Annotated in this window: 48 protein-coding genes, 3 tRNA genes and 1 pseudogene (2 of these 52 running past the window's edge); 22 read left to right on the forward strand and 30 right to left on the reverse strand. The window is 65.8% G+C overall.

Annotated elements, in window-relative coordinates; translation table 11 throughout:
• A protein-coding gene (locus tag ACQ7JA_RS10450) for an ABC transporter ATP-binding protein (RefSeq protein WP_430897297.1) crosses the window boundary here: on the reverse strand, positions 1-515 show its 5' portion. It extends 202 nt beyond the left edge of the window; the window shows 515 of its 717 coding nt (coding positions 1-515); its start codon is at positions 513-515; its stop codon lies beyond the left edge, outside the window.
• 97 nt (positions 516-612) lie between these two features.
• Here ACQ7JA_RS10450 and ACQ7JA_RS10455 point away from each other — a divergent pair, with 97 nt between their 5' ends.
• Both ACQ7JA_RS10455 and mnmH read left to right on the forward strand, forming a co-directional pair.
• Positions 613-1,146, forward strand: coding sequence for an arylesterase (locus tag ACQ7JA_RS10455; protein ID WP_430897299.1), 534 nt, complete (start codon positions 613-615; stop codon positions 1,144-1,146).
• On the forward strand, positions 1,146-2,201 hold the full coding sequence (mnmH, locus tag ACQ7JA_RS10460) for a tRNA 2-selenouridine(34) synthase MnmH (RefSeq protein ID WP_430897301.1): 1,056 nt from the start codon (positions 1,146-1,148) through the stop codon (positions 2,199-2,201). The genes ACQ7JA_RS10455 and mnmH overlap by 1 nt, the downstream gene beginning before the upstream one ends.
• A gap of 39 nt (positions 2,202-2,240) precedes the next feature.
• Here mnmH and ACQ7JA_RS10465 read toward each other — a convergent pair.
• From ACQ7JA_RS10465 to ACQ7JA_RS10520, 12 genes and pseudogenes are all read right to left on the reverse strand, one after another.
• A pseudogene (locus ACQ7JA_RS10465) lies at positions 2,241-2,462 on the reverse strand (transposase); the annotation flags it as partial.
• A gap of 255 nt (positions 2,463-2,717) precedes the next feature.
• Positions 2,718-4,640: a SurA N-terminal domain-containing protein gene (locus ACQ7JA_RS10470; RefSeq protein ID WP_430897303.1), complete on the reverse strand. Its 1,923-nt coding sequence runs from the start codon at positions 4,638-4,640 to the stop codon at positions 2,718-2,720.
• Positions 4,641-4,873: 233 nt separating this feature from the next.
• Positions 4,874-4,950 (reverse strand) — tRNA-Asp (locus ACQ7JA_RS10475).
• 19 nt (positions 4,951-4,969) lie between these two features.
• Positions 4,970-5,046 (reverse strand) — tRNA-Asp (locus ACQ7JA_RS10480).
• Positions 5,047-5,128: 82 nt separating this feature from the next.
• The gene (locus ACQ7JA_RS10485; protein WP_430897305.1) at positions 5,129-5,401 is read right to left on the reverse strand and encodes an HU family DNA-binding protein; all 273 of its coding nucleotides are present in this window, start codon (positions 5,399-5,401) and stop codon (positions 5,129-5,131) included.
• A gap of 191 nt (positions 5,402-5,592) precedes the next feature.
• The gene (gene lon, locus ACQ7JA_RS10490) at positions 5,593-8,007 is read right to left on the reverse strand and encodes an endopeptidase La (RefSeq protein ID WP_430897307.1); all 2,415 of its coding nucleotides are present in this window, start codon (positions 8,005-8,007) and stop codon (positions 5,593-5,595) included.
• Between the two features lie 269 nt (positions 8,008-8,276).
• Positions 8,277-9,545: an ATP-dependent Clp protease ATP-binding subunit ClpX gene (clpX, locus tag ACQ7JA_RS10495; protein WP_430897309.1), complete on the reverse strand. Its 1,269-nt coding sequence runs from the start codon at positions 9,543-9,545 to the stop codon at positions 8,277-8,279.
• A 173-nt stretch (positions 9,546-9,718) separates the two neighbouring features.
• Complete coding sequence (gene clpP / locus ACQ7JA_RS10500) at positions 9,719-10,336, reverse strand: ATP-dependent Clp endopeptidase proteolytic subunit ClpP (RefSeq protein WP_159696901.1); 618 nt, start codon at positions 10,334-10,336, stop codon at positions 9,719-9,721.
• Positions 10,337-10,521: 185 nt separating this feature from the next.
• Positions 10,522-11,862, reverse strand: a complete 1,341-nt coding sequence (gene tig, locus ACQ7JA_RS10505) for a trigger factor (RefSeq protein WP_430897311.1) — start codon at positions 11,860-11,862, stop codon at positions 10,522-10,524.
• A 31-nt stretch (positions 11,863-11,893) separates the two neighbouring features.
• Positions 11,894-11,980, reverse strand: a tRNA-Leu gene (locus ACQ7JA_RS10510).
• 251 nt (positions 11,981-12,231) lie between these two features.
• Positions 12,232-15,333: an efflux RND transporter permease subunit gene (locus ACQ7JA_RS10515; protein ID WP_430897313.1), complete on the reverse strand. Its 3,102-nt coding sequence runs from the start codon at positions 15,331-15,333 to the stop codon at positions 12,232-12,234.
• Complete coding sequence (locus ACQ7JA_RS10520; protein WP_430897315.1) at positions 15,330-16,499, reverse strand: efflux RND transporter periplasmic adaptor subunit; 1,170 nt, start codon at positions 16,497-16,499, stop codon at positions 15,330-15,332. Before ACQ7JA_RS10520 ends, ACQ7JA_RS10515 begins: the two co-directional genes overlap by 4 nt.
• A gap of 104 nt (positions 16,500-16,603) precedes the next feature.
• Here ACQ7JA_RS10520 and hpnC point away from each other — a divergent pair, with 104 nt between their 5' ends.
• From hpnC to ACQ7JA_RS10550, 6 genes are all read left to right on the forward strand, one after another.
• Entirely contained in the window at positions 16,604-17,413 is an 810-nt protein-coding gene (gene hpnC / locus ACQ7JA_RS10525; protein WP_430897317.1) for a squalene synthase HpnC, read from the forward strand.
• 94 nt (positions 17,414-17,507) lie between these two features.
• Positions 17,508-18,341: a presqualene diphosphate synthase HpnD gene (gene hpnD / locus ACQ7JA_RS10530; RefSeq protein ID WP_430897319.1), complete on the forward strand. Its 834-nt coding sequence runs from the start codon at positions 17,508-17,510 to the stop codon at positions 18,339-18,341.
• Positions 18,328-19,743, forward strand: a complete 1,416-nt coding sequence (hpnE, locus tag ACQ7JA_RS10535; RefSeq protein WP_430897321.1) for a hydroxysqualene dehydroxylase HpnE — start codon at positions 18,328-18,330, stop codon at positions 19,741-19,743. Before hpnD ends, hpnE begins: the two co-directional genes overlap by 14 nt.
• A gap of 40 nt (positions 19,744-19,783) precedes the next feature.
• On the forward strand, positions 19,784-19,936 hold the full coding sequence (locus ACQ7JA_RS10540) for a hypothetical protein (protein ID WP_430897323.1): 153 nt from the start codon (positions 19,784-19,786) through the stop codon (positions 19,934-19,936).
• A 31-nt stretch (positions 19,937-19,967) separates the two neighbouring features.
• Positions 19,968-20,765, forward strand: a complete 798-nt coding sequence (locus ACQ7JA_RS10545) for a DUF1700 domain-containing protein (RefSeq protein ID WP_430897325.1) — start codon at positions 19,968-19,970, stop codon at positions 20,763-20,765.
• 1 nt (position 20,766) lies between these two features.
• Positions 20,767-21,573: a GIN domain-containing protein gene (locus tag ACQ7JA_RS10550; RefSeq protein WP_430897327.1), complete on the forward strand. Its 807-nt coding sequence runs from the start codon at positions 20,767-20,769 to the stop codon at positions 21,571-21,573.
• Here the strand turns inward: ACQ7JA_RS10550 and ACQ7JA_RS10555 are convergent.
• Entirely contained in the window at positions 21,557-22,807 is a 1,251-nt protein-coding gene (locus ACQ7JA_RS10555; protein WP_430897329.1) for a TIGR03862 family flavoprotein, read from the reverse strand. The genes ACQ7JA_RS10550 and ACQ7JA_RS10555 overlap by 17 nt on opposite strands.
• Before the next feature lie 132 nt (positions 22,808-22,939).
• Between ACQ7JA_RS10555 and ACQ7JA_RS10560 the strand changes: the two genes are divergently transcribed.
• The 5 genes from ACQ7JA_RS10560 to dctP all read left to right on the forward strand — a co-directional run bounded on the left by ACQ7JA_RS10560 (position 22,940) and on the right by dctP (position 25,977).
• On the forward strand, positions 22,940-23,326 hold the full coding sequence (locus ACQ7JA_RS10560; protein WP_430897331.1) for a hypothetical protein: 387 nt from the start codon (positions 22,940-22,942) through the stop codon (positions 23,324-23,326).
• Entirely contained in the window at positions 23,323-23,526 is a 204-nt protein-coding gene (locus tag ACQ7JA_RS10565; protein WP_430897333.1) for a helix-turn-helix transcriptional regulator, read from the forward strand. The genes ACQ7JA_RS10560 and ACQ7JA_RS10565 overlap by 4 nt, the downstream gene beginning before the upstream one ends.
• Positions 23,523-24,455, forward strand: coding sequence for an alpha/beta fold hydrolase (locus tag ACQ7JA_RS10570; RefSeq protein WP_430897335.1), 933 nt, complete (start codon positions 23,523-23,525; stop codon positions 24,453-24,455). Before ACQ7JA_RS10565 ends, ACQ7JA_RS10570 begins: the two co-directional genes overlap by 4 nt.
• Before the next feature lie 31 nt (positions 24,456-24,486).
• Complete coding sequence (locus ACQ7JA_RS10575) at positions 24,487-24,717, forward strand: hypothetical protein (protein WP_430897337.1); 231 nt, start codon at positions 24,487-24,489, stop codon at positions 24,715-24,717.
• A gap of 249 nt (positions 24,718-24,966) precedes the next feature.
• Positions 24,967-25,977, forward strand: coding sequence for a TRAP transporter substrate-binding protein DctP (gene dctP / locus ACQ7JA_RS10580; RefSeq protein WP_430897339.1), 1,011 nt, complete (start codon positions 24,967-24,969; stop codon positions 25,975-25,977).
• 129 nt (positions 25,978-26,106) lie between these two features.
• Here the strand turns inward: dctP and moaD are convergent, their stop codons facing one another.
• From moaD to ACQ7JA_RS10610, 6 genes are all read right to left on the reverse strand, one after another.
• Positions 26,107-26,364 (reverse strand): molybdopterin converting factor subunit 1, encoded by a 258-nt coding sequence (gene moaD / locus ACQ7JA_RS10585; RefSeq protein ID WP_430897341.1) that lies wholly within the window; start codon positions 26,362-26,364, stop codon positions 26,107-26,109.
• A gap of 7 nt (positions 26,365-26,371) precedes the next feature.
• Entirely contained in the window at positions 26,372-27,568 is a 1,197-nt protein-coding gene (locus tag ACQ7JA_RS10590; RefSeq protein WP_430897343.1) for a molybdopterin molybdotransferase MoeA, read from the reverse strand.
• Between the two features lie 14 nt (positions 27,569-27,582).
• Positions 27,583-29,058: a threonine synthase gene (thrC, locus tag ACQ7JA_RS10595; protein ID WP_430897345.1), complete on the reverse strand. Its 1,476-nt coding sequence runs from the start codon at positions 29,056-29,058 to the stop codon at positions 27,583-27,585.
• A gap of 232 nt (positions 29,059-29,290) precedes the next feature.
• A complete protein-coding gene (locus tag ACQ7JA_RS10600) occupies positions 29,291-30,691 on the reverse strand; it encodes an L-serine ammonia-lyase (RefSeq protein ID WP_430897347.1) in 1,401 nt (466 codons plus the stop codon).
• A 48-nt stretch (positions 30,692-30,739) separates the two neighbouring features.
• Positions 30,740-31,696, reverse strand: coding sequence for an NAD-dependent epimerase/dehydratase family protein (locus ACQ7JA_RS10605; RefSeq protein WP_430897349.1), 957 nt, complete (start codon positions 31,694-31,696; stop codon positions 30,740-30,742).
• 15 nt (positions 31,697-31,711) lie between these two features.
• Positions 31,712-32,917 carry a glycine C-acetyltransferase gene (locus tag ACQ7JA_RS10610; protein WP_430897351.1) on the reverse strand — a complete coding sequence of 402 codons (1,206 nt, stop codon included), beginning with the start codon at positions 32,915-32,917 and terminating at the stop codon, positions 31,712-31,714.
• Between the two features lie 181 nt (positions 32,918-33,098).
• Here ACQ7JA_RS10610 and ACQ7JA_RS10615 point away from each other — a divergent pair, with 181 nt between their 5' ends.
• Both ACQ7JA_RS10615 and ACQ7JA_RS10620 read left to right on the forward strand, forming a co-directional pair.
• Positions 33,099-33,674, forward strand: coding sequence for a helix-turn-helix domain-containing protein (locus tag ACQ7JA_RS10615; protein WP_430897353.1), 576 nt, complete (start codon positions 33,099-33,101; stop codon positions 33,672-33,674).
• 34 nt (positions 33,675-33,708) lie between these two features.
• Complete coding sequence (locus ACQ7JA_RS10620) at positions 33,709-34,461, forward strand: hypothetical protein (protein ID WP_430897355.1); 753 nt, start codon at positions 33,709-33,711, stop codon at positions 34,459-34,461.
• A 393-nt stretch (positions 34,462-34,854) separates the two neighbouring features.
• Here ACQ7JA_RS10620 and ACQ7JA_RS10625 read toward each other — a convergent pair whose 3' ends face one another.
• From ACQ7JA_RS10625 to ACQ7JA_RS10635, 3 genes are all read right to left on the reverse strand, one after another.
• Positions 34,855-37,029 carry a prolyl oligopeptidase family serine peptidase gene (locus ACQ7JA_RS10625; protein ID WP_430897357.1) on the reverse strand — a complete coding sequence of 725 codons (2,175 nt, stop codon included), beginning with the start codon at positions 37,027-37,029 and terminating at the stop codon, positions 34,855-34,857.
• A gap of 153 nt (positions 37,030-37,182) precedes the next feature.
• A complete protein-coding gene (locus ACQ7JA_RS10630; protein ID WP_430897359.1) occupies positions 37,183-38,574 on the reverse strand; it encodes a tetratricopeptide repeat protein in 1,392 nt (463 codons plus the stop codon).
• Between the two features lie 153 nt (positions 38,575-38,727).
• A complete protein-coding gene (locus ACQ7JA_RS10635) occupies positions 38,728-39,042 on the reverse strand; it encodes a metal ABC transporter permease (RefSeq protein WP_430897361.1) in 315 nt (104 codons plus the stop codon).
• Positions 39,043-39,131: 89 nt separating this feature from the next.
• Between ACQ7JA_RS10635 and ACQ7JA_RS10640 the strand changes: the two genes are divergently transcribed.
• Positions 39,132-39,386 carry a hypothetical protein gene (locus ACQ7JA_RS10640; protein WP_430897363.1) on the forward strand — a complete coding sequence of 85 codons (255 nt, stop codon included), beginning with the start codon at positions 39,132-39,134 and terminating at the stop codon, positions 39,384-39,386.
• A gap of 50 nt (positions 39,387-39,436) precedes the next feature.
• Here the strand turns inward: ACQ7JA_RS10640 and ACQ7JA_RS10645 are convergent, their stop codons facing one another.
• The 3 genes from ACQ7JA_RS10645 to ACQ7JA_RS10655 all read right to left on the reverse strand — a co-directional run bounded on the left by ACQ7JA_RS10645 (position 39,437) and on the right by ACQ7JA_RS10655 (position 41,731).
• Positions 39,437-39,616, reverse strand: coding sequence for a hypothetical protein (locus ACQ7JA_RS10645; protein ID WP_430897365.1), 180 nt, complete (start codon positions 39,614-39,616; stop codon positions 39,437-39,439).
• A 163-nt stretch (positions 39,617-39,779) separates the two neighbouring features.
• The gene (locus tag ACQ7JA_RS10650) at positions 39,780-40,433 is read right to left on the reverse strand and encodes a 3'-5' exonuclease (RefSeq protein ID WP_430897367.1); all 654 of its coding nucleotides are present in this window, start codon (positions 40,431-40,433) and stop codon (positions 39,780-39,782) included.
• Between the two features lie 32 nt (positions 40,434-40,465).
• Entirely contained in the window at positions 40,466-41,731 is a 1,266-nt protein-coding gene (locus ACQ7JA_RS10655) for an Hsp70 family protein (protein ID WP_430897369.1), read from the reverse strand.
• A gap of 152 nt (positions 41,732-41,883) precedes the next feature.
• Between ACQ7JA_RS10655 and ACQ7JA_RS10660 the strand changes: the two genes are divergently transcribed.
• The 5 genes from ACQ7JA_RS10660 (at position 41,884) to ACQ7JA_RS10680 (ending at position 47,609) form a co-directional block, all read left to right on the forward strand.
• A complete protein-coding gene (locus tag ACQ7JA_RS10660; protein WP_430897371.1) occupies positions 41,884-42,387 on the forward strand; it encodes a DUF2244 domain-containing protein in 504 nt (167 codons plus the stop codon).
• Positions 42,388-42,519: 132 nt separating this feature from the next.
• On the forward strand, positions 42,520-43,431 hold the full coding sequence (locus ACQ7JA_RS10665) for an isoaspartyl peptidase/L-asparaginase (RefSeq protein WP_430897373.1): 912 nt from the start codon (positions 42,520-42,522) through the stop codon (positions 43,429-43,431).
• Positions 43,428-44,306, forward strand: a complete 879-nt coding sequence (locus tag ACQ7JA_RS10670; protein WP_430897375.1) for a cyanophycinase — start codon at positions 43,428-43,430, stop codon at positions 44,304-44,306. The genes ACQ7JA_RS10665 and ACQ7JA_RS10670 overlap by 4 nt, the downstream gene beginning before the upstream one ends.
• Positions 44,303-46,903, forward strand: coding sequence for a cyanophycin synthetase (cphA, locus tag ACQ7JA_RS10675; RefSeq protein WP_430897377.1), 2,601 nt, complete (start codon positions 44,303-44,305; stop codon positions 46,901-46,903). Before ACQ7JA_RS10670 ends, cphA (ACQ7JA_RS10675) begins: the two co-directional genes overlap by 4 nt.
• Positions 46,904-47,099: 196 nt before the next feature.
• Positions 47,100-47,609 carry a porin family protein gene (locus tag ACQ7JA_RS10680; protein ID WP_430897379.1) on the forward strand — a complete coding sequence of 170 codons (510 nt, stop codon included), beginning with the start codon at positions 47,100-47,102 and terminating at the stop codon, positions 47,607-47,609.
• A 188-nt stretch (positions 47,610-47,797) separates the two neighbouring features.
• Here ACQ7JA_RS10680 and cphA (ACQ7JA_RS10685) read toward each other — a convergent pair whose 3' ends face one another.
• The 4 genes from cphA (ACQ7JA_RS10685) to ACQ7JA_RS10700 form a co-directional block, all read right to left on the reverse strand.
• Positions 47,798-50,428, reverse strand: coding sequence for a cyanophycin synthetase (gene cphA, locus ACQ7JA_RS10685; protein WP_430897381.1), 2,631 nt, complete (start codon positions 50,426-50,428; stop codon positions 47,798-47,800).
• Positions 50,429-50,506: 78 nt separating this feature from the next.
• On the reverse strand, positions 50,507-51,973 hold the full coding sequence (locus tag ACQ7JA_RS10690) for an iron-containing redox enzyme family protein (RefSeq protein ID WP_430897397.1): 1,467 nt from the start codon (positions 51,971-51,973) through the stop codon (positions 50,507-50,509).
• A 162-nt stretch (positions 51,974-52,135) separates the two neighbouring features.
• A complete protein-coding gene (locus tag ACQ7JA_RS10695; protein WP_430897399.1) occupies positions 52,136-52,753 on the reverse strand; it encodes an isochorismatase family protein in 618 nt (205 codons plus the stop codon).
• A gap of 126 nt (positions 52,754-52,879) precedes the next feature.
• Entirely contained in the window at positions 52,880-54,280 is a 1,401-nt protein-coding gene (locus tag ACQ7JA_RS10700; RefSeq protein WP_430897401.1) for an amino acid transporter, read from the reverse strand.
• 369 nt (positions 54,281-54,649) lie between these two features.
• Here ACQ7JA_RS10700 and ACQ7JA_RS10705 point away from each other — a divergent pair, with 369 nt between their 5' ends.
• Positions 54,650-56,094 carry the 5' portion of a diguanylate cyclase gene (locus tag ACQ7JA_RS10705; RefSeq protein ID WP_430897403.1) on the forward strand. The gene runs 616 nt beyond the window's last position, so only the first 1,445 of its 2,061 coding nucleotides appear in the window; its start codon is at positions 54,650-54,652; its stop codon lies beyond the right edge, outside the window.

Raw genomic sequence — 56,094 nt, forward strand, 5'->3', positions numbered from 1 at the left:
CGCGCCAGGGCGACGCGCTGCTGTTCGCCGCCCGACAGGTATTTCGGATAGTGCTTCAGGCGGCTCGACAGTCCGACCCGTCCCAGCATGGCCTCGGCCCTGGTGCGCGCATCCGGATCGCCGCGCAGTTCCAGCGGCAGCATCACGTTTTCGACGGCATTCAGGTGGGCGAGCAGCTGGAAGGACTGGAACACGAAACCGAGCTTGGCCTTGCGGAACGCCGCGCGGCCGTCCTCGTCGAGGGCGAAGATGTCGGTACCGTCGAGCAGGACCTTGCCCTCGCTCGGCGTGTCGAGGCCGGCCAGCAGGCCGAGCAGGGTCGACTTGCCCGACCCGGAAGCGCCGACGAGCGCGAGCGTCTCGGCCGCTTGCACGGTAAAATCGATGTTTTGCAGGATGGTGAGTTCGCCGCTGGCATCCGCCACCCGCTTCGACAGGCCGCTGACGACGATCGCCGGCGGCCGGGCAGACTCAGTCACCGCACCATTCTTGAACACCTCGGGGTTATCGCGCATGCTGCTTCTTCGTCGTCTTAAAAAGTTGTCCGTCATCGTATTGCTGACGCTGGCCGCGTCCGCGAGCGCCTATTCTGCACCAAAAACCGTACTCGTGGTGGGCGACAGTCTCTCGGCCGAGTATGGCATCACCCGCGGCACGGGCTGGGTCGCCCTGCTCGAGCGCAAGCTCAAGCAGGAGAAGATCGCCGCCAACATCGTCAACGCCAGCATCAGCGGCGAGACGACGATCGGCGGGCGCACCCGCATGCCCGCCCTGCTGGACCAGCACAAGCCCCACATCGTCGTCATCGAACTGGGGGCCAACGACGGCCTGCGCGGCCTGCCGGTGGCCTCGGCCGAGAGCAATCTGCGCGCGATGGTGAGCATGGCGCAGCAGAAGAAAGCCAAGGTCATGCTGGTCGGGATGCGCATGCCGCCGAACTACGGCCGCGCCTATACGGAGAGCTTCTTCAATATGTTCAAAAAGGTCTCGAGCGAGACCAAGTCGCCGCTGGTGCCCTTCATGCTGGAAGGCGTGGCCGACAAGCCCAGCCTGTTCCAGCAGGACCGCCTGCACCCGCTGGCCACTGCCCATCCCATCATCCTGAACAATATCTGGCCGACTTTCTCGGGCCTCGTGAAGAAATAATGAAATACCCTGCCGTCCTCAGTTTTGCCGACATCCTCCCCATGCTGGATGCGTTCGACACCATCATCGACGCGCGCAGCGAGTCCGAGTACGCGCTCGACCGCATCCCCGGCGCGATCAACGCCCCGGTGCTGGACGACGCCCAGCGCATCCGGGTCGGCACGCTGTACAAGCAAACCGGCCCCTTCGAAGCCAAGCGCGTGGGCGCGCCGCTGGTGGCGGCGAATATCGCGCGCCATATCGAAACCCTCTGGGGTGAAAAACCGCGCGAATGGAAACCCCTCGTGTATTGCTGGCGCGGCGGAAACCGCAGCGGCTCGATGGCCCACATCCTGGCGAAGATCGGCTGGCCGGTGGTGCAGCTCGACGGCGGCTACAAGGCCTACCGCGCCCACGTTGCCAGCAGCCTCGAGAACCCGCCCGAGCTCGATTTCCGCGTCGTCTGCGGCACCACGGGCAGCGGCAAGAGCCGCCTGCTCGAAACCTTGAGCGGCATCGGCGCCCAGGTCCTCGACCTCGAGAAGCTGGCCGCGCACCGCGGCTCCGTGCTGGGCCACCTGCCGAACGAGCCGCAGCCCACCCAGAAGTGGTTCGAAAGCCAGATCTGGGACCTGCTGCGCCGCTTCGACCCGGCCCGGCCCGTGTTCGTCGAATCCGAGAGCAAGAAGGTCGGCAACCTGCGCGTGCCGGAAGCCGTCATGGCGCGCATGCGCGCCTCGCCCTGCATCGCCCTGTCGCTCTCGCGCGCGAACCGCGTGCGCCTCCTGATGGAGGATTACGAGCACTTCTGCGCCGATCCCTCGGCCCTGAACGGGCAGCTCGATCACCTGGTGCAGCTGCATGGACGGGACAGGATCACCGCATGGCAGGACATGGCCAACAACGGCGCGATGCCGGAACTGGTGGACCAGCTCCTGGAACAGCACTACGACCCGGCCTACCTGCGCTCGATCGACCGCAACTTCGTGCAGTACCCGGAGGCGGCGACGCTGGAGCTGGACGACATTTCGAAGGGCGATTTCGAAGCGGCGGCGCGCAAGCTGCACGCCGCTTGAGGAACCGGTCCGCCTTCCATCACCGCCAATGCTTTAGGGCAGCCAGCATTCGCGCTTGCGCAGCCGGGCCAGCGGCGTGCCGGTCAGCGCATTGAAGGAGCGGCGGCAGCCCAGGCAGCGATGACGCTGCAGGCCGCTGGCGAAGCCACAGCGGTGCAAGCGCGCGCAAGCACAATGCGGACATGGCCGGCCTGCCGCGGCGGTTTCGATGAGCGCCAGACACTCGGCCGGGTCGCGGATGCTGTCGATCCACTCGCGCAGCCGGCCAGGTCGGACCTGGACAGTGGCGCCGCGGACAGGCAGGCGAACAATGCGTCGAAGCGCAGGCTTTGCATCGTCACTCCAGCATGAGTTAACTCGACGATACGTGTGACTTGGACAACGCGATCTGGTTCACCTAACAATCGCGAACACAGCCTTCATGTTCGCGTCGCACGGTCGATTCGCCGTCGCACGTGGAACAGCAAAAAGCCCGGCCTGCTCGCGCAGCCGGGCTTTTTCATGTGCCGAGGCGTATTACTGCGCGTCGGTGCGCACGCCCAGCTGCGATGGCGAGACGGTGACCTTGGCCTTGGCCTTGGTCTTGAGCGCTTCGACGTAGTTGTACATCTCGGCCTGGCCCACCAGCTGGCCGATCTGCTGCGCTTCCTGGGTGCGGCGCGCGGTGTCCGGCGCGGCAGGCTGGGAGACCTTGCCGATCCGGTAGACGCCATAACCCTGGCCCGGCACTTCCACGCCCACGTAGGCCGGCAGCTTGCTCACGTCCGCCTTCAGCACGGCGAGGGCCGCGGCGGTGTTGATGGTCGGCTGCTTGGTGCGGGCCACCACGGTCGCTGCGCCGAAGCCGGTGGCGTCGCCGGAAGCCTTCGCGGCGGCCAGCTTCTGCTCGCCGGCGGCGCGCGCCAGGCGGGCCGCTTCTTCCAGGGTCACGCGCTGGCGGATCTGGGCGTCGACGTCAGCCAGCGGACGCTTGGTGGCCGGCTTGAACTCGACCACGCGGCCCGAAATCAGGACGCTCGGCGACACCTCGATGGCTTCGGTGTTGCGCTTGTTCTTGACGGCGTCCACGCCGAAGATCGCGGCCAGGAACTTCTCGTTGCTGTACGGCGCCTGCGCCAGGGCCGGATTCGGCTTGCGGGTCAGGCCGTCCACGGTCTCGATCTTCAGGCCCAGCTTGTCGGCGACGGGCTTGAGGCTCTCCGACTGCTCGTACACCATATTGGTGAAGGTCTCGGCCATCTCCGAATACTTCTTCGACAGCTTCTGCTTCTTCAGGTCGGCCGCGATCTCGTCCTTGGCCGCATCCAGCGGCTTTTGCTGGGCAGGCTTGAGCGCGGTGACCTTGATGACGTGGTAGCCGAATTCCGACTGCACCAGGCCGCTGACTTCGCCTTCCTTGAGCGCGTAGATCGCGTCTTCGACCGGCTTCACGAAAGCGCCTTTTTCGACCACGCCCAGGTCGCCGCCCTGCGCGGCCGAGCCCTGGTCCTGCGATTGTGCCTTGGCAATCTCGGCGAAGTTGGCCGGGTTCTTGCGAACCTCCGCCAGCACGCTTTCGGCCTTGGCCTTGGCGGCCGCCTGCTCGGCCGGCTTGGCGTCGCGCGCCAGGTTGATCAGGATGTGGCTCGCGGTGCGCTGCTCCGGCGTGGTGTAGGACTTGAGGTTTTTGTTGTAGTAGTCCGTGACTTCGGCATCGCTCACCTGTACCTGGCTCGCGACCGCTTCCGCATCGAACAGGACGTACTCGGCCTTCACCTGCTCCGGGATGGTGAACAGCTGGGCGTTCTTGTCGTAATAGGCCTTGACCATCGCGTCGGTAACTTTTACCTGCGGCAGGTACTGGGCGATCGGGAACACGAGTTCCTGCACTTCGCGTTCCTGGTCGTTGATGTCCGACAGGCGGGTGGCGACGGTGCGCGGCGCGAAGGCGGTCTGCTGGATCGAGCCGGCCAGCTGCTGCACCGTCAGGTCGCGGCGCAGGCGCTGGTCGTACATCGCCGGGGTCAGGCCCTGGGCGGCCAGCAGGGACTTGTACTGCTCCATGTCGAAGCTGCCGTCCGGCTTGCGCAGGCCGGGGATGTCGGCGATCTGCTTGGCGATGGCGGCGTCGCCCACGGTCATGTGGCTGGCCGCGATCTCGGCGTTGATGGCGCGTTCGGCGACCAGGTTGTTCAGGATGGCCTGCTTGGCTTCCGGGGTCTCGAACATCTTCTGGTCGAACTGCGGGCCCATCATCTGGCGCGCCTGGTCGATCTGGCGGCGCTGGGCTTCTTCCCATTCCTGCTGGGTGACCTTCTGGCCGGCCACGGTCGCCACGCCGGAGGCGGCATCGCCGCGGTCCTGGTAGCTCTCGAGACCAACTAACACGAACGACGGCACGATGATCACGAGCAGCAGCCCCTGCATCACGCGCTTGTTGTTACGGACAAAATCAAACATGGTCAGCCATTCAAGGTTGAAAATGCTTTAACAGCACAGGTTAAAAAAAAAGGCGAACTCGCGTTCGCCTCTTCTCGTTTCCCGAGGCCTTTGCAGACTTCGGATCTTACTGAATTCTGGCGGAGCGGACGGGGCTCGCCCTCGTTCCGCGGGCCGCGGATTGCCTTGCAAGTCAATCCCTTCTCGCCCAAGCCGCGTTCCCCGCAGGGGGAACACTACTTTCCTACATGTTCTGGCGGAGCGGACGGGGCTCGAACCCGCGACCCCCGGCGTGACAGGCCGGTATTCTAACCAACTGAACTACCGCTCCAGAATAATGTTGTGGATGTTGGCGGAGCGGACGGGGCTCGAACCCGCGACCCCCGGCGTGACAGGCCGGTATTCTAACCAACTGAACTACCGCTCCAACAAGCATTCACTACACAATTTTCACTGCGTCGCATTACCTTTGCAGGTAGTGCCCTCTGCATGTCACTGCAGAGAAGGCATTAGTTTACAGCATCTTTCAGAGCTTTACCAGCCTTAAATTTCGGAACCTTCGCAGCTTTAATCTTGATCGGTTCCTTGGTGCGCGGATCGCGGCCGGTACGCGCGGCGCGCTCGCCCACGGTGAAGGTGCCGAAGCCCACCAGCGTGACGCTGTCGTTCTTCTTCAGGGACTCGGTCACGGCTGCGATCATCGCGTCGAGAGCACGCGTCGCCGAGGCCTTGGTGATGTCCGCGGACTTCGCGATTTCTTCGATCAGTTCTGTCTTGTTCACTTCTCAACCCTCGTGTGTTCGTTTGACGCCGCGGCGCCTACTTGCAAAAGTGCAAGCGCGTATTAAACAAGGGCAACATTGGTATGTCAAGCAACACGCGTCGAGGGTGGCGTCGGGTTGTACCCATGCCTCGCAGGGTGGAAGAAAAACAGGCGCCCGAGGGCGCCTGTTTGGTGAAGCGTGTCAGCGGTTCAGTGCTTGACCACGTCGGTCGAGCCGTCCGCAGCCGCACCTGCGGCCGGCGCCACGGCAACGCTTGCCGGCACGTCAGCCAGGGCCTCCGGCTGGCGCTCCAGCGCCACTTCGAGCACCTTCTCGATCCAGCGCACCGGCACGATCTCGAGCTTGTTCTTGACGTTGTCCGGAATGTCGGCCAGGTCCTTCACGTTCTGCTCGGGGATCAGGACCGTCTTGATGCCGCCGCGATGCGCCGCCAGCAGCTTCTCCTTCAGGCCGCCAATCGGCAGGACTTCGCCGCGCAGCGTGATCTCGCCCGTCATCGCCACGTCGGCGCGCACCGGGATGCCGGTGAAGGCCGAGACCAGGGCGGTGGTCATGCCGATACCGGCCGACGGACCATCCTTCGGCGTCGCGCCTTCCGGCACGTGGATGTGGATGTCGGTCTTCTCGAAGGTCTCCGCCTTGATGCCGAAGCGCTGTGCGCGCGAACGGACCACGGTGCGGGCCGCTTCGATCGATTCCTTCATCACGTCGCCCAGGGTGCCGGTGCGGATGATGGCGCCCTTGCCCGGCACGTTGACGGCTTCGATCGTGAGCAGGTCGCCGCCGACTTCGGTCCAGGCCAGACCCACCACCTGGCCGATCTGGTTTTCCTTCTCGGCCACGCCGAAGTCGTAGCGGCGCACGCCCAGGAATTTATCCAGATTCTTGGCGTTGACCAGGATGCGCTTCTCGGATTTCGTCAGCAGCAGCATCTTGACGACCTTGCGGCAGATCTTCGAGATCTCGCGCTCGAGCGAACGCACGCCCGCTTCACGGGTGTAGTAGCGGATGATGTCGCGGATCGCCGATTCCTCGACCTTGATCTCGCCTTCCTTCAGGCCATTGTTCTTGATCTGCTTCGGCAGCAGGTAGCGCTGCGCGATGCTGGTCTTCTCGTCTTCGGTGTAACCCGACAGGCGGATCACTTCCATCCGGTCCAGCAGCGCCGGCGGGATGTTGAAGGAGTTCGAGGTCGCCACGAACATCACGTCCGACAGGTCGAAGTCGACTTCGACGTAGTGGTCGCTGAAGGTGTGGTTCTGCGCCGGGTCCAGCACCTCGAGCAACGCCGAGCTCGGATCGCCGCGGAAGTCCGCGCCCATCTTGTCGATCTCGTCGAGCAGGAACAGCGGGTTGCGCACGCCGACCTTGGCCAGCGACTGCAGCACCTTGCCCGGCATCGAGCCGATATAGGTACGGCGGTGGCCGCGGATCTCGGCCTCGTCGCGCACGCCGCCGAGCGCCATGCGCACGTACTTGCGGTTGGTGGCGCGGGCGATCGATTCGCCCAGCGAGGTCTTACCCACGCCCGGAGGACCGACGAAGCACAGGATCGGGGCCTTCAGCTTGTCGACACGCTGTTGCACCGCGAGGTACTCGAGGATGCGTTCCTTGATCTTGTCGAGGCCGTAGTGGTCGGCTTCCAGCACTTGCTGGGCCTTTTCCAGGTCAATGGTGACCTTGGACTTTTTCTTCCACGGCAGACCGACCAGGGTGTCGATGTAGTTGCGCACGACGGTGGCTTCGGCCGACATCGGCGACATCAGCTTGAGCTTCTTGATCTCGGCCTGCGCCTTTTCCAGGGCCTCCTTCGGCATCTTGGCGGCGATCACCTTCTTCTCGAGCTCTTCGATGTCGGCGCCTTCTTCGCCTTCACCCAGCTCTTTCTGGATGGCCTTGACCTGTTCGTTCAGGTAGTACTCGCGCTGCGATTTTTCCATCTGGCGCTTGACGCGGCCGCGGATGCGCTTCTCGACCTGCAGGATGTCGAGTTCGCCTTCGAGCTGGCCGAGCAGGTGCTCGAGGCGCTTGGCGACGTTGAAGATCTCGAGGATGACCTGCTTCTGCTCGAGCTTGAGCGGCAGATGCGCGGCGACGGTGTCGGCCAGGCGGCCGGCGTCGTCGATGCCCGCCAGCGAGGCGAGGATCTCCGGCGGGATCTTCTTGTTGAGTTTGACGTACTGGTCGAACTGCTGGACGATGGCGCGGCGCATGGCCTCGACTTCGGAATCGTCGCCGATTTCCGACGCCACCGGGGTCAGCTCGGCGGTGAAGTGGGTCGCGCCATCGGTGATGTGGTCGATGCGCGCGCGCTGGGCGCCCTCCACCAGCACCTTCACGGTGCCGTCGGGGAGCTTGAGCATCTGCAGAATATTGGCCACGCAGCCGATCTCGTAGATGTCTGCGGCGGATGGTTCGTCCTTGGCGGCGGCCTTCTGGGCGGCCAGCATGATGCTCTTGCCCTGCTCCATCGCGGCTTCCAGGGCCTTGATGGATTTCGGACGGCCGACGAACAGAGGTATCACCATATGCGGGAACACGACCACGTCGCGCAGCGGCAGGAGGGGCAGCGTCGTTTGCTCGGTTAATTTCGAAGTTGTCATGGCGTACCTTATAAAAGCGTGTTGCTGAACTTGGGCGCTCGCAGCCTGAATCTCAAGACCGCTGCGAAAATATTTTCTTCAAGTAAAAGAATACCAATTTCCAGAAAATATACCCGTTCCAATAAAAATCGCATTTTCAAAAGAAAAAGCCACCGCACGAGCGAACCCGCGAGTGGCTTTTCGATTGAAGCCTACGTCTTTTATTGAAGTAAATTGTACCTTCAAGAATCCGTACGGCAAGACTTTTGTTGCAAGCGCGCAGGGCTTTTTTAATTTTCCCCGGAAGCTTTTGGCGTTTCGCTGTAAATCAGCAAAGGTTTTGCGCCATTCGTGATCGTATTTTCATCAACAACGACCTTCACGACGTTTTGCTGGCTTGGCAGCTCGTACATCACGTCCAGCAGCGCGTGCTCGAGGATCGAGCGCAGGCCGCGGGCGCCGGTCTTGCGGGCCAGGGCCTTGCGCGCGATCGCGTGCAGGGCCGCAGGACGTATTTCGAGTTCGGCGCCTTCCATTTCAAGCAGCTTCGAGTATTGCTTGATCAAAGCATTCTTGGGCTCGATCAGGATCTGGATCAGCGCCTCTTCGGTCAGCTCGTTCAGGGTGGCGACGACCGGCAGGCGGCCGACCAGCTCGGGAATCAGGCCGAACTTGATCAGGTCTTCCGGCTCGGCGTCCATCATGATCTCGCTGGCCGCGCGCTGGGTCTGGCTCTTGACCGTGGCCGCGAAGCCGATGCCGCTCTTTTCCGAACGGTTCTGGATGATCTTCGCCAGGCCGTCGAAAGCGCCGCCGCAGATGAACATGATGTTGGTCGTGTCGATCTGGACGAAATCCTGGTTCGGATGCTTGCGGCCGCCCTGCGGAGGCACCGAGGCCATGGTGCCCTCGATCAGCTTCAGCAGCGCCTGCTGCACGCCCTCGCCCGAGACGTCGCGGGTGATCGACGGGTTGTCGGACTTGCGCGAGATCTTGTCGATCTCGTCGATGTAAACGATGCCGCGCTGGGCCTTCTCGACTTCGTAGTTGCAGCTTTGCAGCAGCTTCTGGATGATGTTCTCGACGTCCTCGCCGACATAGCCGGCTTCGGTCAGCGTGGTCGCGTCGGCGATCACGAAGGGAACGTTGAGCATGCGCGCCAGGGTCTGGGCCAGCAGGGTCTTGCCGGAACCGGTCGGGCCGACGAGCAGGATGTTGCTCTTGGCCAGTTCGACGTCGTCCTTCTTGCCCAGGTGCTTGAGGCGCTTGTAATGGTTGTACACCGCCACCGACAGGATGCGCTTGGCCGTCTGCTGGCCGATCACGTACTGGTCGAGCAGTTCGGTGATTTCGTGCGGCGTCGGCAGGTCGGACTTCGCGCCCGCCACCGACTCGACGTTGGAGGTCTCGTCGCGGATGATGTCGTTGCACAAATCGATGCACTCATCGCAGATGAACACCGACGGGCCCGCGATCAGCTTTTTGACTTCGTGCTGGCTTTTTCCGCAGAAAGAGCAGTACAGAAGTTTTTCGCCGCTGGAGGATTTTTTGTCAGACATGGGGCAGGTTATCTAATAAGTTGCTTGAATATAACGCTAATACGAGCACGCAACAAGTGCGCACACGAACATGCTACCCGAAATAAAAACGAAACGCCCGAACACGTTTTGCGCCCGGGCGTTTTTTGGCAACACCTTTGACGGCGTCGCAACGCTGTGCCGAATAGTCTGCGTTATGCGCGGTTGGTCAGCACGCGGTCGATCATGCCGTACTCGACGGCCTCTTCCGCCGACATGAAGCGGTCGCGGTCGGTGTCGCGGTGGATCTGCTCGATGCTCTGGCCGGTGTTGTCGGCCATGATGCGCGCCAGGCGCTCACGCAGGTACAGGATTTCCTTGGCCTGGATCTCGATGTCCGAAGCCATGCCCTGGGAACCGCCGGACGGCTGGTGGATCATCACGCGCGAGTTCGGCAGCGAGAAACGCTTGCCCTTGGCGCCGGCGGCCAGCAGGAAGGCGCCCATCGAAGCAGCCAGGCCGGTGCACAGGGTGGAGACGTCCGGCTTGATGAAGTTCATCGTGTCGAAGATCGCCAGGCCCGCCGAGACCGAACCGCCCGGCGAGTTGATGTACAGCGAGATGTCCTTGTCCGGATTCTCGCTCTCCAGGAACAGCAGCTGGGCCACGATGAGGTTGGCCATCTGGTCGTTGACAGGGCCGACCAGGAAGATCACGCGCTCTTTGAGGAGGCGCGAGTAGATGTCATAGGCGCGCTCGCCGCGGCCGCTCTGTTCGACCACCATCGGCACGAGGCCGAGTGCTTGGGTATCCAATGCCGGATTACGAATCATACCTGTCTCGTTCCTTGTAAAAATGGGTTGAGAAAAACCAAGCTACAGACACGTAGGGTGGGCGGCTCCGCCGCCCACGCGTTCAATCCGACGATGCGATTCGACGCCGCATCCTTCAGCTGAACGCGTGGGCAGGAGACCTGCCCACCCTACGATAAACCGGATCCCTCACGGGATGGGTTTTCTTAACCCTGTGGGTTGCCACCCATCAGTTCATCGAAAGCGATTGTCTTGGTGCCGACCTTCGCCTTGCCGAGGACATAGTTAACGACGTTTTCTTCCAATACAAGAGCCTCCACTTCGGCCAGGCGGCGACGGTCGCTGTAATAGTACTTCAGGACTTCTTTCGGGTCTTCGTAGCTCTGCGAGAAGTCTTCGATCTGGGCTTTCACCTGGTCCTGGGTCGCTTCCAGCTTGTTGTCAGCCACCAGCTGCGACAGGATCAGGCCCAGGCGCACGCGGCGCTCGGCCTTGTCGGCGAACATCTCGGCCGGGAACGGCATCGCCTTGACATCCATGCCACGCTGCATCATGTCCTGGCGGGTCATCTCGGCCAGGCGCTCCGAATCCTGCTGGATCATTGCCTTCGGCACTTCCAGCTCGGTCGACTTGACCAGGGCGTCCATCACGGCGTCCTTGTTGCGGGCCTTGATGCGGGCGTTGACTTCACGCTCCAGGTTGGTCTTGATGTCGGCGCGCATCTTCTCGATGGAACCGTCTTCGATGCCCAGCGACTTGGCGAACTCGGCGTCGACTTCCGGCATGTGCGCCCACTCGAGGTTCTTCAGGGTGATGGTGAACTCGGCGGTCTTGCCGGCCACATCTTTACCATGGTAGTCCTCTGGGAAAGGCAGCGGGAAGGTCTTGCTCTCGCCGACTTTCAGGCCGACGGTCGCGGCTTCGAATTCCGGCAGCATGCGGCCTTCGCCCAGCACGAAGGGGTAGTTTTCGGCCTTGCCGCCGGCGAATTCCTCGCCGTCGATCTTGCCGACGAAGTCGACGGTCACGCGGTCGCCGTTGGCAGCCACGGCTTCGCCGCCGGTGCCGTGCTCGCCTGCCTCACCCTTGGTGTGGTAGTGCACGCGCTGCTTGCGCAGGATGTCGATGGTCTTGTCGATTTCAGCGTCCGACACCTCGGCCGACACGGTTTCGATGTCCACGTTGGCCAGGTCGCCGATCACGACGTCCGGGTAGACTTCGAAGGTCGCGTCGAAGGCCAGCGTGCCTTCCGGCGCATCCTGCTTCGGTTCGATTTTCGGGAAGCCGGCAACGCGCAGCTGGTTCTCGTTGGCTGCTGCGTTGAACGCGCGGCCGACCTTGTCGTTCAGCACGTCCGATTCGATCTGGTAGCCGTATTGCGCCGCGACCATCTTGAGCGGCACCTTGCCCGGACGGAAGCCCGGAGCCTTTGCCGTCTTGGCCTGCTGCTTGAGGCGCTTTTCGACCTCCGTACGGACGTCAGCTACCGGAAAAGAGATCGTCAAGCGACGCTCGAGTTTACCCAGGGTTTCGACTGCAGTTGCCATTATAAAAATCGTCCAAAAAAATAATTATTCGTGGTGCGAGGAGGGGGACTCGAACCCCCACACCATTGCTGGCGTCAGGACCTAAACCTGGTGCGTCTACCAATTTCGCCATCCTCGCGCAGGATTGCATTTTCTGCCACAAAAACAAAGGGCGCCCGACAGTGAAACCGGCCGCCCTGCACTCCTCTGTTTAGGGGCTACAACTTCAAACGAATATTTTACTGGATTTTCTGTCACTATTGGGCGTTTTTTGCTGGGCGTGCCGGAGCTCAGGCTCATCTATATAGGTGGGGAGTGGCTTATCCATATGCATGGTCTGGCTGGACGCTTGGGCGCGGGAGCGCCCAAGCGTCCAACTACCCGGCCCAATCACGCGACCTTGGCCCCAACCGGCTTCTTCACCCGGAACCACGCCGCATACAACGCCGGCAGGAACAGCAGGGTCAGGGCCGTCGCCACCAGCAGGCCGCCCATGATCGCCACCGCCATCGGCCCCCAGAACACCGAGCGCGACAGCGGGATCATGGCCAGCGCCGCGGCGGCCGCCGTCAGCAGGATCGGGCGGCAGCGGCGTACCGCCGCCTCGACGATCGCATCCCAGGCTTCCGCCCCGGCCGCGATGTCCTGCTCGATCTGGTCCACCAGGATGACCGAATTGCGGATGATCATGCCGAACAGGGCGATCACGCCCAGGTTGGCGACGAAGCCGAAGGGACGGTCGAACACCAGGAGGGCCATGGCGGCGCCGGCGATGCCCAGCGGCCCGGTGAGGAAGACCAGCAGCGCGCGCGAGAAGCTGTGCAGCTGCAGCATCAAGAGGGTGAACACGATGAACAGCACCAGCGGCACGTTCGCCATGATCGAGGCTTCCGCATCCGAGCTGTCGGCCGCGGCGCCTTCCACCTTGACGCGGTAGCCGGCCGGCAGCTTGGCCCGTATGTCGGCGAGCTTTTCGTCGACCTGGGCGGTGACGGTCGGCCCCTGGAGGCCGGCGACGACGTCGGACTGGACCATGATCGCCCACTCGCGCCCTTCGCGCCAGACCACGCCCGGCTCCCACACGAACTGCACCCGCGCCACCTGCCCGATCGGCACGGCGCCGCCGCCGCTGGTGGGCACCAGGGCTTCGGACAGACGGGTGATGGTCGAGCGCTCCTCGACCGGCTGGCGCACCACGATGTCGATCAGGCGGTTGGTTTCGCGGAACTGGCCCACCGGGGTGCCGGTAAGCGTCGTGTTCACCACGCGGCGCACCGCCTGCGAGGTCACGCCCAGCGCGCGCAGCTTGTCCTGGTCGAGGTCCAGGCGCAGCACCTTGACCGCCTCGTTCCAGTTGTCGTTCACACCGACGGTGTTCTGGTTGGCGCGCATGACGTCCTTGACCCCGTCGGCCACCTTGCGCACGATGCCGATGTCCGGGCCCAGCACCTGGAACTGCACCGGATAGGCCACCGGCGGACCGTTGGCCAGCAGCTTCACGCGGCCGCGCACCTCGGGAAAATCGTTGCGGAAGGCTTCCTCGATGGTCAGGCGCAGCCTGTCGCGCGCCTTGGCGTCGACGGGCAGCACGACCAGCTGCGACACGTTCGACTGCGGGAAGATCTGGTCCAGCGGCAGGTAGAAGCGCGGGCTGCCGGTGCCGACATAGCTCGTCACGCTCTGCACGCCCTGCTGCTTCGCAAGGAAGGCCTCGAAGCGCTTCACGGTCGCCTCGTTGGCAGTGAAACTGGTGCCTTCGGGCGACCACATCTCGACCATCAGCTCGGGACGGCTGGAATCGGGGAAGAACTGCTTCTCGATGAAGTTGAAGCCGAAGACGCCCAGCGCGAACACGCCCAGGCTCAGCACGATGGTGGTCTTGCGCCATTCGACGCAGCGGTCGACCAGGCGGCGGAAGCGCTCGTAGGCCGGGCTGTCGAACACGTCGTGCGAGGATTCCCCTTGGGCGTGCGGCTTCACCTTCAGCAGCACGTAGCCGATATAGGGCGTGAACACCACCGCCGCCACCCAGGAAATGAGCAGGGCCAGCGCGTTCACCGAGAACATCGTGAAGGTGTATTCGCCGGCCGCCGACTTGGCCAGGCCGATCGGCAGGAAGCCGGCCGCCGTGATCAGGGTCCCCGTCAGCATCGGGATCGCCGTGGAAGTGTAGGCGAAGGTGGCGGCCTCGAAGCGCGACATGCCCTCCTCCATCTTCCGCACCATCATCTCGACCGCGATGATGGCGTCGTCCACCAGCAGGCCCAGGGCGATGATCAGGGCGCCCAGCGAAATCTTGTGCAGCGAGATGTCGAACACCCGCATGAAGAGGAAGGTGATCGCCAGCACCAGCGGAATGGTCAGGGCCACCACCAGGCCCGGCCGCACGTCGATGCGCAGCTTCGGCTTGGTGTGCAGGCCCAGCGCGATGAAGGACACGGCCAGCACGATGATGACCGCCTCGGCCAGCACCTTGACGAACTCGTTGACCGAGGCCGTGACGGCCTGCGGCTGGTTGGCCACCCTTTCCAGTTCGATGCCGACCGGGAGCTGGGCGCGGACCGACTTCACCGTCGCGTCCAGCCCCTCGCCCAGCTTGATGATGTTGCCGCCCTTCTCCATCGACACGCCCAGGCCGATCACTTCCTTGCCGTTATAGCGCATCTTGTCCTGCGGCGGATCCTGGTAGCCGCGCTTGACGACGGCAAAGTCGCCCAGGCGGAAGGTTGTGTTCCCGGCGCGCAGCTGGAGGTTTTCCAGCAGCTCGGTGGTCTTCAATGCTCCCGTCACGCGCACCTGCAGGTTGTCGGTCGGCGTCACCAGGACGCCGCTGGCCTCGACCCCGTTCTGGGTCGCGATCTGGTTGACGATCTGCTCGAAGGGCACGCCCAGCTGGGCGAATTTCTTGCTCGAGAACTCGATGTAGACCTTCTCCTGCTGCACGCCGAACTGCTCGACTTTCGAGACCAGCGGCACCTTCAGCAGTTGCTGGCGCACGAAGTCGGCGTAGTCGCGCATCTCGGCCTGGGTGAAGCCGTCGCCGGAGATGGCGAAGATGGAACCGTAGGTGTCGCCGAATTCGTCGTTGAAGAAGGGACCGATCACACCCTGCGGCAAGGTGGCGGCCATGTCGCCGACCTTCTTGCGCACCTGGTACCAGGTCGGCGTCGTCTCCGACGGCGGTGTCGATTCGCGGAGTTCCAGCAAAATGGTGGTTTCTCCCGGCTTCGAGAAACTGCGGATCGTCTTGACATACGGCGTCTCCTGCAGCTTCCGCTCCAGCGGGTCGGTCACCTGCTCGGCCATCTGCACGGCGGTCGCGCCCGGCCACACGGCCTTCACCACCATCGCGCGGAAGGTGAAGGGCGGGTCCTCGTCCTGGCCCAGCTGCTGGTAGCTGAGGATGCCGCCGATCAGGAGGGCCGCGATCAGGTAGCGCGTGAGCGGGATGTGTTCCAGCGCCCAGCGCGACAGGTTGAAGCCCTTGATCATTTAGCGTCCCCCTGCGCGCCGCCCACGGCGGCGGCTTCGGTATCGCCGCGGCGCGCGACGTCGGCCGTCAGGATCTTGACCTTCTGGCCGGGTTTCAACAGGTGCACGCCGGCCGTCACCACGGTCTGCCCCGGCTGCACGCCGCCAGCCAGCAGGATGTCGTTGTCGGCCTGGCCGGCCACCTGCACGCGGCGCAGCTGCACCGCGCCGTTCTCCACGACCCACACGCTGGTTGCGCCCTTGTCCTGCACCAGGGCGGTGAGCGGCACGCGCAGGTGCGAGCCATTACCCTTGCCGCTTGCCGCCATGTCGACGGTGGCCGTCATCCCCAGGCGCACCTCGGGATTGGCGGGAATCGACACCTTCACCGTGTACGTGCGCGTGGCCGGGTCGGCCACCGGCGAGACTTCGCGGATCTTGCCGGAGATGGCTTCGTCGCGATTGGCCCACAGGCGCACCTTGACGTCGCTGGCGTTGCGCAGCTGCCCGACGCGGTCTTCGGGAATGCCGATCACCACTTCCTTCTCGTCGGTACGCGCCACGCGCACCACCGGCGCGCCGGCCGCCACCACCTGGCCGACTTCGGCGTCGACCGCCGTCACCACGCCATTCGTGTCCGACTCCAGGTTGGCATAGCCGGCCTGGTTCGACTGGCCGCGGAAGCCCGCGCGCGCCGCGTCCACGTTCGCCTGGGCCGCGCGCAGGGCCGCCTGCTTGGCGTCCAGCACCGCCTGGCTGACGAAGTTCTGGGCGCGCAGGTTCTGGTGGCGCTTGTAGTCGGCCTGGGCCAGGTCGCGCTCGGTCTCGGCGGCGCGCAGGGTGGCCCGGGCCTGGGCCTCGGCCAGGCGCAGGTCCTGCGGGTCGAGGCGCATCAGGACCTGCCCATCCTTGACGTTGGCGCCCACGTCGACCTTGCGCTCGACGATCTTGCCGCCGACCCGGAAGCCCAGGCGCGACTCGTAGCGCGGACGCACGTCGCCCGAGAACTCGACGCGCTCGGCGCCGTCGCCGGCGGCGAGCTTGACGACGCGGACCGGGCGGATGTCTTCGACCTTGGCTTCGTCCTTGCCGCAGCCTGCCAGCAGCAGGAGCAGGAGGGGCGCGGCGCAGGCGGCGCGGACGAAGCGTTGGGGACGGCGGGAAGCAGAATGCGGGAGAGCGGACACGGGGAATCCTTTGCTGGTGGATTTGCTGCGCTAGGGCATTTGTAATCGAGCAATTATAATCATGGAAAGAGCAAAGAATCTGACTTTAGAGTCAACAGTCAAATATGCCCGTCGAGCATTACGAAAACTTCCCGGTCGCATCCTTCCTGCTGCCGCGCCGCCTGGTGCCGGCCGTCGAAGCCATCTACGCTTTCGCCCGCAGCGCCGACGACATCGCCGACGAGGGCGATGCCCTGCCTGCCGAACGGCTCGCCAGCCTGGAACGCTATGGCCGGGAGCTGGACGCCGTCGAACGCGGCGCCATGTCCGCCGACCCGATGTTCGCGCGCCTGTCCCGCGTGGTCGCCGACTACCGGCTGCCGGTGGCGCCGATGCACGACCTGCTGTCGGCCTTCCGCCAGGACGTGGTCACCACCCGCTATGCCGACTATACGCAATTGCTCGACTATTGCCGGCGCTCGGCCAACCCGGTCGGGCGCCTGATGCTGGAACTGTACGATGCCGTCGACGAGCGCAACCTGCGCGATTCGGACGCGATCTGTACTTCCCTGCAGCTCATTAACTTCTGGCAGGACGTTGCGATCGACCTGGCCAAGGGGCGAATCTATATCCCGCAGGAAGACCTGGAACGGCATGCCGTCCTCGAGACCGAGCTCGGCCGCGATCCTTCCAGCCCTGCCTGGCGCACCCTGATGCGCTTCGAGGTCGAGCGGGCGCGGGCCCTGATGCAGAGCGGCGCACCACTGGCCATGCGCCTGCCGGGACGGGTCGGCTGGGAACTGCGCCTGATGATCCAGGGCGGCCTGCGGATCCTGGAAGCGATCGAGAAGGTCGATTACGACGTCTTCGGCCGCCGCCCCACCCTGCAGCCGGCGGACTGGATCGTCGTCGCCTGGCGCGCCATGAAAATGTAGGGCGGTCGGCTGCGCCGACCACCCTGCGGAACCATGGCATCGGCTAAGATAGCGGATTCGCCACCACGGCAGCAAAACTACAAGCAAGAATCACATGTCCCCCGACGAATACTGCCAGCAAAAGACCGCCCAGAGCGGCTCCAGTTTCTACTACAGCTTCCTGTTCCTGCCGCCAGACCGCCGCCGCGCGATCACCGCGCTGTATGCCTTCTGCCGCGAAGTCGACGACACGGTGGACGAGACCAGCGATGCCTCGGTGGCGCGCATCAAGCTGGCCTGGTGGCGTACCGAGGTGTCGAATATGTACAAGGGTTCGCCAACCCACCCGGTGACCCAGGCCCTGCAGCCGCACGTCGCGGCCTACAATCTGGAAGAACAGCACCTGCAGGCCATCGTCGACGGCATGGAGATGGACCTCGACCAGAGCCGCTACCTCGACTACGCCGGCCTGCAGAAGTACTGCTGGCGCGTGGCGGGCGTGGTCGGCATCCTGTCGGCCAGCATTTTCGGATACAGAAATCCACAAACCCTGGCCTATGCCGAGAAGCTGGGCCTGGCCTTCCAGCTCACCAACATCATCCGCGACGTCGGCGACGACGCCCGCAAGGGCCGCATCTACCTGCCGGTCAACGAGCTGCAGCAGTTCAATGTGACGGCGGCCGACATCCTGAATTTCCGCCACAGCGAGAAATTCGAGGCCCTGATGAAGTTCCAGGCCGAGCGCGCCCAGCGCACCTACGACGAGGCGCTGGCCCTGCTGCCGAAGGAAGACCGCCGCGCCCAGCGCCCGGGGCTCATGATGTCGGCCATCTACCGCACCCTGCTCGACGAGATCCAGCGCGACAACTTCCACGTGCTGAACCAGCGCATCTCGCTGACCCCGCTGCGCAAGCTCTGGCTGGCGTGGAAGACCTATGTCCGCACCTGAAGCAGGGGCAAGGGTCGCCGTCGCCGGCGGCGGCTGGGCCGGCTGCGCCGCTGCCGTCGAGCTGGCGCGCGGCGGCAGCCGGGTCACCCTGGTGGAATCGGCCCGATCGCTGGGCGGACGCGCACGCGGGGTCGAGGTCGGGGGGCACATGCTCGACAACGGCCAGCACATCCTGCTGGGCGCCTACGAAGAGACCCTGCGCCTGCTGGTTGAAGTCGGGATCGATCCCGACGCGGCCCTGCTGCGCCTGCCCGTGCAGATGCGCTACCCTTTCCCCGAACAGAGCGGCGGCATGGATTTCGTCGCGCCGCGCTGGCCCGCGCCCTTCCACCTGCTCGCCGCCCTGCTGCGCGCCAGGGGGCTCGCGCGCGCCGACAAGATGGCCCTGGCGCGCTTCAACAGCGCCGCGAAGTGGATGGGCTGGGTGCTGTACAACGATTGCAGCGTGCGAGAGCTGCTCGAGCGCTTCGGCCAGACCCCGCGCCTGAACCGCCTGCTCTGGCATCCCCTGTGCATCGCGGCCCTGAATACGCCGCCGGAACGCGCGTCCGCCAGGGTGTTCCTGGCCGTGCTGCGCGACAGCCTGGGTGCGCGCCGCCGAGCCGCTTCCGACATGCTGCTGCCGCGCCTCGACATGGGCGCCCTGTTCCCGCAGGCCGCCGCGCGCTACGTGGAACGCCACAGCGGGGGCGTGCGGCTGGGCGTCAAGGCCGAAGCCCTGGTCCGCGGCGAGGATGGCTGGCAGCTGACGCTGAACGGGCAGCCTGAAACGTTCGACGCCGTCGTGCTGGCCACCCCGGCCACCGTCAGCGCGGCCCTCCTGGCGCCGCATCCCGAGGCGGCCGCTCTGAGCGAGCAGCTCGGCGGCTTCGGCTACGAGCCGATCGCCACCTGCTACCTGCAGTACGACCCATCGCTGCGCCTGGACCTGCCCTTCTACGCCCTGCTCGACGATCCGGCCCAGGGCCGCTGGGGCCAGTTCGCCTTCGATCGCGGCCAGCTCGATGCGAAGCAGCCAGGACTGCTGGCCGTGGTGGTCAGTGCGGCCGGCGACGCGGCAGGCCTGGGCCAGGACGCGCTGGCGGCGGCGATTGCCGCCCAGCTGGCGCAGGACCTGCGGCGCCCGGAGCTGGCGGCGCCCCAGTGGAGCCGCGTCATTACGGAGAAGCGCGCGACCTTCTCGTGCACCCCGGGCCTGGAGCGGCCCGGCAACGAAACCGCCCTGCCGGGCGTCTTGCTGGCAGGCGACTACACGGCCAGCGACTACCCCGCCACCCTCGAGACGGCGGTGCGCAGCGGCATCGCGGCGGCGACGGCCATCGCTTCCAGCGACACCCTGACCCGCGAAAAGCGCAGCCTGTCGCACGCCGGTGGCCCCGGGACGTCCACTTCCGTACAGTAGCACCATCGATTACATAGTTTTACGGCACGAAATGGACATCATGAACAAGCTACAACTCGGACTGCGCACCCTGGCCTTGCTGGCCCTGGTCATCGCCAGCACCGCCGTGCTGGTCCATCCGGAGCTGATCGGTGGCTCCAGCGCCGGCACGGCCGTGGCGATCGGCAGCATCCCCGTGGTCGCGCACCACTGACACTCAGGAATCCATAGAAGGTCGGCCGCACATGGGCAAACTGGAATATCTCGACGCGCTCAAGCGGGCCATGCACGGCCTGCCGCCGGAGACGCAGGCCAAGACCCTGGCCTGGTACGAGCAGCGTTTCGTGGACGGCGTGGCGGCTGGCCGTAGCGAGGAAAGCATCGCCGAGGAGCTCGGCGACCCGCGCAAGGTCGCGGTGACCCTGCGCGCCAGCACCCACATGGATGCGTTCACCGCAAAAAAGAACCCGGCCAATGCGCTGCGCCTGCTGGTCTCCAGCGCCGGCCTGATCGTGTTCAACCTCTTCATGGCCATCCCCGCGGCGGTCTACGCGGCCCTGCTGGTAACGGTCTACGCTTGCGCGCTGGGCTTCTACGTGTCCGGCATCGCGATCACGGCCAGCGGCCTGGCCGGCGCCAATGAACTCATCCTGAACAATCCCCTGCACCGCATCGAGCGCATGGAAGACGGCAGCGAACGCCGCACCACCACCAATTCGCGCACCCGGGTCGCGATCGGCGACCAGGGCATCCACGTCTACCAGGAAGACCCGCCCAGCCGCGACGAAGCCGAAGCGGAAGGCGACGGCGAGATGGGCCGGTCCGAGCTCGTCATCCGCCGCGCCGAGAAGGTGGCCGACACCGGCATCCAGATCACGACCGACCTGGACAAGGAATCGCGCACCACCCAGACCATCTTCGGCATGTCCATGGTGTGCGGCGGCATCCTGCTGTTCCTGCTCTCGCTGGTGGTGACCAAGTACACCCTCATCGGCCTGAAGCGCTACCTGCGCATGAACCTGTCGCTCTTGAAGGGGACCTGAGATGCGCACCCTCGTCAAAGTCGGTTTCAGCCTCCTGGTGCTGGCCTTCGTGCTGATCGGCCTGAGCTACGGCATGCTGCGCGCGAACGGCGTGGCCGCGGCGGCCGAGGGCCGCCAGCTGAGCCTTGAAACCCGGGAAGTCCCGGCCGGCATCCAGGCCGTGGACCTGAACGGTCCGATCGACCTGACCCTGCGCTACGGCGCCGCGCCCTCGCTCAAGGTGCGCGGCGAATCGCGCCTGCTGGGCAATGTCGACGTCACCAAGGATGGCGAGGTGCTGCACATCGGCATCCGCGGCATGGTGCTGCGCCACCGCCGGCCGCTCGAGGTCGAACTGGTCCTGCCGGGATTGAACAGCGTGACGGTCGACGGCAGCGGCGAAAGCACAGTCAACGGCTTCTCGGGCGAGCGCATCGAAGTGCGCATGGAAGGCCCGGGCAGCCTGCGCTTCAACGGGCGCTTCCGCCAGGTCACGGCCAGCCTGAGCGGCAGCGGCGAAGTGGACCTGAACGGCGGCTCCGGCATCGAGCGCTTCGAAGCGAGCCTCACCGGCTCGGGCAGCATGACCATCGTCGGCAGCGCCCGCGAACTCGCGGCCAGTGCCAGCGGATCGGGCGACCTCGATGCGCGCCACCTGCGGGCGGAAACGGTAAAGGTGAGCCAGAGCGGTTCGGGCAGCAGCACGGTGCAGGCCCGCAATACGGTCACCGCCTCGGTCTCGGGCAGCGGCGACATCGAAGTGCACGGCAATCCGGGCGAGCGCAGCGTCAGCCGCACCGGCACCGGCAGCGTTACTTTCTCAGAATAGAACCATCGAGCCAGGCCAGCGCGTCGCGCCCCGCGGCGCGGCCGCTGCCGAAGCAGGCAGTGAGCAGGTAGCCGCCGGTCGGGGCTTCCCAGTCCACCATCTCTCCCGCCACGAAGACACCCGGCAGCGCGCGCAGCATGCTGCCCTCCAGGGCTTCGAAGCGCACGCCGCCGGCGCTGCTGATCGCTTCGTCGATCGGGCGCGGTCGTTGCAATTCCAGCGGCAGCGCCTTCAACGCCTGCGCCAGCTTATCCGGATCGTTGTAGTCCTCTTTGGACAGGCACTCGTGCAGCAGACCGGCCTTCACGCCCTTGATGCCGAGCCGGCCCTGCAGGTGGCTCGATAGCGAACGCGAGCCGCGCGGGCGCGTCACTTCTTCCAGCACGCGATGGGCGTCCAGGTCCGGCAGCAGGTCGAGCCAGATCGTGGCGCTGCCATCGTGGGCAATCCGGTCGCGCAGCGGCGCCGAGATCGCGTAGATCAAGCTGCCCTCGACGCCGGTCGCCGTGACGACGAACTGGCCCTGGCGGCGCTGCATCGCGCCCTGGCTGTCCTGCCAGGCGATGGCCACGGTGGTGAGCGGGCTGCCGGCGAATTTCTCGCGCATGTGGGCGCTCCAGTCGACATCGAAGCCGCAGTTCGAGGGCTGCAGGGGCGCCACGTCGACCCCATGTTCGGCCAGCAGCGGCGTCCAGGCGCCATCCGAACCGAGCCGCGCCCAGCTGGCGCCGCCGAGTGCCAGGATCGTGGCGCTTGCTGCGACCAGGATCTCGCCATCCGGCGTCGCGATGCGCAGGCGTCCGTCCTGCCAGCCCAGCCAGCGGTGGCGCTGATGGAAGCGCACGCCCGCTTCGCGCAGGCGGTGCAGCCAGGCGCGCAGCAGCGGCGCGGCTTTCATCTCAAGCGGGAAGACCCGGCCCGAGCTGCCCACGAAGGTATCGATGCCGAGCCCATGGATCCAGTCGCGCACGGCCTGCGGGTCGAAACCGTCCAGCCAGCGTGCGACTTCCCGCTCGCGCGCGCCATAGCGGGCGCGGAAGGCCGCGAGGGGCTCGGAATGGGTGATGTTCATGCCGCCCTTCCCGGCCAGCAGGAATTTACGGCCCACCGATGGCATCGCATCGTAGACGTCGACCTGCACGCCGCCCGCGGCCAGGGTCTCGGCCGCCATCAGGCCGGCGGGGCCGCCGCCGATCACGGCGACACGTTGGGGGTGGCGGGACTGCTGGCTCATCGGCGTTCGTGGGGAGGCAAGGGACCGGCATTGTAGTCGAGTTTGCGTCCCAAACAAAAATGTAAAGGGAGCTTGACATGTCAGGTTTCCTTGACTACGATGTCAAGCATACTTTACTTCACGGAGGATGTCATGCACGAAAAACGGGTCGGAAAAGCCTATCTGCGCGAGCTGGTTTCGTCGATCGCGCTCTACATGGTCTTGCTGGTGGCGGCCATCCGCTGGGGCCGGCCGATGGAAGAAGGTGCCTTGCGCACCCTGGTGCTGCTGTCGCCGATGATCGGTTTTTTCGCGGCCCTGTGGGTGATCGCGCGCCACTTCGGCCGCATCGACGAATACCAGCGCATGCGCATGCTCGAGAACGTGGCGCTGGCCGCCGCCCTCACCGCCGGCCTGACCTTCAGCTACGGCTTCCTCGAAACGGCCGGCTATCCGCGCCTTTCGATGTTCACCGTGTGGTGCGTCCTGTGCGGCGCCGTCGGCGTCGTCGGCATCGTGCGCAAGCTGTTAGAGCGATGAACAACCATATCCGCACCCTGCGCGCCGAGCGCGGCTGGAGCCAGGCCGAGCTGGCCGAGATGCTCGACGTCTCGCGCCAGAGCGTGAACGCGATCGAGACCGGCAAGTACGACCCGAGCCTGCCCCTCGCCTTCGCCATCGCCAGACTGTTCCACCTTCCGATCGAATCGATCTTCACCCCAGACCAGGAGTCAGCATGAAAGCCTCGTTGTTGTTCGCAGCATTGTTCGCCGTCGCCGTTCCCGGGGTCGCCCAGGAGGCGCCCGCCCAGCCCAACCGCTTCCTGGCCGCGCTGCCCGCCGCCACCGAACGCTTCGAGATCAAAGGCATGCTCATCGAGCGCCACGGCAGCGGCCCGCGCGCCCTGATCCTGGTGCCGGGGCTGTCCTCCGGCGGCTGGGTGTGGCAGCAGATGGTGCGCGATTTCGCCGCCACCAATACGGTCTACGTCGTGACCTTGCCAGGTTTCGACGGCCGCCCGGCGGTGTCCGGCGACCCCTTCGACAATGCTCGCGACGCGCTGGCCGAGCTGATCGCCTCGCGCAGGCTGGCCAAGCCCGTGATCGTCGGTCACAGCATTGGCGCGACCCTGTCCTATGCGCTGGCGCAGGAATACCCCGACCGTCTCGGCGGCGTGGTCGGCATCGACGGCCTGCCGGTCTTCCCGCGCACGGAAGACCTGGCGCCGGAACAGCGCGCCGCGATGGCCGAGGGGGTGCGCAAGCAGATGGCGGCGCTTGCCGGTCCGTCCTTCGCCGCATCCCAGCAACAATACATGCGCAGCATCGGCATGACCGATATCGGCAAGGCCGACGATGCGGCGAAACTCAGCGCGCGCAGCGATCCGCAGGCGGTCGGCGCCTACGCGGGCGCGGTGATGGGACGCGACCTGCGTCCGGGCATGAACAAGATCACCGTGCCGGTTTTGCTGCTGGCGCCCTACTACGCACCCGACGCGCCCTATCTCGGCAATATCAGCATGCAGGACAAAGTGGCGTATTATCGGGCGCTGATGGGTGAGACGCCGAAGCTGGAAGTGGAAGCCATCGACAAGGCCCGCCACTTCCCGATGATCGACCAGCCCGAGGCGGTGAGCGAGGCCGTCCGCCGTTTCCTGAAGCGCCTGTAAGAACGTCTAGTCCGATATAGGGAGAGAGACCATGCAAAGACTGATCTATTGGAGCGGCCAGTACCTGCTGGCGGCCGGCACGATGTTCGCCCTGCTGGTCGGCATCGACGTGCTGCTGCGCGGCGAAGCGTTTGAAGCGGGCTGGCGCGAGTCCCTGGCCTGGGCCATCGTGTCGAGCGCGATCTTCATCGGCTCGCGCTATTACCGGGCCAGCCGTGGCGCCAGCTGCGCGATGCGCAGCCACCCCGATACCAGGACCTGAAGCTCCACTCCTCCGGGATGCATCAAGACGGGCCCGGGCCGGCAGCGCAGAATACTCTACCGCGCGCCGCCCGGGCCCGTATCCATTTGTAATATCTGCAAGATTCCGCTTGACAATACATGTGAGGGGAATATTCTTGTATCCGCCATAAGGGACGATGGCGCCCGCTCGACGAGGCCGCCACGATTCTGGAAGCAGTCCGTTTCAACATCTTGGAGGATGTGTATGTCGGTAATGACAAGGGCAGCAATGTCCCGTAGGACAGTGCTGGGCGCAATCGCGTCCAGTCCACTCTGGATGCAGTCCGCATGGGCGCAGCCGAACAATCTCAAAATCTCGCACCAGTTCCCCGGCGGCAGTATTTCCGAGGGTGATTTCCGTGACCGCTTGTGCCGCATGTTCGCGGCCGACGTCGAACGCCGCACCCGCGGCGGGCTGAAATTCTCGATCTATCCGGGTTCCAGCCTGATGGGCGCCAACGCCCAGTTCCCCGCGCTCAAGAACGGCTCGCTGGACATGGCCCTGGTGCCCCTGTCCTATGGCGGCGCCGAGGCGCCGGAAGCGAATATCGGCCTGATGCCCGGCCTGGTCACCTCGTACGAGCAGGGTTTCGCCTGGAAGAACGCCGCGGTCGGCAAGGAACTGAGCCGCATCCTGAACGAACAGGGCCTGGTGATCGTCAGCTGGATCTGGCAGGCCGGCGGCGTCGCCTCGCGCAGCAAGCCCTTGCTGCATCCCGAAGACGTGGCCGGCCTGAAGGTACGCGGCGGCTCGCACGAGATGGACCGCCTCTTGACGGATGCCGGCGCGACGGTCGTGAACATGCCGTCCAACGAGATCGCCGCCGCCATGCGCGCCGGGACCCTCGATGCGGCGCTGACCTCCTCGACGTCCCTGATTTCCTTCCGCCTGGCCGAATCGGCTCGCGCCCTGACCACCGCCCGCGGCGGCGCCTACTGGTTCATGTTCGAGCCGCTCCTGATGTCGCGCACCGTCTACGATCGCCTCACGAAACAGCAGCAGGCGGCCGTGATGGCCGTCGGCGCCGAGCTCGAGGCCTTCGCGCTCAAGGCCGCGCGCAACGACGACGCGGCCGTGGCCTCGATTTACGCCAAGGCCGGCGCCCATGTGGTGGACATGAATGCGGAGGCCCTGCGCAAGTGGCAGGCGGTGGCGCGCACCAATGCCTGGCGCGAATTCGGCGAACGCAGTGCGAACTGCGCCAGGCTCTTGGAACTGGCCGAGCAAACGATCGGCTGATTCGTAGGGTGGACGGCTTCGCCGTCCGCGCGTTCAGCCAGCCCGTGGACAGCCATGCCGCATGTTCTCATCGTGTAGTTGAACGCGCGGACGGCAGAGCGTGTTCCAGTCCAGGGGACTGGAACATCCCTACCCGCCCGTCACGGGCGGGAAGAACGCCACTTCGGCGCCTTCGCTCACCGCCGTCTCCGGCCCGCACATCACCTGCTTGCACGCCATGCGCAAGGCGCGCTGCTCGCCGAGCGCCTCTTCCCACACGCCGCCACGCGACACCAGGAGGCTGCGCACAGCGCCGACCGTCGATGCATTCTCCGGCAGCTCGAGCACTTCCTGGCCCGTGCCCACCGCCTCGCGCACGGAGGCAAAATACTTCACGTTGATCTTCATGCTGGTCCTAGTGCTGGAGTTCGGCGAAGGGAATGAAGCGCACCAGGTCGCCCTCGGCGATCGCCTGCCCCGGCGGATTGTCGACCAGGCCGTCGCCCCATACGGTCGAGGTCAGCACGCCCGAGCTCTGGTTGGGGAACAGGTCCAGCCCGCCGGCCGCATTCACCCGCGCCCGCAGGAATTCGTTGCGCCGGTCGGCCTTGGGCAGTGCGAAGTCGGCGCGCATGGTGTAGCCACGCGGCTCCACCGGCCCGGTCGCACCCTGCAGGCGCAGCAGGAAGGGACGAACGAACAGCAGGAAGGTGATAAAGCTCGACACCGGATTGCCCGGCAGGCCGATAAAGAACGCCGAAGCGACTTCGCCGAAGGCCAGCGGCTTGCCCGGCTTGACGGCGATCTGCCACAGGTTCAGCTTCCCTTCCGCTTCCACTGCCGGCTTGATGTGGTCTTCCTCGCCGACCGACACGCCGCCGGAGGTGATGATCAGATCGTGCCCGCGCGCGGCTTCGCGCAGGGTCGCACGCGTGGCTTCCAGCGAATCCGGCACGATGCCGAAGTCGGTGACTTCGCAGCCGAAGTTCTCGAGCAGCGCGCGCAGGGTGTAGCGGTTCGAGTTGTAGATCGCGCCGGGCTTCAAGGGCTCGCCCGGCATGGCCAGCTCGTCGCCAGTGAAGAACACGGCCACGCGCGCGCGGCGGAGCACCGGCAAGGTCGCCAGCCCCACCGAGGCCGCAAGCCCCATTTCCTGGCTGCGCAGGCGGGTGCCGGCCGGCAGGATCACGGCGCCGGCGGACACGTCTTCGCCGATGCGACGGATCCATTCACCCGGGCGCGGCGCATGGCGCACCGTGACGCTGTCGCCCACCAGTTCGCATTGCTCCTGCATGACCACCGCGTCCGCCCCTGGCGGAACCAGCGCACCGGTGAAGATGCGCGCGGCAGTGCCCGGCGCCAGGTAGTCGCCGAGGCTGCCGGCCGGGATGCGCTGGGCCACGTGCAAGGTCGCGCTGCCGCTCTCGCAATCGCTCGCGCGCACCGCGTAGCCGTCCATCGAGGTATTGTCGGCGGACGGCACATCGATGGTCGAGCGCTGCTCGAACGCCAGCACGCGGCCGTTGGCGTCGAGCGTGTTCACCACCTCGCTATCCTGGATCGGGCGCACCGCGTCCAACAGCTGGGTCAGCGCCTCGCGCACCGACAACATGGGCGGCCTCATCGTCACAGCCCCGTGTGCTCGGCGATGTAGGCCTTCATGCCGTCCACCTCGGGGCGCATGACCACGAAGCGCTGCGGCAACGCCTCGATGTTCTCGAAGCCGGCCGGGCGCTCGGCGTCCTGGCCCAGCGCCTCGAGGATGGTCTCGTTGAACTTGGCGGCCAGCGCGGTTTCCAGCACGATCATCGGCACACCAGGCTGCATGTGTTCGCGCGCGACCTTGATGCCGTCGGCCGTGTGGGTGTCGATGGTGATGCCGTAGTCGTCCGCCACGTCGCGGATGGTGGCCAGGCGATCGGGGTGGGTCGACTTGCCCGAGGCGAAACCGTACTGGCCCACCAGTTTCCATTCGTCGCCATCGCTGCCCGGACCGCCGGACAGGTCGAAACCGCCGTGGGTGTCGACTTTCCTGAAGAGCGCATGGGTGCGCTCGGCGTCGCCGCCCACCAGCTCGTACACGAAGCGCTCGAAGTTCGAGGCCTTCGAGATGTCCATCGAGGGGCTGCTGGTGTGATAGGTCTCGGCCGGCTTGCGCACGCGGTAGACGCCGGTGCGGAAGAATTCGTCGAGCACGTCGTTCTCGTTGGTCGCGGCGACCAGCTTGTCGATCGGCAGGCCCATCATGCGGGCGATGTGGCCGGCGCAGATATTGCCGAAGTTCCCCGAGGGGACCGTGAACGACACCTTCTGGTCGTTACTGGTGGTGGCCGCCAGGTAGCCGCGGAAGTAATACACCACCTGCGCGACAACGCGCGCCCAGTTGATCGAGTTGACGGTGCCGATCTTGTGGCGCGCCTTGAAGGACAGGTCGTTGGAGACCGCCTTGACCATGTCCTGGCAGTCGTCGAACACGCCCTCGACCGCGATGTTGAAGATGTTCGGGTCCTGCAGGCTGAACATCTGGGCGGTCTGGAAGGCGCTCATCTTCTTGTGGGGCGAGAGCATGAACACGCGCACGCCGCGCTTGCCGCGCATCGCGTACTCGGCCGCGCTGCCGGTGTCGCCGGAAGTCGCGCCGAAGATGTTCAGCTCGTCGTTGTTCTTTGCAAGCGCATACTCGAACAGATTGCCCAGCAGTTGCATGGCCATGTCCTTGAAGGCCAGGGTCGGGCCATTCGACAGCGCCTGCAGCACCAGCTTGCCCTGCTCCCCGTCTTCCAGCACGCGCAGCGGGGTGATGTCCTCGGCCGATTCGTCGGCGCGTGCATTGCGGTAAACCTCGGGGGTATAGGTCTTCGCGGTCAGGGCGCGCAGGTCTTCGTCGGGGATGTCGGTCGCAAACTTGCGCAGGATCTCGTAGGCCAGTTCGGCGTAGGACAGCTTGCGCCAGGCGTCGAGTTCGGCGCCGCTGACTTGCGGATAGGTCTCGGGGAGATACAGGCCGCCATCCGGAGCGAGGCCGGCTAGCAGGATGTCGGAAAAACGCTGGGGATTGCGTGCTGCGGACGCGCTGGTCGCGCGGGTGGAGACGTAATGCATACGGTAGGAATCCGGTGGGGGCCAATGTTGAACTTTTATTATAGCGCCCAGATGGATCGTATGCTGTGCTGCAAAAAAATCGGTTTGGCTCTCGTAGGGTGGGCCTAGGCGGCCCCGCGGTCCTCCGCCCACGCGTTCACCACCCGCGCGAAGGGACGCAGCACCAATTCTCACCGTGTATTTGAACGCGTGGGCGAAGGATCGCCCACCCTACGGGAACACTCGACTGTACTCAGCAAGCCGCGTGGTTGACAGTCACCACGTGCACGGCCAGGCCGCCGAGCGAGGTTTCCTTGTACTTCACCTGCATGTCCGCGCCGGTCTGGCGCATCGTCTCGATGGCGTTGTCGAGGCTGACGAAGTGGGTGCCGTCGCCCTTCAAGGCCAGCGAGGCGGCGGTGATCGCCTTGATCGCGCCCATGCCGTTGCGCTCGATGCAGGGAATCTGCACCAGGCCGCCGATCGGGTCGCAGGTCATGCCGAGGTGGTGCTCGATGCCGATTTCCGCCGCGTTCTCGATGCGCTCGTTGGAGCCGCCCAGCGCCGCCACCAGGCCGGCCGCCGCCATCGCGCAGGCCACGCCGACCTCGCCCTGGCAGCCGATCTCGGCGCCCGAGATCGAGGCGTTCTTCTTGCACAGCATGCCGATCGCGGCGGAGGTGAGCAGGAAGTCGCGGATGCCCTTGACCGGGTCGCTCGGACGGCAGTCCTCGGCGTAATAGCGCAGCACGGCCGGGATGATGCCCGCCGCGCCGTTGGTCGGCGCCGTGACGACACGGCCGCCGGCAGCATTCTCTTCGTTGACGGCCATCGCATACAGGGTCACGTGGTGCGTCGCATCGTGCGGCAGCTCGTTGACGCGCTTGCCCTCGTTGCAGTGCGCCTGCTTCCACAGCTTGGCCGCGCGGCGCTTGACGTTCAGCCCGCCGGGCAGCTCGCCTTCGGTGACGAGGCCGTGGGCGATACAGTCGTGCATCACCTTCCAGATGCGGTCCAGTCCCGCGTCCAGCTCCGCCTCGCCCATGCGCGCCAGCTCGTTCGCGCGCAGCATGTGCGGGATCGACAGGCCGTGCTCGCGGCCCTGGGCCAGCAGCTCGGCCATCGTGTCGAATGGGAAGGGCACGGTGCTCGTGGGCGCTTCCGCCGTGCGCGCCTGGCTTTCGCCGGCCGCCGTGATGAAGCCGCCGCCCACCGAATAATAGATGCGTTCGATGATACTGCCGTCCGCCAGCTGCAGGATGAACTTCATGCCGTTCGGGTGTTCGGGCAGGGTCGACTGCTTGTGCCAGACCAGGCCGGTTCGGTACTGGAAGGGGACTTCCTTCTGGCCCAGCAGCGTCAACTTGCCGTCCATCTCGGCTTCGGCCAGCTTGTCCTCGACCGTGTCCGGGTCGACGCCCTGCGGCGTCTCGCCCATCAGGCCGAGGATCACGGCTTTATCCGTCGCGTGGCCGACGCCGGTCAGCGCGAGCGAACCATACAGGTGTGCCTCGACGCCCACCGCCTGCTCGAGCGAACCGCACTCCAGCAGGCGCTCTTGCAAAAAACGGCGCGCCGCCACCATCGGGCCCACGGTGTGGGAACTCGACGGGCCGATACCGATCTTGAAAAGATCGAAAACGCTCATATCCATGTGTTGTCTCGACTATCCGGTTTTTATTGTTCTATCCAGGGTCGACGCTCAGGCGGCGATGCCGACGTCGATGTTCTTCAGCATATCGGCGACCATCTCCTCGAGCTTGACGCGCGCCTTCCAGCCCCAGTCGGCACTCGCCCGGCTGTCGTCCAGGCTCTTCGGCCAGGAGTCGGCGATCTGCTGGCGGCTGTCCGGCTTGTAGGCGATCTCGAATTCCGGCAGCGCATTCTTGATGGCGGCCGCCAGTTCGCGCGGGTTGAAGGACACGCCCGCGACGTTGTACGAGGAGCGGATCGCGACGTTCTCCGCGGGTGCATCCATCAGCTCGATGGTGGCGCGGATCGCATCCGGCATGTAGATCATCGGCAGGGTCGTCTCCGGGCCCAGGAAGCACTCGTAGGTCTCGTTTCTGAGCGCCGCGTAGAAGATCGCGATCGCGTAGTCGGTGGTGCCGCCGCCCGGGGGCGACTTGAAGCTGATGATGCCCGGGTAGCGGATCGAACGCACGTCCACGCCGTACTTGCTGTGGTAGTACTCGCACAGGCGCTCGCCGGCCAGTTTGCTGATGCCGTAGATCGAGGTCGGATCCATCACCGCGTACTGCGGGGTGGATTCGGCCGGGGTGTTCGGGCCGAAGGCCGCGATCGAGGAAGGCCAGAAGATTTTCAGGGGCTTGCCCGCTTCACCGCGCTCGCGCGCCACTTCCAGGATGTTCAGCAGGCCGTCCATGTTCAGGGTCCAGGCCTTGAGCGGAGCCTTTTCGCCGGTGGCGGACAGCAGCGCTGCCAGCTGGTAGACCTGGGTGATGCCTTCGCTATCGATCAGCTGGGCGAGACGGTCCTTGTCCAGCACGTCGAGCTGGGTGTAGCGCGCCGCGCCGTAGACGTTGTTGCTGCCGATGTCCGAGGCGATGACGTTCTGCGCGCCGTGCTGCTCCGCCAGGGCGGTGACGAGTTCACTGCCGATCTGGCCATTGGCGCCGATGATGAGGATGCGTTCCATTGTTCTGTTCCGATCTTATTGATTCTTGAGGATGCCCAGCTCTTTGCCGGCTTGTTCGAAGGCCTGGAGCACGGTGTCGAGCTGCTCGCGGGTGTGGGCGGCGGAGAGCTGCACCCGCACGCGCGCCTGCCCCATCGGCACCACCGGGTAGAAGAAGCCCGACAGCAGCACGCCCAGTTCGAACATGCGGGCCGCGAATTTCTGCGCGACCGGCGCCTCGAACAGCATCACCGGCACCACCGGGTGGGTGCCCGGCTTGATGGTGAAGCCGATGCGCTCGATCTCCTTGCGGAAGTAGGCGGTATTCTCGTGCAGGCGGTCGCGCAGCGCGGTCGATTTCGAGATGCGCTCCAGCACGGCGAGGGATGCGCCGGCGATCATCGGGGCCAGGGTGTTCGAGAACAGGTAGGGACGCGACTTCTGGCGCAGGGTCTCGATGACCTCCTTGCGGCCCGAGGTGAAGCCGCCCATCGCGCCGCCCAGGGCCTTGCCGAGGGTGCCGGTGATGATGTCGATCTTGCCGATGACGCCGCAGTGCTCGTGGGTGCCGCGGCCGGTCTTGCCCATGAAGCCCGAGGCATGCGATTCGTCGATCATGGTCAGCGCGCCGTATTTCTCGGCCAGTTCGACGATCTTGTCCAGCTGGGCGATGGTGCCGTCCATCGAGAACACGCCGTCGGTGACGATGATCTTGTGGCGCTTGCCTGCTTCCGTGGCGGCGATCAGCTGCTTCTCCAGGTCCGCCATGTCGTTGTTGGCGTAGCGGTAGCGCGCGGCCTTGCACAGGCGCACGCCGTCGATGATCGAGGCGTGGTTCAGGGCGTCCGAGATGATGGCGTCGTTCTCGTCGAAGAGCGGCTCGAACACGCCGCCGTTGGCATCGAATGCCGCGGCGTACAGGATGGTGTCTTCGGTGCCGAGGAATTCGGAGAGCTTCTGCTCCAGTTCCTTGTGCACGGTCTGGGTGCCGCAGATGAAGCGCACCGAGGACAGGCCGTAGCCGTATTGTTCCAGCGCGGCGGCGGCGGCGTCGCTCGTTTCCCTGTCACCGGACAGGCCCAGGTAGTTGTTGGCGCACATATTGATCAAGGTACGGCCATCCTGGGAGACCACCTCGGAACCCTGGCGCGAAGCGATCACGCGCTCCGGCTTGAAGAGGCCCTCGGTACGCAGCGTCTCGAGTTTCGATTGCAGGCCGCTGTAAAATGCTTGATCGCTCATGTTGTTCCCACTCCCAGGTCTCGGTTGATCGACGCCGGCTTGACCGGCGCTTGGCGGATGTCGTATCGTTGACTCGTTCGATTTAAAAACCAAGTTCTGTATGTCGAACGAAAATTCAATATATTGAATATTACCCCCGGCTAATGAACTTGGCAAGCAAAGCTATAAGCATATTCAGGTCATGACCAAGACTCTAACAAATAACGCTCCACCCGAAGTTGGCGCCACGCTACAGCGGCTGCGCCTGGCCAGGGGCCTGACCCTTGAAGATTTGTCGCGTATCGCGGGGGTGTCCAAGTCGATGCTGTCCCAGATCGAGCGCGAAAAGGCCAATCCCACCATCGCCATCACCTGGCGCCTCGCCAATGCCCTGGGCGTTGAGATTGGCGAGCTGCTCTCGTCCGAGGTGCGGGCCGTGGACCTGATCCGCGTGGTGGACCCGCACGAAACCCCTACCCTGCCCGGCGCGCACGCCGGCTACTCCCTGCGCATCCTGGGCCCGATGGACCTGGCGGGCAAGTACGAATGGTACGAGCTGACCCTGGCGCCTGGCGGCGAGATGGCCTCGCAGGCCCACGATCCGGGGACCAAGGAGCACCTGACCGTCATTACTGGCACGATCGAGCTGGAAGTGGGCACGGAGAAGAAGAAGATCAAGCATGGCGGCACCGCGCGCTATCCGGCGGATTACGACCATGTGATCCGAAATGCCGGCAAAGCAGAAGCGAAAGCGCTCCTAGTCGTAGTACAGCGGTAAGACAAAGCAAAAAACAATCTCGGAGTTCCCATTAATGACCCCAGCCCCTGTCGTTGCACAGATGCAGGAAGAGATATCCAAGTTCTTCAATTGTCATATTGACGAGATTGACCTAGATGGTGGAGGTGGTTCCTGGCCCAAACCAATGGCTTTCGAACTTGGACCGCGCGACTTCCTAGATTTCGCGGAAGCAGATTTGAACGCTGGCATATCCACACATACTCTGGTTAATGCGACTTCTAACCTGAAGCGCGCGGTTGACTGCCAATTAGACCATTTTCTACACGTTCTAAATTTGGATCAGTTTTATCGACGTAAGCGGTTAGGGGTCGACAGAAAGCTAGGCCTGCTTAAGAAGTCTGGAATATTCCGCTCGCGGTCGATTGAGAAACTCAATGCTCTTCGAAATAGACTCGAGCACCACTATGAAGCGCCTGTGCTCGAAGATGTTGAAGTTTACTTTGACTTGGTTGCAGCGTTCGTGAGCGTCGTAGAAGCTGCAATTCCCTTAGCAGGAACGAGCTCTGAGGTCTCTTTTACGCTAATGAACGGCGGGAGGATCGACGGGAAATTCTCGCGTGACGAACCAAGAATGCTTTTGCTATTGGAGCACTCAGAAAGTAGTTATTCACGGACGTTTGAGGCAAATATGTCTTATTCTAAGGACGCGAGTAGTGACCTGGATCGCTTCGCATACCTACTACGCGTACACATGCTTTTACGAAAGTGGTACGACGGGTGCCTAACTGACAGACAGTTTTTGAAAGCGATTGGTACTGCTGAGTGAGCTCACTGAACAGAACATTTTCGGACCGGAATGGGAGCATATGCTGGTTAAGTAAACACTTATCCGCCAATGTAGTCTGACGGCACTGCAGGACAGTATTAAATCCTTCCTAAGATGTAACTTTGATCCAGCCAACCGGTCAAGTGAGCATGTCTACTTCGGGGAGCCAAGCCGTTCTGTATGAACATCGAGCGCTACTCCATTGGATGATTTTCAATTGCAGCGAGCGGCTATTACCAGTGCAGCCAATGTTAGTCGCCCTCCAACTTCACTCAAGCAGCGCTACCGAATAGACCTCAATGGCACGATATCGACCTTGTAGTGCCCATTGATACGACAAACTAATACGGCCACCTGGTTACCCAGGCGGCCGTTCTACTTCAAACTTAGAACTTACTCGCTGCCACCGACCGCGGTCGGCGCAGCACCGCCAACCTTCAGCTCGCGCGCCAGGAAGCCCCAGCGATCCGCCACTTCCTCGATCTGCTTGGTGGTCGGCTTGCCGGCGCCGTGGCCGGCCTTGGTCTCGATGCGGATCAGCACCGGCGCGGCGCCCGCCTGGGCCGCCTGGGCGGCCGCGGCGAACTTGAAGCTGTGCGCCGGGACCACGCGGTCGTCGTGGTCGGCCGTGGTCACCATGGTCGCCGGGTAGCAGGTGCCCGGTTTCAGGTTGTGCAGCGGCGAGTACTTGACCAGGGCCTTGAACTCATCCGGGTTCTCCGACGAGCCGTAGTCCGAGGTCCAGGCCCAGCCGATGGTGAACTTGTGGAAGCGCAGCATGTCCATCACGCCCACGGCCGGCAGCGCGGCGCCGAACAGCTCCGGACGCTGGGTCATGGCCGCGCCCACCAGCAGGCCGCCGTTCGAACCGCCGCCGATCGCCAGCTTTTGCGGCGAGGTGACCTTGTTCGCGATCAGCCATTCGGCCGCGCCGATGAAGTCGTCGAACACGTTCTGCTTCTGCAGCTTGGTGCCGGCCTGGTGCCAGGCTTCGCCGTACTCGCCGCCGCCGCGCAGGTTGGCCACGACATACACGCCGCCCATTTCCATCCAGGCCAGGTTGGCCGGCGAGAAGCCTGGGGTCATCGAGATGTTGAAGCCGCCGTAGCCGTACAGGTAGGTCGGGTTCTGGCCATCGAGCTTCAGGCCCGTCCTGGAGACGATGAACATCGGGACCTTGGTGCCGTCCTTCGAGGTGTAGAACTGCTGGCGGGTCTCGTAGTCCGCCGGATTGAAGTCCACCTTCGGCTGGCGGAACACGGTGCTTTCGCCGGTCTTCATGTTCAGGCGGTAGATCGTGGTCGGCGTGGTGAAGCCGGTGAAGGAGTAGAAGGTTTCAGTATCGCCGCGCTTGCCCGACAGGCCGCCCACCGAACCGATGCCCGGCAGCTTGATCTCGCGCACCGCCTTGCCCTTCAGGTCATGCACGCGCACCACGGCGCGGGCGTCCTTCAGGTACTCGAGCACCAGCTGGTTGTTGATGATGTCGGCGCCGGTCAGGGTCTCGCCCTTCTCGGCGACGATCTCCTTCCAGTTCGATTCCTGCGGCTTGGAGACGTCGATCGCGACGATGCGCTTCTTGGGCGCATTGCGGTCTGTGCTGAAATAGAACACCGTGCCGACGTTGTCGATGAAATCGTAGCCGGCATCGAAGTTGTCGATCAGGTCGACCACTTTCGAATCAGGCCTGGACAGGTCCTTGTATGACACGCGGTACTTCGGCGCGGTGCCCTTGGTCGTGGTGATGATCAGGTAACGGCCGTCGTCGGTGGTGTGGCCGCCGAAGCCCCATTCCTTCTGGTCCGGGCGGTCGTACACCAGCGTGTCGGCGCTTTGCGGGGTGCCGATGCGGTGGAAGTAAAGCTTCTGGAAGTAGTTCACGTCGGCCAGCTTGGTCGCTTCCTTCGGCTCGTCGTAGCGGCTGTAGAAGAAGCCCTTGCCGTCCTTGGTCCAGGCGGTGCTGGAGAACTTGACCCACTTGATGTGGTCTTCGATGTCCTTGCCGGTCTCGATGTCGCGCACGCGGATCTCGTTCCAGTCCGAACCCGAGGCGGCGGTGCTGTAGGCCAGCAGCTTGCCGTCCGGGCTGACCGCGGCGCCGGCCAGCGCGACGGTGCCGTCGCTGGACATGGTGTTCGGGTCGAGCAGCACGCGCGGGGTGTCGCTCAGGGTCTTCTGGGTGTACAGCACCGACTGGTTCTGCAGGCCGTCGTTGCGCGAATAGAAGTAGCGGCCGCCTTCCTTGCCGGGGACGCTGTAGCGCTCGTAGTTCCAGAGCTTGGTCAGGCGCTCGCGGATTGCCGCGCGCTGCGGGATCTGGTTCAGGTAAGCCTGGGTCACGGTGTTCTGGGCGCTCACCCAGGCCTTGGTCTCGGCGCTGTTCGCGTCCTCGAGCCAGCGGTAAGGGTCGGCTACCGTGGTGCCGTGATAGTTGTCGGTCTGGTCGAGCTTCTTCGCGACCGGATAGGTCAGGGAAGGGCCATTGGCGGGGCAGCTCTGCGCCAGCGCCGTGTTGGCGCCAAAGGCCGCAGCCAGCAGGGTGACGAGCGTTACGTGTCTCAGGGTCATATCGGTCTCGGTCGATTATTCATGGGGTCGGCTATTGCCGACGGCCATCATAACGCGAATTACCGAGGTCGCCTATGCTTCGGCAGGTTGGCGCATGGGGGGGTATCTACCCGCTCAATATCCGTTTGGCGCGGGCGAATTGAATGGTGGAAATTACCGCCCAGGCGCCTGGCCGCGCTGGCGCCGCCCTGCCTGGACCCGGTCGGTCAGGGCACGCCCCCAATGCCCGCCCGTTCCCGGCCTGCCGGCCTTGCCGGCGCTGCGCGAGCCGGTCCCGACGCCATCGTGGTCGCTCCCGGCCGCGAGCAGCATCCACATATAGGCGCGCAGGGGATCGCGTTCGGCGCCGCGTCCGCTGCCCACCATGCCGCCCAGGTTGTACTGGGCCAGCGCATGGCCCTGCTCGGCCGCCTGGCGGTACCAGTAGGTGGCGAGGGTATCGTCGTGCGGCACGCCCTGGCCGTTGGCATACAGGACGCCGAGGTTGTTCTGGGCGCTGGCGTCGCCCTGCTGGGCGGCGCGCCGGTACCATTCGGCGGCCCGGACCTCGTCGCGGGGCGCGCACTCGCCGCGGGCGTACATGACCCCGAGGCTGAACTGGGCGTTGGGCGCGCCCTGCTCCGCCGCGCGCTGGGTCCACTCGAAGGCGCGCGCGGGGTCGCGCACCGTACCGCGTCCGAGCGAATACATGAGGCCGGCGCAGTACTGGGCCTGGACGTGGCCGCGCGTGGCCGCCCGCAGGAACCAGGACAGGGCGCGCTCGTCGTCGCCCGAGCCATGCCCGCCTGCCAGCAGGGTGGCGAGGGCGTACTGGGCCTCGGTGTCGTCGCGCATGGCGGCCCGCTCGAGCCAGGCGACGGCGCGCGCGGGGTCGGCCGTCACGCCCTGGCCCTGGGCATAGGCAAGGCCGAGGTAGCGCTGGGAGACGGGGTCGCCCTGGGCGGCCGCCTGGCGGAACCAGCACAGGGCCTGGGCGTCGTCGGCCTCCACGCCGTCGCCGCGCCGGTACATCAGGGCCAGGCTGCCCTGGGCGCCGACATGCCCCTGGCGCGCCGCCTTGCGAAACCAGGCCATGGCGAGCGGGTGGGAGACCGGCACGCCCAGGCCCTGCAGATAGCACTCGCCGAGCAGGTGTTCGGCGCTGGCGAGGCCCTGCTCGGCGGCGCGGTAGAACCAGCCGAATGCAACCTCGTGCGACTGCGGCACGCCGCGGCCCTTGCGGTACAGCAGCCCGAGGTTCTGCTGGGCCGATGGGTCGCCCTGGCTTGCCGCGCGCCCGAACCAGCGGGCCGCGAGATCGTCGCTGCGCGGCGCGCCCTGGCCCCGGCTGTACATGGCCCCGAGATGGTTCTGGGCGGCCGCCAGGCCCTTCTCGGCGGCCAGCTGCATCCACTTGAGCGCGCAGGCCTCGTTGCGTTCGACCGCCTGGCCCTGCTTGTACAGCAGGCCGAGGTTGAACTGGGCATAAGGATTGCCTCGCACGGCGGCCGGGTGGAACCACAGGAAGACATCGTAGCCCTCGCGGGCAGCGTTCTGGCGACTCATCCCTTCCCCTCCACGCCGGAACCGCCCTGGAGGCGCCCGGCAACGATCGACACGGCAGCACGCAGATGTCCCGCCGTTGTTAAAATTTTAAGGGGGCGGCACGCGCGCGGTTTGCGTCCGCGCAAGCGTGCCGGTGCTCGCATCGCCCGGAATTCAGGCGAGCGCGGCCGGACGGCGCGGCCCGAAGGCGTACGCCAGGATGGACAGCAGCGCCAGGCACCAGACGATCGGCGCACCCGAGGGCAGGTCGAGCATCACAGACAGCACCAGGCCGATGCCGTAGCCGCCCACGCCCACCAGGTAGGCGAAGGGCAGCTTGCGGCCCTCGGGATAGTGGCGCACCGCCAGGCTCGGCACGATCAGGCTGGCGAAGACCAGGTAGACCCCGACCAGCTGCACCGAGGCGGTCACGGCCAGTGCGAACAGCAGGTAGAAGCCGAGGCGCCCGCGGCGTTCGCGCAGGACCATCAGCAGGGCCAGGATCAGCAGCGCCCAGGGCCGGCAAGGCCAGCTGGCCGTAGCTCACCCACAGGATCTGCCCGGCCAGCAGGTCCTGCATGTGCTCGCCGCCATGGGGATCGTGCGCGACCAGCAACAGGCCGGCGGTCGCCGCCAGCACGAACAGCACCCCGATCTGGGCTTCCTGCACGTCGGGCCAGCGGCGCTCGGTCCAGGTCAGCAGCAAGGCGCCCAGCACGGCCGCCACGCCGGCCGCCAGCTGCCGCGATCTGGGCAATGGCGAGGTCGATGAAGACAATGCCGCGCCTGAGCACCTGGGCGCCGAGCGGGATGCGGGTGGCCAGCACCAGTAAACCGGCCAGGAAGGCCGGCAGCACGATCAGGAAGTCGAATCCGTCCATGCTCACTTCGCCCCCGCGTTCGCGGCGAGCAGGCGCGCCACCGTGGTGTCGAACAGCGCGAACAGCGTGCCCGACTGGGCGTCGGCGCCGACGGTGTACGGCAGCGCCACCGCCGGAATACCGGCGCGTCCGGACAGCCATTGCAAGGCGCGCGGGTCCTGGTAGGCCGCGCGGATTACCATCCTCGCCGGCTGACCCTTCGTGCGAGATCGCCAGCTGCTGCGCAAGCAGCAGCAGGAGCGACAGGATCACGCGGCAGAGTGGACGGCGGAGCATGGTGGCCGCATCGTAATGCGATCCGAATAGGCCTTGTGGGATTTTTTAAATCCCTGTGTCAGCGCCCGCTCAGGCGGCGGCCAGGCGCCGTTCGCGCTCGAGGCTCGCGTATTTATCGAGGAAGACGGGCACCTTGGCCGCAGCCAGTTTGTTGATCGACACCAGCAGGTCGGGCGCGACCTGCTGCAGGCCGTGGTTGGTGCCCAGGTGACGCGCCGCATGCAGCAGCACCTCTGCCGAGACCTCGGCGTCGGCCTCGGCCCGGTGGGCGGTGCCGCGGAAGACGATGCCGAGACGGCTCGACAGGTTGCCGAGCTTGTAGCTCGGCAGGCCCGGGTAGAGGCGGCGCGCCAGCTTCAGCGAGCAGACCAGGCCGCAGTGGCCGGTCGGGCGGCCGATGCGCCAGCCCTCGGCCTTCAGGAATTTCTCGTCGAAGCTGGCATTGTGGGCGGCCAGCATGTCGCCGCCGATGAAGTCGAGCAGCTCGGCCACCACGCGCTGGCTGGGCGGCGCGGTATCGACCATGTCCTGGGTGATGCCGGTCAGCTGCGTGATGAAGGAGGGAATGCGCACCCCGCAGTTCACCAGCGAGACGTAGCGTTCGCGGATCTCGCCGCCGACGATGCGCAGGGCCGCGACTTCGGTGATGCGGTCGCCCGCATCGGGCGACAGGCCGGTGGTCTCGAAGTCGAGCATCACGATCGGGCGTTCAAATACACTCATGGTTTTCCTCTGCTTTATCTGCTCTATCTGCCTCAACCAAATCGGCGCAGCGCATCGAGCGCGAGACCCGCGCCGATGCTGCCGAACAGGTCGCCCTCGACCTTGCTGGCGCGCGGCAGCAGCGCTGCGATGCGTTCGCGCAGCAGCGACACGCCGCTCGAACCGCCGGTAAAGAAGACCGTGTCGACCGCATCCGGTTCCACGCCTGCCTCGCTGAACAGGCGCGTAACGGTGGCGCCGACCTGGTCGACCAGGCCGGCGATCGCCGCCTCGAACTGCGCGCGCGTGACGAGCAGCTGCTCGGGCGGCGACAGGCGGTCGAGTTCCATGGTGACGTCGGGACTGGCCGACAGCCCGATCTTGGCCGCCTCCACCTGGATCGCCAGCCAGTGCCCGGCGCGCTCGTCGATCAGCTTCTGCAGGCGCGTGAGTTTCGCTGGCTCCTTCGCGTCGCGCACCAGGTCGGCCAGCTGGGCGATGCTCTTGCGCGTGTATGCCTGGTTGATCGTGTGCCAGGTGGCGAGGTTGAAGTAGTAGCTGGACGGGATCGCGGCGCCCGACAGCATGGTGGAGCCGTGGCCGAGCAGCGGCATCACACTGGACAGGCTCAGGTACTTGTCGAAGTCGGTGCCGCCGATGTGCACGCCGCCGTTGGCAAGGATGTCCTCGCGCCGCTCGATGCGCCCGGCGCGGTCGGGTCCGAGACGCACCAGCGAGAAGTCCGAGGTGCCGCCGCCGATGTCGGCGATCAGGACCAGCTCTTCGCGCTCGATGCGCGACTCGTAGTCGAAGGCCGCGGCGATCGGTTCGTACTGGAAGGCGACGTCGCGGAAGCCCACCGAGCGCGCGACTTCCTCGAGCGTGTCCTGGGCGCGGCGGTCGGCATCCGGATCCTCGTCGATGAAGAAGACCGGACGGCCGAACACGGCGCTCTCGAACTCCCGCCCGGCCTGCCCCTCGGCGCGGCGCTTGACCTCGCCGATGAACTGCCCGAGCAGGGCCTTGAAGGGCAGTGCGCGGCCGGCGACTTCGGTCTGGCCGTCGATCAGGCTGGTGCCGAGCAGGCTTTTCAGGGAGCGCATCAGGCGCCCCTCGTAGCCTTCGAGGTATTCGGCCAGCGCGGCCCGGCCATACGTCACCTGCTCGTCGTCGGCGTTGAAGAACACCACCGACGGCAGGGTCGCCTTGCCGTCTTCCAGGTTCAGGAGGGACTGGCCGGCGCCGGAATAGCTGTCGCCGGCGAGCCAGCCGACGGTGGAATTGGACGTGCCGAAGTCAACGCCGCAAGCGCGCGCCATACGAAGCCTTATTACGATCGGAGGTTTGGAAGGGGCGACATGGTAACAGATAACGGGCTCTGCCGACACGCCGGGCGTGGCGTTTTTCCGCCCTGTGGCAAACTTGGCAAAGCACACGGTCAATATTGCCTCATTCACCACGAGCGCCAGGCATGGACACACCCATCGGCACCGATTCGCCGCTTCCAGCCGAATGGCTGATGAAGCGCAATTGCTCCCTGAGCCCGCGGCAGGCGCTGCTGGTCTATGCCCTGCTGTGCACGGCGACGCTCGGGATCGCGATCCTGTTCACCTTCCAGGGCGCCTGGATGGTGCTCGCCTTTGCCCTGGTCGAAGCGGCGGCGGTGGGCGCCGCCCTGCTCCATTACTGCCGCCACGCCCTCGACCACGAACGGGTCCTGCTGGAAGACGGCTGCCTGCTGGTCGAACGTGCCGACGGCCTGCGCAGGCACGCCGTACGCCTCGACCCCTCGCACGCGCGCGTGAGCCTGGCGGACGCCGGCATGCGCACCCTCGTGCAGATCGAAGCGCGTGGCGTGCGCGTCGAGATCGGGCGTTTTCTGACACCCTCCGCACGGCTCGATCTCGTGCGCGCCCTGCGGCGCGCCTTGCGCGGCGCCTCCCTTCTCTATCCGGGCCCTGGAAGATCCCTGTAAGCAAGCTCTTACACAAGCACGGCAAGGGTACCGATATGGGGCGTGGCTCCCACACCGGATAATCTCGGCATTGACTCCGTGACAACGGGGCTGAGCATTTTTACAAGCACAAGAACAAGGATCCAGGACTACATGAGCATCAATCAGCAAGCCGGCGCGGTCGTCGTGCATGGCGGCGTCGGTTCCTCGACGGACAACGAAGACGGCTGCGTGCTGGCGGCGCGCCGCGCACTCGGACAGCTGGAAGCCAACGGCAACGCCCTCGACGCCGCCATCATCGCCGTCGCTACCCTCGAGGACGACGGCCGCTTCAACGCCGGCAGCGGCTCCTCGCTCGGCCTGGACGGCGCCACCATCGAAATGGACGCCTCGATCATGGACACCCGCGGCCACCTCGGTACGGTCGCCTGCGTGCGCGACGTGAAGAACCCGGTGCGCCTGGCGCGCGCCATTGCCGACACGCCGCATGTGATGCTGGCCGGCGAAGGCGCCCAGCAGTTCGCACGCAGCCTCGGCATGCCTGCCAGCGAACCGATCTCCGACCACCAGCGCAGCGAACACCGGCAAATCATGAAGGAGCTAGCCGGCTCGGTACCCCTCATGCCGGGTATCGACAACCGCCTGTTCGACCGCTTCTGGAACTACAAGACCCCGCTGCAGCTGCCGATATCGAAAGCCTGCGACACGGTCGGCGCCGTGGTGCGCGGGCCGGACGGCCACTTCGCCGTGGCCTGCTCCAGCGGCGGCTCGGCGCCGCGCCTGCTGGGCCGCGTGGGCGACAGCCCCATCATCGGCTGCGGCTTCTATTGCGGCTCGCTGGGCGCCATCGCGGCCACCGGCATTGGCGAACACATCATCCGCCACCTGCTCGCGCGCACCGTCTACGGCTGGCTGGAACAGGGCATGGCGCTGGAACAGGCGCTGCGGCGCGGCGTCGATCTGTTCGACAAGGACGTCGACATCGGCCTGATCGGTGTGACGAAGACCGAGGCCGGCGCCTACGCCAACCAAGCCATGCCCCATTCCAGGATGACCCAGCGATGAGCGACACCGACAAGCAGCAGAAGAACGGCCACCTGGTGATCATCGGCGGCCACGAAGACCGCAAGCGCGAAATGGAGATCCTCTCGCGCTTCGTCGAACTCTCCGGCGGGCCGGACGCCAACATCCTCGTGATCACGGCGGCCAGCACGGTGCCCGACGATATGTGGAGCATGTACGACAGCGCCTTCGGCGCCCTTGGCGTCACCCGCCGCAACCACCTGGAAATCACCAGCCGCCAGGAGGCCAACAGCGAGGAATTCGTGCGCCAGGTCGCCGAGGCCGACGGCATCTTCATGACCGGAGGCGACCAGAAGCGTCTGCTCGCCCTGCTGGGCGGCACCGCCCTCGACGCGGAGATGCACGTCGCCCTCAAGGTGCGCGGCGCGACCATCGGCGGCACCAGCGCCGGCGCCTCGGCCATGTCCGGCCACATGCTGGCCCAGGGACGTGTCGAGCTGCATCCGGAAAAAGGCTCGGTCAGCCTCGGCGCGGGCCTGGGCTTCCTGCACCGCGTCGTCATCGACCAGCACTTCTCGGAACGCCAGCGCCTGTCGCGCCTGCTGACCGTGGTCGCGCAGAACCCTTATTTGCAGGGCATCGGGATCGACGAGGATACCGCCCTGGTGGTCGAGCGCGGCGTCGGCATCGAGGTGCTCGGCCAGGGCGCCGTCACCATCGTCGACGGCCGCACCATGATCACCAATGTGGCCGACATCAAGGACCGCGACACCCCGGAGCTGATCGACGTGCGCCTGCACCTGCTGCCGGCCGGTTCCAGCTACCAGCTCCCCGCCGCCCTGGACCCCGGCAAGGGACTGCCGCCGCCGCTGCTCGATTTTTTGGAAAATGTAACGAAACGGAACCCGATCCAATGAGACTCAAGGAACAACGCCTGCTACGCGGCCCCAACCTGTATGCCGACAGTCCCTGCCTGATGGCGGTCGTCGATGACGCCGCGACCAAGTCCCCCGGCTTCGCCGCCCGCCTCTTCGCCCTCCTGCCCGACCTACCGCCGGACGCCGCGGTGCGCCTGGCCGACGAGGCCCTGCTGGTCGAAGCCCTGGAACCGGTCGTGATGGAACTGCAGCGCCTGGCCGGCGCGCCCGGCGCCACCGGCGCCACCCTGGCCGTGCCGGGTGCGCCGCGCATGCGCCGCGTGGTCTGCGGCTATGCGATCGAGCAGCTGGTCGTGGAAGCACTGCGCACCGGCCTGGAACTGGTGCGCGCCGTCGCCGAGGACCGTCCCTTCGACCTGCACGATGCCGTCGCCCAGCTGCACGAACTAGCCGAGCGCCACGCGATCGGCACCAGTACCGGCGCCGTGGTCCAGGCCGCGATCCGCCGCGGCATTCCCGCGCAGCGGCTGACTGCGGAAGCGAATCTATTCCAGCTCGGCTGGGGCAGCCGCCAGAAGCGCCTGCAGGCGACCATCACCTCCGCCACCAACTCCATCGCCGTCGGCATCGCCAGCGACAAGCAGCTGACCAAGACCCTGCTCGAACAGGCCGGCGTGCCGGTCCCGGACGGTGCCACCGTCACGTCGGAAGCCGAAGCGCTGCGCGTGGCCAAGCGCCTGCGCGGCCCGGCCTGCATCAAGCCCCTCGACGCCAACCAGGGCAAGGGCGTGACCACCAACTGCGCCACGCCCGAGGAGGTCGCGCGCGCCTTCGCCCATGCGAAGAAGTACGGCCGCCACGTGATTGTCGAGGAACACCTGGCGGGCCGCGACTACCGCGTGCTCGTCACGGGCAGGAAGATCGCCGCCGCCTCCTGGCGCCGCCCGCCCTGCGTGACGGGCGACGGCCACAAGAGCATCCGCGAGCTGGTCGAGATCGAGAACCGCAACCCGGCGCGCGGCGAAGGCCATACCAACATCCTCACCAAGATCCCGATGGACGCGCTGGCCGAGGAGACCCTCGCCAAGCAGGGCTACGGCTTCGACACGGTGCTGGCCGCCGGCGTCAGCGCCGACCTGCGCGGCAACGCCAACCTGTCCACCGGCGGCACCGCCGAAGACGTGACCGACCTGCTGCCGGAAGAAACCCGCGACATCTGCATCCGCGCCGCCCGCACGATCGGCCTGGACATCGCCGGCATCGACATCGTCTGCCAGGACATCTCGAAACCCTTGCGCGAGCAGCATGGCGGCATCATCGAAGTGAACGCCGCGCCCGGCATCCGCATGCACCAGTATCCGAGCCGCGGCACCCCGCGTGACGCCGGCGCCGCCATCGTCGACGCCCTGTTCGGCGACTGCGACGGCCGCATCCCGACGGTGGCCATCACCGGCACCAACGGCAAGACCACGACGTCCCTGCTGATCGCCCATGCCACCCGCAGGGCGGGCCTGCGCACCGGCGTGACCACCACCGAGGGCGTCTACGTGGACGGCGTGCTCACGACGAAGGGCGACTGCACCGGCTACCATTCGGCGCGCAGCGTCCTGTCCGACCCGGGGGTCGACTTCGCCGTGCTGGAAACGGCGCGCGGCGGCATCCTCAAGCGCGGCCTGGCCTACGACCGCGTGGACGTGTCGGTGGTGCTGAACGTCTCGAGCGACCACCTGGGCCTGGACGGCGTCGAGACGCTCGACGACCTGGCCAGGGTGAAGGCGGTGGTGGCGCAGCGCGCCTCGCGCGCAGTCGTGCTCAATGCCGAGGACGACTATTGCGTCTCCATGGCCGCCAGCCTGCGCGATGGCGTGGAAGTCATCTACTTCTCGCTCGACGCCGACAATCCGACGCTGCTGCGCCACCTGGAAAACGGCGGCCGCGCCGTCTACCTGCAGGACAGTCAGCAGAAAATGAGCCTGGTGCTGGCCAACGGCGCGCGCCACGAAGCCCTGCTCGACGCCCGCCAGATGCCGGTATCCCTCGGCGGCGCCGCGCGCTACAACATCGCCAACGCCCTGGCCGCGGCGGCGGCGCTGATTGCCCACGGCTTCGGCAACCACGAGATCGCCGACGGCCTGCGCGGCTTCGTCTCGGACGCCAAGCACAACCCGATGCGCTCGAACGTGTTCGACGTTGACGGCGTGACGGTGATTGTCGACTATGCCCACAACTGCGCCGCGTACGCTGCGCTGGCCGAGAGCGCACGCGCCATGAGCGCCGGTCGCCTGGTGGGTGTAGTCGCGGCGCCGGGCGACCGCCGCGACGCCGACCTGATCGACATCGGCCGCACCTGCGCCGCCGGCTTCGACGACCTGGTGGTGTTCGAGACCGAGAACCGCGGCCGTGCCGAGGGCGAAACCGCCTCGCTGCTGGTGCGCGGCGCGCAGCTCGGCAGGATCGCCCAGGACGCGCTCACCGTGGTGCTGCAGTCGCACCGCGCGATCCAGCACGGCCTGTCGCTGTGCCAGTCCGGCGACGTGCTGGTCTTCGGTTGCGGCACCACGATCTCGGAGCTGACCGATGCGCTGCGTCCGACCCGCCCGGACCTGGCCCGCAAGATCGAAGCGGAAGCAGTCTGAGCCGTCACCGCGCCAACGTGCAAGCGCCCCGCTCGCCGGGGCGTTTTACTTAAGCACGTCTTAAAAACCTAGATACATATGTGTCAACAAGGCCAACTTCTTGCATTTCGTTACAAATTGATATTTCCTTCCTCCTGCTCAGCTGTTACCTTGCCGATTCGAAATTCAGCTTTCTGAAGGATTGGAAGGAAGACGCATGCGGAAATGGTTGGCTGTCCTGTTGCCGGCTTATGTACTCGCCGGGCTTGCTTACGCGGCCGGCCCGGAGGCCGAGAACCGTCCCGGCGCACCGCAGGCCTATGCAGGCCTGGGCGTCGGCCTGGTCGACTACAGCGGCGGCGGCAGCAAGGCCAGCCCGAAACTCTTCGGCGGCTACGAATTCACCAACAAGCTGGCCATCGAGGCCGGCGGCGTGGACTTCAAGAAGGGCTACGGCATGTACATCGCGGTCAAGCCGACGCTTCCCCTGAGCGACAGGCTGTCGGTCTACGGCAAGCTTGGCGTGGCCAGGAGCCGTCGCGAGATCGTGCTGCCCGCCGCGCCGGCGACCAGGAAGTCCGACACGGGCGCCTATGGCGCCTTCGGGCTGCAGTATTCCGTCACGCCGAACACCGCCATCACGGCCGAATACGAACGCTTCGGCAAGAAGAAGGACACCGGCGCCAAGGAAGACGTCTGGACCCTGGCCCTGAAGTTCTTCTTCTGAGTTGAAGGACAGCTTTTCGTAGGGTGGGCGGTCCTCCGCCCACGCGTTCAACTCATGGATGCGACCACGCGACGCCACTGCCATTTAAACGCGTGGGCAAAGGATTGCCCACCCTAGCACACCGAGCTTCTCGTCCGATCAAAAGCAAAGCGGCCCGCGGGCCGCTTTGTCGTTTGAAGGGACGGTCTTCAGACCTGCCCCGCCACCAGGTCCGCGCTTTCCGGATCGTTGACCCGCAGCGCGTCCACGAAGACCTGCAGCGACGAGCCGCATGCGAACACCAGCACGTCGCCCGGACGGCACAGCGACAGTCCGTGGCGGATCGCCTCGCCCACCTCGATCACGCGGTGCAGGGTGTCGCTGATGCCGGCCGCCTCCTCGGCGCCCTCGAGGATCAGGTCGACGGCCTCGCCGATCTCACGCCCGCGGCTCTGCGACTCGTACACCACCAGCTCATCGAAGCGCTCGCCGCAGACCCGGCCCACTTCCAGCAGGTCTTCGTCGCGGCGGTCGCCCGGTGCGGTGACGATGCCGACCAGCTGGCCCGGCAGCAGCGCCCGCGCCATTTCCGCCATCGCCTTGTAGGCCGCCGGATTGTGGGCATAATCGACGATCACGGTCACGCCGCGGATGTCGAACATATTCGTGCGCAGCGGATTGGTGCGGCCGTTGGACACGAAGGTCGACAGTCCGGTGGCGATCTGCAGGTTACTGAAGCCCGATGCCATCAGCGCGGCGGCGGCGGCCAGGCTGTTGGCGATGTTGAAGCGCGCCCGCCCGCCGAAGGCGACCGGCATGCTCTCCACGCGCACCAGCTCCTGGTGCAGGTGGCCGTCGGCGACCACCACCGCATTGTCCTGCAGGTAGACGCCGCGTCCGCCGTCTTCCAGGTGCTGCAGGAAGACCGGATTCTCCGGATCCATCGAAAAGTACACCACTTCGGCCTCGGGCTTCACGCGGCGCGACATCGCCACGCACAGCGGATCCGCGGCATTGAGCACCGCCACTTTCGAGGCCGACTGCGCGATCACGGCCTTCACCTGCGCCAGGTCTTCGACGGTGTCGACGCCGTCCAGGCCCAGGTGGTCGGCCGCGATATTCAGCACCACGCCCACGTCGCAGCGATCGAAGGCCAGGCCGCGCTTGAGGATGCCGCCGCGCGCCGTTTCCAGCACCGCGAACTCCACGTCGGGCGAGCCGAGCACGGTGCGCGCCGACCAGTAGCCGGTGCAGTCGCCCTTCGCCACCTGCTTGCCGTCGATGAACACGCCTTCGGTGGTGGTGACGCCGGTCACCTTGCCGGCCATGCGCACGGTGTGCGCGATCAGCAGGGTCGTGGTGGTCTTGCCATTGGTGCCGGTGACGGCGATGGTCGGGATGCGCCCGTCCGAATCACCCATCAGGCCCTGCACGATGGCGTCGCCCGCGTCGCGCGCGTCGCCACTGCTCGGATACTGGTGCATGCGAATGCCGGGGGCCGCGTTGACCTCGATGACGGCTCCGCGCTGGACGTCGAGCGGCAGCGCGATGTCGCGGCAGACGATGTCGATGCCGGCCACGTCCAGGCCGATCTTGGCGGCCGCGCGCACGCACAGCAGGCGCGTCGATTCCGGCAGCAGGTCCGTCACGTCTTCGGCAGTCCCGCCGGTGGACAGGTTCGCATTGCCGCGCAGCTCGGCCACCACGCCGACCGGCAGCACGCTGTCGAATTCGAAGCCCTGCTTGCGCAGCATGTCCGCCGCATGGTCGTCGAGGGCGATCCTGGTGAGGATGTTGGTGTGGCCGGCGCCGCGCGCCGGATTTTCGTTCTCGCGCTCGACCAATGCGCGCACCGTCGAGACCCCGTCGCCCACCACGTGGGCCGGGCGGCGGCAGGAAGCCGCGGCGACCTCGCCGCACGCCACCAGCACGCGGTAGTCGCGCCCTTCCACATGGCGTTCGACGATGATTTTTCGGCCGTATTCGCGGGCAAACGCGAAGGCGCGCGCGACGTCCTCCGGCGTGCGGCAGTCGACCGTCACGCCCTTGCCCTGGTTGCCGTCGAGGGGCTTGACGGTACACGGGGCCTTCAGGCGCGCCGCGGCGCGCTGGGCTTCCTCGACTTTCGTGACGACCGAGCCTTCCGGCACCGGCACGCCCGCTTCCTCGAGCAGGGCCTTGGTGAGCTGCTTGTCGCTGGCGATCTTCACCGCGATGAAGCTGGTGTCGCCGGTCGTGGTCGCCTGCAAACGCTTCTGTTTCGCACCCCAGCCGAGCAGGAAGAGATTGGCGTCCTCGGTGATGCGCTGGGTCGGGATGCCGCGCTCGTGGGCGGCGGCCAGCACCGCCGCGGTACTGGTGCCGATGGCATAGCGGGCCGCGATCGAACGCAGTTCATCGAGGTGCGGCGCCAGGTCGAAGGCCTCGCCATGGGCGAGCGCCGTGACCAGGTCGACGGCCAGCTCGAAGGCGGGCTGCACCAGCTTCTCGGACTGGTAGGCGACCACGATGCGGAACTGGCCCGGTTGGCCGATCACGGGACGGGTGCGGCCATAGCTCGCGGGGCTGCCGGCCAGGGTCTGCAGGTCGAGCGTCACCTGCTCGATCACGCGGCCGAGGTAGGTGCCTTCGCGCAGGCGCTGGGCGAAGCCGCCGCGCTGGCCGCTCGGCAGGAGCTGGCCGTGCAGCGACGGCAGCGCCTGCAGCAGGGCCTCATTGAAGCCGGGGAGGTCTTTCGAAGAGCGTCCATACAGGTCTTGCAGGTCGATCACACTGAGCAGGCAGGGTGAGTCGGCGTGGACGTTCGGTCCGCGCAGGAAGCGTTGTTCCAGGATTTGCACGAATAGATCCTTGTCGTGATTGTGGACGTGTCCCGGCGCGCGGCCGGGACACGGGAAAGCTTTTTGCGTCCAGCCTGGTCAGGCGTCGAACAGCCGCGTGTACATGCGGGTGGCCATCAGGCCTACCGCCGTATGGTGGATCTCGGGCGACATCAGGCCGCCCAGCAGCTCCATCGCTTCCTGCTTGCTGCCGCATGCCGCCACCTGCTCTTCCAGCAGGCGCAGCTCGTTGTCCTGCGACTCCAGGCGCGGATGACGGCGGATCAGGCCGCGCTCCGGGAAGTCGGCGCTGCGGTCCGCATGCTGGCCGAGGTTGTCCAGGGTGCGCTGGCGCGCGCGCCAGGTCATGCTGCGGGCGCCGTCGAGCTGGCTGCCGTCCGGTTTCGAGGTGATCCAGTCACGCAGCACCTGCTGCTCGTAGGCGCTGAAGACGCCGAACATCTCGGCCTTCTCGCCATGCACCAGGCGCCAGAAGCGGCTGTGCTCGACCTCTTCGCCGCGCTTGATCCAGCCGGCCTTTTCCAGCGCTGCCAGGAAGTCCGGAATGCGCGCCGGCTCCGTCAGCCAGTCGTTGACCGAGCGGCCCGCGACGCGGCAGTAATCCGAGTGCATGTTCTTGCCGACGCTGCTCTTGGCGGCGAAGATGTTCACGAGTTCCGCCTGCAGGTCGAACTCGGCGATCACCGAGGTGGTGCTGGCGCCCAGCTCGTTCAGGCGATAGCCGTCCAGCACGCGCCGGTAGAAGGCCTCGCGGTCGCCCACGCGCGGCATCAGCCCGGCGAGCGCCTGCACCGCCTTCTGGGCGTGGCCGCTGGCGGCATTGTCGACCGTGACGTGCAGGGTGAAGTAGTAGGGATCGATGCCGAACTCGTTGAGCTCGTAGGACGTGATCAGGAGGTGCAGCGGCAGCTGCTCGTAGCCGAGGTTGTAGCCGATGACTTCCGGCAGGAAGTGGTCGGCATCGTGGCCCAGGGCCAGCTGGATCGCGCCCTGCACGAAGTGGTGCTCGTCCAGGTTTTCCCAGCCCTCGCAGCCGTGGGTCGCCAGCAGCTTGCGGTAGATGGTGACGTGATTTTTGCTTGGCGCGCCCTCGCCCAGCTCTTCCAGGTAGGTCTTGATCAGCTCGTGATAGGCCGGGTGATCCCAGTGCCGGAGCAGGCCGTACAGCCAGGCGCCGTCGACCAGCTTGGTCGGCGCGACCGCCTTGATGAAGTAGAGCGCATGGGCCCGGCAGGAGAAATAGCGGCGTGGCGCGCCGTTCTTGCGTGCGGCCAGGTAGTCGCGGTACTGGGCGCCGACGGCCTCGGTGCACTCCTGGACCCAGGCCGGCAGTGCGGCAAGCGTGGATGGCAGGTCGGCGGGCATGGCCTGCACGGCCGCGACCTGGTCGGCGACGTAAGCGCGGGCCTCGTCGAGGTGGGATTGTGGCGCGTCATACAGCGAGAAATACAGTCGCTTGGCGCGCTCGCGGTTGGCGGACGGGCCTGCGGTGGCGTCGCTGGCGGCGGTGGCCGCGCTTGCGTCGGCTAACAGCATCGAATTCATGTATCTCGGTTTCTGTTGTTGGCGTCCTGGGACGATAAGCAACATTATCCGGACTGGGCTATTGCCCGAAAATCGGCTCGCGCGCTGAGAGGATGTAAGAAAGGGATTACAAAGTTACAAAACCTGGACAGCCCAGGGCTTGCATCTCTTTTAACTTCCCGATCACGGCAGCGCGCCCAGCGACAGGTCGCCCACCAGGCCGCCGCCGGACAGCCGCACCGGCACCGCGCCGTGCGAGAGCATGCGCGCGATCGCCCGGTCGCCGTCGCCCGGCGTGACCTCGACCGCGCGCGTGCCCTCGAGGGCCAGCAGGATCTCGAAGCCGGCGTCGATGCCGTCGAGAACGGTGTTCAGGACGCAGTAGTCGGTGGCCAGGCCGCACACGGTCACGCGCTTGACGCCGTCGGCGAGCATGCTGCGCGCGAGGCCCGTGCCATTGAAGGCGGAATATGCGTCCTCGTGCGAGGTGGCGGCCTTCGAGATGACGATGGCGTCCTGCGGGAGCGAAAGCAGCCCGGAGAACGCGGCGCCCGGGGTGTCGGCCACGCAGTGCGGCGGCCACGGCCCGCCCTGGGCGGCGAAGGAGCAATGGTCGTTCGGGTGCCAGTCGCGCGAAGCATAGACCGGCAGGCCGCGGCTGGCGTACAGCGCAATGAGCGTGTTGATCGGGTCGATGACGAGATCGCCCCGGGGCACGCCCAGGCTGCCGCCCGGCAGGAAGTCGTTCTGCAGGTCGACGATCAGGAGGGCATCGCCCTTGCCGAGCACGATGGCGCTCATGGAAAACTCTCCGTATCCGATGGGAGCCCAAGCTTACCATGCTGGCCATGAAACGACAGCGCCCGCCCCCTTTGCAAGGGGCGGGCGCCGGGTCAGGCCGCTGCCTCAGGCAGCGCTAGTTGGCGTTCAAGCCTGCGGATTGTTCAGCAGCGAGCGCTGGCGGGCATACATGAAGTACACCACCAGGCCGATCGCCAGCCAGATGATGAAGGCCACCCAGGTGTGCCAGCTCAGGAAGGACATCAGGGCCAGGCAGAAGATCACGGCCAGGGCCGGGATCACCGGCACGCCCGGGCAGCGGAAGGCGCGGTGCAGGTCCGGACGCTTCTTGCGCAGGATGATCACGGCCACCGAGACCAGCGAGAAGGCGGCCAGGGTGCCGATGTTGACCAGCTCGGCCAGCACGTCCAGCGGGACCACGGCGGCGATCAGGCCGAACACGATGCCGACCATCCAGGTGGCGAAGTACGGGGTGCCGTATTTCGGATGCACTTCCGACAGCTTGGCCGGCAGCAGCCCGTCGCGCGACATGGCAAACAGGATGCGGGTCTGGCCGTAGGCCATCACCAGCATCACGGTGCTCATGCCCAGGATCGCGGCCAGGTCGACGAAGCCGGCGACCCAGTCCTGGCCGGCGTATTGCAGGGCCAGCGAGACCGGGTGGTCGACGCCCTTGAAGTTCGGGAAAGGCACGATGCCGGTCATGATGGCGGCGACGATCACGTAGAGCACGGTGCAGACGGCCAGCGAGCCGATGATGCCGATCGGGAGGTCCTTGGACGGGTTCTTGACTTCCTCGGCGGCCGAGGTGACGGCGTCGAAGCCGATGAAGGCGAAGAACACCAGGGCGGCGGCGCTCATCACGCTGCCGAAGCCGAACGGCATGAAGGGAGTCCAGTTTTCAGGCTTGACGTAATTGACGCCGACCACGATGAAGAGGATCACGACGCCGGTCTTGATGATGACCATGATGTTGTTCAGGCGGGCCGATTCACGCACGCCCATCGACAGGATCCAGGTCAGGAAGATCATGATCAGGAAGGCCGGCAGGTTGAACATCGTGGCCACGCCGGGCTGGGCGCCCGGGGCCGCGCGCAGCGCTTCCGGCAGCACCACGCCGATGCCCTTGAGCAGCGACTGGAAATAGCCCGACCAGCCCACCGCGACCGTCGAGGTTGCCAGGCCGTATTCGAGCAGCAGGTCCCAGCCGATCATCCAGGCGACCAGCTCGCCCAGGGTGAAGTAGCTGTAGGTATAGATCGAGCCGGCGACCGGCACGCTGGAGGCGAATTCGGCATAGCACAGCGCGGCGAAGCCGCACGCCAGGGCGGCGACGACGAAGGAGAGGGTCAGGGCCGGGCCGGCGGTCACCGCGCCCGTGCCGGTGAGCACGAAGATCCCGGTACCGATGATGGCGCCGATGCCCATGAGGACGAGGTCGAACGGGCCCAGTACTTTCTTGAGGCCGCCCGGCTTCTGGGCCGCCGCTACCATCGTGTCGAGGTTTTTGGTTCTGAAAAGACTCACTGCTGGTTCTCCAATCAAAAATAGTATGGCTTCCGCGTCTCGTGGGCGCTGTTGTGTGCCGCCGGCAGCCGACCTGTGGGCCACCTGCCAGACTGGAACCGGCCTGGCCGCGCCTGCCGGCTCATGTGCGGGTGTAACATTATCACCAGAAAGTTGTTTGGAATCAAAGTAAAGTGATGAAAGTCGAATAATTCCCTTGTTTTAATCAAAAAACCACGCCGTTGCGCCGCAGTGACGTCAAGACCCAAGCAGTTTCCCTATTGCTTGATTTCCGTAAATCAACAGAACATAATCGTCCGCGTGACAGCATTCCGCTGCAACGTGCCGCGGCGCTTCCGCTGCCCACCCTTGCTTCCGCCGGCCCATACCATGCGCCCTCCACTGCCCGCCACACCAGGTTCCCGGTCCCTGAGCAAGGTCGCCCCGCTGGCGCTCTCGCTGGCGCTGGCTTGCGCGTGGCCGGCGGCCGGCGCCGCCGGGGGGCTCCCCGAGACGGGCGGCGCGGTATCGGCCGAACTGCGCCTGCGCGAACTCGGCCAGATGGCGGAACGCAACAATGCGAAGGCGCGCAGCCTGCTGCTCCAGGAAGGCGCCAGGTTCGGCGCGGATACCCCCTACCCTGTCCTGATTTCCTACCTGCGGCTGCTGCGCCGCTCGCACAATGACGCCGGCCAGATGCGCGACGCGTATGCGGTCGACGAGCGCATGATCGCGCTGGCCACGGCGCACCGCGACCCCGTCAACCTGGCGCTCGCCACCCTTGGCCGCGTGCACAAGCGCCTCAACGACAACGATCCGGCCGCCGCCATGGCGCTGCTGGAGACCCTGGTCGGCCAGCACCGCCTGCTGCGCAGCGCCGAGTTCGATACCAATGCCGAAATCGCCTACGGTGCAATCTACAACATCATGGGGCAGCACGACCGCGCCCTCAGCCACTATTTGCGCGGCCTCGAACTGGTGCAACGCCATCCGGACCTGTGGAGCCCGCGCGAAGCGGACGTGCGCCTGGCGCTGGCGCGCCTCTATGTGAATGGCGGCAACGCCGGAAAAGCCCTGGAAACCACCGCCGCCTATCGCGAGGCGCGCGCCGAGCGCAAGGGTGAGGACGCGATGACGCCGCGGGTCGAAGCGGCGATGCACTTCATGGACGGACGCGCCTACGTCGCGCTGGAGCAACTGCCGCAAGCGCATGGCGCCTTCAACCGGGCGCTGGAGCTGGCGCGCCGGCACGAGCTGCGCTCGTTGCAAGGAAATATTCTTGGCAATATTGCCGACGCCTGGCTGAAGGAGCACCGCTACGTCGAGGCCGAGCGCGCCGCGCGCGCATCGATCCCGATCGCCGAGGAAGTGCAGGACCAGAGCGTGATCCAGATGGCCTGGGCCAACCTGGGCTTCGCCCTGTTCGGACAGGGCAAGATGCAGGAGGGGACGGTCTACATCGAGCGCGTCGCCGCCGACCTGCGCAAGGCCGGCGCCATGCCGACCGTCTCCGCCCTCCTCGACGAGCAGGCCGCCGCCCTGGAGAAGGCCGGCCTGTACCGGCAGGCGCTGCAGGCGGTGCGCGAACGCGAGAAGATCCAGGAGTCGCTCGCCGTGGAGCGCCGGGACAAGGCGTTTGCGGCCTTGCAGGAACAGTTCAATGCCAAGCAGCGCGCGGCCCAGATCGAGCGCCTGCGCCACGAGAATGCCGCCAAGGACGCCGAGATCCGCAACCGCAAGCTGCGTTCCTGGCTGGCGACGGCCGGCGCCCTGCTTGCCTTCGGCCTGGCGGCGGTAGTGTTCGCGCTGTACCGGAAATCGCAGGCGACCAGCCG

It is taken from the genome of Massilia sp. BKSP1R2A-1, from assembly GCF_050586525.1.
Lineage (GTDB): Bacteria > Pseudomonadota > Gammaproteobacteria > Burkholderiales > Burkholderiaceae_D > Telluria.

What these genes read in the sequence shown, in the direction of transcription:
- ACQ7JA_RS10615 (WP_430897353.1), top strand. Translation starts at nt 33,099, where the DNA reads ATGACCAAGACTCTAACAAATAACGCTCCACCCGAAGTTGGCGCCACG.
- ACQ7JA_RS10570 (WP_430897335.1), top strand. Translation starts at nt 23,523, where the DNA reads ATGAAAGCCTCGTTGTTGTTCGCAGCATTGTTCGCCGTCGCCGTTCCC.
- hpnE (WP_430897321.1), top strand. Translation starts at nt 18,328, where the DNA reads ATGTCCGCACCTGAAGCAGGGGCAAGGGTCGCCGTCGCCGGCGGCGGC.
- ACQ7JA_RS10650 (WP_430897367.1), bottom strand. Translation starts at nt 40,433, where the DNA reads ATGAGTGTATTTGAACGCCCGATCGTGATGCTCGACTTCGAGACCACC.
- ACQ7JA_RS10555 (WP_430897329.1), bottom strand. Translation starts at nt 22,807, where the DNA reads ATGAGCCAGCAGTCCCGCCACCCCCAACGTGTCGCCGTGATCGGCGGC.
- moaD (WP_430897341.1), bottom strand. Translation starts at nt 26,364, where the DNA reads ATGAAGATCAACGTGAAGTATTTTGCCTCCGTGCGCGAGGCGGTGGGC.
- clpX (WP_430897309.1), bottom strand. Translation starts at nt 9,545, where the DNA reads ATGTCTGACAAAAAATCCTCCAGCGGCGAAAAACTTCTGTACTGCTCT.
- ACQ7JA_RS10690 (WP_430897397.1), bottom strand. Translation starts at nt 51,973, where the DNA reads ATGAATTCGATGCTGTTAGCCGACGCAAGCGCGGCCACCGCCGCCAGC.
- lon (WP_430897307.1), bottom strand. Translation starts at nt 8,007, where the DNA reads ATGACAACTTCGAAATTAACCGAGCAAACGACGCTGCCCCTCCTGCCG.
- ACQ7JA_RS10600 (WP_430897347.1), bottom strand. Translation starts at nt 30,691, where the DNA reads ATGGATATGAGCGTTTTCGATCTTTTCAAGATCGGTATCGGCCCGTCG.
- ACQ7JA_RS10540 (WP_430897323.1), top strand. Translation starts at nt 19,784, where the DNA reads ATGAACAAGCTACAACTCGGACTGCGCACCCTGGCCTTGCTGGCCCTG.
- thrC (WP_430897345.1), bottom strand. Translation starts at nt 29,058, where the DNA reads ATGCATTACGTCTCCACCCGCGCGACCAGCGCGTCCGCAGCACGCAAT.
- ACQ7JA_RS10645 (WP_430897365.1), bottom strand. Translation starts at nt 39,616, where the DNA reads ATGGTAATCCGCGCGGCCTACCAGGACCCGCGCGCCTTGCAATGGCTG.
- hpnC (WP_430897317.1), top strand. Translation starts at nt 16,604, where the DNA reads ATGCCCGTCGAGCATTACGAAAACTTCCCGGTCGCATCCTTCCTGCTG.
- ACQ7JA_RS10680 (WP_430897379.1), top strand. Translation starts at nt 47,100, where the DNA reads ATGCGGAAATGGTTGGCTGTCCTGTTGCCGGCTTATGTACTCGCCGGG.
- cphA (WP_430897377.1), top strand. Translation starts at nt 44,303, where the DNA reads ATGAGACTCAAGGAACAACGCCTGCTACGCGGCCCCAACCTGTATGCC.
- ACQ7JA_RS10550 (WP_430897327.1), top strand. Translation starts at nt 20,767, where the DNA reads ATGCGCACCCTCGTCAAAGTCGGTTTCAGCCTCCTGGTGCTGGCCTTC.
- ACQ7JA_RS10660 (WP_430897371.1), top strand. Translation starts at nt 41,884, where the DNA reads ATGGACACACCCATCGGCACCGATTCGCCGCTTCCAGCCGAATGGCTG.
- clpP (WP_159696901.1), bottom strand. Translation starts at nt 10,336, where the DNA reads ATGATTCGTAATCCGGCATTGGATACCCAAGCACTCGGCCTCGTGCCG.
- ACQ7JA_RS10655 (WP_430897369.1), bottom strand. Translation starts at nt 41,731, where the DNA reads ATGGCGCGCGCTTGCGGCGTTGACTTCGGCACGTCCAATTCCACCGTC.
- ACQ7JA_RS10470 (WP_430897303.1), bottom strand. Translation starts at nt 4,640, where the DNA reads ATGTTTGATTTTGTCCGTAACAACAAGCGCGTGATGCAGGGGCTGCTG.
- ACQ7JA_RS10665 (WP_430897373.1), top strand. Translation starts at nt 42,520, where the DNA reads ATGAGCATCAATCAGCAAGCCGGCGCGGTCGTCGTGCATGGCGGCGTC.
- ACQ7JA_RS10635 (WP_430897361.1), bottom strand. Translation starts at nt 39,042, where the DNA reads ATGGTCCTGCGCGAACGCCGCGGGCGCCTCGGCTTCTACCTGCTGTTC.
- ACQ7JA_RS10515 (WP_430897313.1), bottom strand. Translation starts at nt 15,333, where the DNA reads ATGATCAAGGGCTTCAACCTGTCGCGCTGGGCGCTGGAACACATCCCG.
- ACQ7JA_RS10605 (WP_430897349.1), bottom strand. Translation starts at nt 31,696, where the DNA reads ATGGAACGCATCCTCATCATCGGCGCCAATGGCCAGATCGGCAGTGAA.
- mnmH (WP_430897301.1), top strand. Translation starts at nt 1,146, where the DNA reads ATGAAATACCCTGCCGTCCTCAGTTTTGCCGACATCCTCCCCATGCTG.
- tig (WP_430897311.1), bottom strand. Translation starts at nt 11,862, where the DNA reads ATGGCAACTGCAGTCGAAACCCTGGGTAAACTCGAGCGTCGCTTGACG.
- ACQ7JA_RS10630 (WP_430897359.1), bottom strand. Translation starts at nt 38,574, where the DNA reads ATGAGTCGCCAGAACGCTGCCCGCGAGGGCTACGATGTCTTCCTGTGG.
- ACQ7JA_RS10575 (WP_430897337.1), top strand. Translation starts at nt 24,487, where the DNA reads ATGCAAAGACTGATCTATTGGAGCGGCCAGTACCTGCTGGCGGCCGGC.
- ACQ7JA_RS10625 (WP_430897357.1), bottom strand. Translation starts at nt 37,029, where the DNA reads ATGACCCTGAGACACGTAACGCTCGTCACCCTGCTGGCTGCGGCCTTT.
- ACQ7JA_RS10620 (WP_430897355.1), top strand. Translation starts at nt 33,709, where the DNA reads ATGACCCCAGCCCCTGTCGTTGCACAGATGCAGGAAGAGATATCCAAG.
- ACQ7JA_RS10640 (WP_430897363.1), top strand. Translation starts at nt 39,132, where the DNA reads ATGTGCTCGCCGCCATGGGGATCGTGCGCGACCAGCAACAGGCCGGCG.
- ACQ7JA_RS10560 (WP_430897331.1), top strand. Translation starts at nt 22,940, where the DNA reads ATGCACGAAAAACGGGTCGGAAAAGCCTATCTGCGCGAGCTGGTTTCG.
- ACQ7JA_RS10590 (WP_430897343.1), bottom strand. Translation starts at nt 27,568, where the DNA reads ATGTTGTCGGTGCGCGAGGCGCTGACCCAGCTGTTGGACGCGGTGCGC.
- hpnD (WP_430897319.1), top strand. Translation starts at nt 17,508, where the DNA reads ATGTCCCCCGACGAATACTGCCAGCAAAAGACCGCCCAGAGCGGCTCC.
- ACQ7JA_RS10695 (WP_430897399.1), bottom strand. Translation starts at nt 52,753, where the DNA reads ATGAGCGCCATCGTGCTCGGCAAGGGCGATGCCCTCCTGATCGTCGAC.
- ACQ7JA_RS10565 (WP_430897333.1), top strand. Translation starts at nt 23,323, where the DNA reads ATGAACAACCATATCCGCACCCTGCGCGCCGAGCGCGGCTGGAGCCAG.
- ACQ7JA_RS10545 (WP_430897325.1), top strand. Translation starts at nt 19,968, where the DNA reads ATGGGCAAACTGGAATATCTCGACGCGCTCAAGCGGGCCATGCACGGC.
- dctP (WP_430897339.1), top strand. Translation starts at nt 24,967, where the DNA reads ATGTCCCGTAGGACAGTGCTGGGCGCAATCGCGTCCAGTCCACTCTGG.
- ACQ7JA_RS10670 (WP_430897375.1), top strand. Translation starts at nt 43,428, where the DNA reads ATGAGCGACACCGACAAGCAGCAGAAGAACGGCCACCTGGTGATCATC.
- ACQ7JA_RS10610 (WP_430897351.1), bottom strand. Translation starts at nt 32,917, where the DNA reads ATGAGCGATCAAGCATTTTACAGCGGCCTGCAATCGAAACTCGAGACG.